Origin of the sequence: Pseudomonas sp. Lb2C2, assembly GCF_052112205.1 — a bacterium.
Taxonomy (GTDB): Bacteria; Pseudomonadota; Gammaproteobacteria; order Pseudomonadales; family Pseudomonadaceae; genus Aquipseudomonas; species Aquipseudomonas kilonensis.
In genome coordinates this window covers 689,197-745,737 of record NZ_JAUTYW010000001.1, presented here as the reverse complement: position 1 = coordinate 745,737, position 56,541 = coordinate 689,197, and the positions used below count along the sequence as shown (strand labels likewise).

Annotated in this window: 52 protein-coding genes (2 of these 52 cut by a window edge); 26 read left to right on the top strand and 26 right to left on the bottom strand. The window is 61.4% G+C overall.

Annotated elements, in window-relative coordinates:
• From nirB to Q7F16_RS03175, 3 genes are all read left to right on the top strand, one after another.
• Positions 1-2,079, top strand: partial view of a nitrite reductase large subunit NirB gene (gene nirB / locus Q7F16_RS03185; protein WP_046064336.1) — the 3' portion only. The gene continues 483 nt to the left of window position 1, outside the view; only the last 2,079 of its 2,562 coding nucleotides appear in the window; its start codon lies beyond the left edge, outside the window; the stop codon is at positions 2,077-2,079.
• On the top strand, positions 2,079-2,465 hold the full coding sequence (nirD, locus tag Q7F16_RS03180; RefSeq protein ID WP_409556951.1) for a nitrite reductase small subunit NirD: 387 nt from the start codon (positions 2,079-2,081) through the stop codon (positions 2,463-2,465). Before nirB ends, nirD begins: the two co-directional genes overlap by 1 nt.
• A 159-nt stretch (positions 2,466-2,624) precedes the next feature.
• The gene (locus Q7F16_RS03175; RefSeq protein WP_003202071.1) at positions 2,625-3,065 is read left to right on the top strand and encodes a CBS domain-containing protein; all 441 of its coding nucleotides are present in this window, start codon (positions 2,625-2,627) and stop codon (positions 3,063-3,065) included.
• 24 nt (positions 3,066-3,089) lie between these two features.
• Here Q7F16_RS03175 and Q7F16_RS03170 read toward each other — a convergent pair whose 3' ends face one another.
• Both Q7F16_RS03170 and Q7F16_RS03165 read right to left on the bottom strand, forming a co-directional pair.
• Positions 3,090-4,127 carry an AraC family transcriptional regulator ligand-binding domain-containing protein gene (locus Q7F16_RS03170; protein WP_409556950.1) on the bottom strand — a complete coding sequence of 346 codons (1,038 nt, stop codon included), beginning with the start codon at positions 4,125-4,127 and terminating at the stop codon, positions 3,090-3,092.
• Positions 4,124-5,038: a GGDEF domain-containing protein gene (locus Q7F16_RS03165; protein ID WP_003202067.1), complete on the bottom strand. Its 915-nt coding sequence runs from the start codon at positions 5,036-5,038 to the stop codon at positions 4,124-4,126. The genes Q7F16_RS03170 and Q7F16_RS03165 overlap by 4 nt, the downstream gene beginning before the upstream one ends.
• Before the next feature lie 458 nt (positions 5,039-5,496).
• Between Q7F16_RS03165 and Q7F16_RS03160 the strand changes: the two genes are divergently transcribed.
• The 5 genes from Q7F16_RS03160 to Q7F16_RS03140 all read left to right on the top strand — a co-directional run bounded on the left by Q7F16_RS03160 (position 5,497) and on the right by Q7F16_RS03140 (position 12,176).
• The gene (locus Q7F16_RS03160; protein WP_046062463.1) at positions 5,497-8,019 is read left to right on the top strand and encodes a TonB-dependent receptor; all 2,523 of its coding nucleotides are present in this window, start codon (positions 5,497-5,499) and stop codon (positions 8,017-8,019) included.
• Between the two features lie 193 nt (positions 8,020-8,212).
• Positions 8,213-10,138 (top strand): phytase, encoded by a 1,926-nt coding sequence (locus Q7F16_RS03155; protein ID WP_409556949.1) that lies wholly within the window; start codon positions 8,213-8,215, stop codon positions 10,136-10,138.
• Positions 10,139-10,202: 64 nt separating this feature from the next.
• A complete protein-coding gene (gene tolQ, locus Q7F16_RS03150; RefSeq protein ID WP_046062461.1) occupies positions 10,203-10,910 on the top strand; it encodes a protein TolQ in 708 nt (235 codons plus the stop codon).
• A 13-nt stretch (positions 10,911-10,923) separates the two neighbouring features.
• Positions 10,924-11,370 (top strand): protein TolR, encoded by a 447-nt coding sequence (gene tolR, locus Q7F16_RS03145; protein WP_024618804.1) that lies wholly within the window; start codon positions 10,924-10,926, stop codon positions 11,368-11,370.
• Positions 11,367-12,176: an energy transducer TonB gene (locus Q7F16_RS03140; RefSeq protein ID WP_413211828.1), complete on the top strand. Its 810-nt coding sequence runs from the start codon at positions 11,367-11,369 to the stop codon at positions 12,174-12,176. The genes tolR and Q7F16_RS03140 overlap by 4 nt, the downstream gene beginning before the upstream one ends.
• Before the next feature lie 142 nt (positions 12,177-12,318).
• On the opposite strand, the gene Q7F16_RS03135 is transcribed toward Q7F16_RS03140, so the two are convergent.
• The 5 genes from Q7F16_RS03135 to Q7F16_RS03115 are packed head-to-tail and all read right to left on the bottom strand — an operon-like array spanning position 12,319 to position 17,870.
• A complete protein-coding gene (locus Q7F16_RS03135) occupies positions 12,319-13,215 on the bottom strand; it encodes a helix-turn-helix domain-containing protein (protein ID WP_409557403.1) in 897 nt (298 codons plus the stop codon).
• 32 nt (positions 13,216-13,247) lie between these two features.
• Positions 13,248-13,715 carry a response regulator gene (locus tag Q7F16_RS03130; protein WP_018610463.1) on the bottom strand — a complete coding sequence of 156 codons (468 nt, stop codon included), beginning with the start codon at positions 13,713-13,715 and terminating at the stop codon, positions 13,248-13,250.
• On the bottom strand, positions 13,712-16,024 hold the full coding sequence (locus Q7F16_RS03125; RefSeq protein ID WP_046062458.1) for an ATP-binding protein: 2,313 nt from the start codon (positions 16,022-16,024) through the stop codon (positions 13,712-13,714). Before Q7F16_RS03125 ends, Q7F16_RS03130 begins: the two co-directional genes overlap by 4 nt.
• Positions 16,021-16,689 (bottom strand): response regulator, encoded by a 669-nt coding sequence (locus Q7F16_RS03120; protein WP_046062457.1) that lies wholly within the window; start codon positions 16,687-16,689, stop codon positions 16,021-16,023. Before Q7F16_RS03120 ends, Q7F16_RS03125 begins: the two co-directional genes overlap by 4 nt.
• On the bottom strand, positions 16,686-17,870 hold the full coding sequence (locus tag Q7F16_RS03115) for a sensor histidine kinase (RefSeq protein WP_409557404.1): 1,185 nt from the start codon (positions 17,868-17,870) through the stop codon (positions 16,686-16,688). The genes Q7F16_RS03120 and Q7F16_RS03115 overlap by 4 nt, the downstream gene beginning before the upstream one ends.
• 173 nt (positions 17,871-18,043) lie before the next feature.
• On the opposite strand from Q7F16_RS03115, the gene Q7F16_RS03110 reads away from it, so the two are divergent.
• The 4 genes from Q7F16_RS03110 to Q7F16_RS03095 all read left to right on the top strand — a co-directional run bounded on the left by Q7F16_RS03110 (position 18,044) and on the right by Q7F16_RS03095 (position 22,677).
• Positions 18,044-18,565: an SgcJ/EcaC family oxidoreductase gene (locus tag Q7F16_RS03110; RefSeq protein WP_014338290.1), complete on the top strand. Its 522-nt coding sequence runs from the start codon at positions 18,044-18,046 to the stop codon at positions 18,563-18,565.
• Positions 18,566-18,732: 167 nt separating this feature from the next.
• A complete protein-coding gene (locus tag Q7F16_RS03105; RefSeq protein WP_079303332.1) occupies positions 18,733-19,242 on the top strand; it encodes a sigma-70 family RNA polymerase sigma factor in 510 nt (169 codons plus the stop codon).
• Positions 19,242-20,186: a FecR domain-containing protein gene (locus Q7F16_RS03100; RefSeq protein WP_409557405.1), complete on the top strand. Its 945-nt coding sequence runs from the start codon at positions 19,242-19,244 to the stop codon at positions 20,184-20,186. Before Q7F16_RS03105 ends, Q7F16_RS03100 begins: the two co-directional genes overlap by 1 nt.
• Positions 20,187-20,253: 67 nt before the next feature.
• Positions 20,254-22,677, top strand: a complete 2,424-nt coding sequence (locus Q7F16_RS03095; RefSeq protein ID WP_409557406.1) for a TonB-dependent siderophore receptor — start codon at positions 20,254-20,256, stop codon at positions 22,675-22,677.
• Positions 22,678-22,713: 36 nt separating this feature from the next.
• On the opposite strand, the gene Q7F16_RS03090 is transcribed toward Q7F16_RS03095, so the two are convergent.
• The 3 genes from Q7F16_RS03090 to Q7F16_RS03080 all read right to left on the bottom strand — a co-directional run bounded on the left by Q7F16_RS03090 (position 22,714) and on the right by Q7F16_RS03080 (position 24,488).
• Positions 22,714-23,115: a hypothetical protein gene (locus Q7F16_RS03090; protein ID WP_003202036.1), complete on the bottom strand. Its 402-nt coding sequence runs from the start codon at positions 23,113-23,115 to the stop codon at positions 22,714-22,716.
• 293 nt (positions 23,116-23,408) lie between these two features.
• On the bottom strand, positions 23,409-23,888 hold the full coding sequence (locus Q7F16_RS03085; RefSeq protein ID WP_409555605.1) for a nuclear transport factor 2 family protein: 480 nt from the start codon (positions 23,886-23,888) through the stop codon (positions 23,409-23,411).
• Positions 23,889-23,924: 36 nt separating this feature from the next.
• Complete coding sequence (locus Q7F16_RS03080; protein ID WP_046062451.1) at positions 23,925-24,488, bottom strand: TetR/AcrR family transcriptional regulator; 564 nt, start codon at positions 24,486-24,488, stop codon at positions 23,925-23,927.
• A 121-nt stretch (positions 24,489-24,609) separates the two neighbouring features.
• Here Q7F16_RS03080 and pssA point away from each other — a divergent pair, with 121 nt between their 5' ends.
• The 11 genes from pssA (at position 24,610) to Q7F16_RS03025 (ending at position 36,629) form a co-directional block, all read left to right on the top strand.
• Complete coding sequence (pssA, locus tag Q7F16_RS03075) at positions 24,610-25,953, top strand: CDP-diacylglycerol--serine O-phosphatidyltransferase (RefSeq protein WP_046062450.1); 1,344 nt, start codon at positions 24,610-24,612, stop codon at positions 25,951-25,953.
• A gap of 11 nt (positions 25,954-25,964) precedes the next feature.
• Entirely contained in the window at positions 25,965-26,981 is a 1,017-nt protein-coding gene (locus Q7F16_RS03070) for an AraC family transcriptional regulator (RefSeq protein ID WP_046062487.1), read from the top strand.
• A 261-nt stretch (positions 26,982-27,242) separates the two neighbouring features.
• The gene (locus tag Q7F16_RS03065) at positions 27,243-28,214 is read left to right on the top strand and encodes an NAD-dependent epimerase (RefSeq protein WP_046062449.1); all 972 of its coding nucleotides are present in this window, start codon (positions 27,243-27,245) and stop codon (positions 28,212-28,214) included.
• 33 nt (positions 28,215-28,247) lie between these two features.
• The gene (locus Q7F16_RS03060) at positions 28,248-28,991 is read left to right on the top strand and encodes a glycosyltransferase family 2 protein (protein ID WP_003202022.1); all 744 of its coding nucleotides are present in this window, start codon (positions 28,248-28,250) and stop codon (positions 28,989-28,991) included.
• A gap of 1 nt (position 28,992) precedes the next feature.
• Complete coding sequence (locus tag Q7F16_RS03055; RefSeq protein WP_046062448.1) at positions 28,993-29,286, top strand: lipid-A-disaccharide synthase N-terminal domain-containing protein; 294 nt, start codon at positions 28,993-28,995, stop codon at positions 29,284-29,286.
• A gap of 67 nt (positions 29,287-29,353) precedes the next feature.
• Positions 29,354-30,811 (top strand): ArnT family glycosyltransferase, encoded by a 1,458-nt coding sequence (locus Q7F16_RS03050; RefSeq protein WP_409555616.1) that lies wholly within the window; start codon positions 29,354-29,356, stop codon positions 30,809-30,811.
• Between the two features lie 248 nt (positions 30,812-31,059).
• On the top strand, positions 31,060-32,724 hold the full coding sequence (locus Q7F16_RS03045) for an AMP-binding protein (RefSeq protein WP_046062485.1): 1,665 nt from the start codon (positions 31,060-31,062) through the stop codon (positions 32,722-32,724).
• Positions 32,725-32,740: 16 nt separating this feature from the next.
• The gene (locus tag Q7F16_RS03040; RefSeq protein WP_046062447.1) at positions 32,741-33,502 is read left to right on the top strand and encodes an SDR family NAD(P)-dependent oxidoreductase; all 762 of its coding nucleotides are present in this window, start codon (positions 32,741-32,743) and stop codon (positions 33,500-33,502) included.
• 12 nt (positions 33,503-33,514) lie between these two features.
• Entirely contained in the window at positions 33,515-34,705 is a 1,191-nt protein-coding gene (locus Q7F16_RS03035) for an acetyl-CoA C-acyltransferase (RefSeq protein WP_409555604.1), read from the top strand.
• A gap of 9 nt (positions 34,706-34,714) precedes the next feature.
• Complete coding sequence (locus tag Q7F16_RS03030; RefSeq protein ID WP_024617256.1) at positions 34,715-35,842, top strand: acyl-CoA dehydrogenase; 1,128 nt, start codon at positions 34,715-34,717, stop codon at positions 35,840-35,842.
• A 13-nt stretch (positions 35,843-35,855) separates the two neighbouring features.
• Entirely contained in the window at positions 35,856-36,629 is a 774-nt protein-coding gene (locus Q7F16_RS03025) for an enoyl-CoA hydratase (protein WP_024617255.1), read from the top strand.
• A 126-nt stretch (positions 36,630-36,755) separates the two neighbouring features.
• Here the strand turns inward: Q7F16_RS03025 and Q7F16_RS03020 are convergent, their stop codons facing one another.
• From Q7F16_RS03020 to Q7F16_RS02980, 9 genes are all read right to left on the bottom strand, one after another.
• Positions 36,756-37,907 (bottom strand): acyl-CoA dehydrogenase family protein, encoded by a 1,152-nt coding sequence (locus tag Q7F16_RS03020; RefSeq protein WP_409555603.1) that lies wholly within the window; start codon positions 37,905-37,907, stop codon positions 36,756-36,758.
• Positions 37,908-37,910: 3 nt separating this feature from the next.
• Complete coding sequence (locus Q7F16_RS03015; protein WP_014338307.1) at positions 37,911-39,017, bottom strand: enoyl-CoA hydratase/isomerase family protein; 1,107 nt, start codon at positions 39,015-39,017, stop codon at positions 37,911-37,913.
• Between the two features lie 134 nt (positions 39,018-39,151).
• Complete coding sequence (locus Q7F16_RS03010) at positions 39,152-39,859, bottom strand: HPP family protein (RefSeq protein ID WP_014338308.1); 708 nt, start codon at positions 39,857-39,859, stop codon at positions 39,152-39,154.
• 176 nt (positions 39,860-40,035) lie between these two features.
• The gene (locus Q7F16_RS03005; protein ID WP_409555602.1) at positions 40,036-41,415 is read right to left on the bottom strand and encodes a UDP-glucose dehydrogenase family protein; all 1,380 of its coding nucleotides are present in this window, start codon (positions 41,413-41,415) and stop codon (positions 40,036-40,038) included.
• Between the two features lie 93 nt (positions 41,416-41,508).
• A complete protein-coding gene (locus Q7F16_RS03000; protein ID WP_409555601.1) occupies positions 41,509-42,282 on the bottom strand; it encodes a metal-dependent hydrolase in 774 nt (257 codons plus the stop codon).
• Positions 42,283-42,286: 4 nt separating this feature from the next.
• A complete protein-coding gene (locus tag Q7F16_RS02995; protein ID WP_046062442.1) occupies positions 42,287-43,255 on the bottom strand; it encodes a fatty acid desaturase family protein in 969 nt (322 codons plus the stop codon).
• Positions 43,248-44,534, bottom strand: coding sequence for an MFS transporter (locus tag Q7F16_RS02990; protein WP_046062441.1), 1,287 nt, complete (start codon positions 44,532-44,534; stop codon positions 43,248-43,250). Before Q7F16_RS02990 ends, Q7F16_RS02995 begins: the two co-directional genes overlap by 8 nt.
• Positions 44,525-45,301 carry a hypothetical protein gene (locus Q7F16_RS02985; RefSeq protein WP_046062440.1) on the bottom strand — a complete coding sequence of 259 codons (777 nt, stop codon included), beginning with the start codon at positions 45,299-45,301 and terminating at the stop codon, positions 44,525-44,527. Before Q7F16_RS02985 ends, Q7F16_RS02990 begins: the two co-directional genes overlap by 10 nt.
• A 180-nt stretch (positions 45,302-45,481) precedes the next feature.
• Entirely contained in the window at positions 45,482-46,021 is a 540-nt protein-coding gene (locus Q7F16_RS02980; RefSeq protein WP_204126757.1) for a hypothetical protein, read from the bottom strand.
• A gap of 188 nt (positions 46,022-46,209) precedes the next feature.
• On the opposite strand from Q7F16_RS02980, the gene Q7F16_RS02975 reads away from it, so the two are divergent.
• The gene (locus Q7F16_RS02975) at positions 46,210-46,782 is read left to right on the top strand and encodes a histidine phosphatase family protein (protein WP_409555600.1); all 573 of its coding nucleotides are present in this window, start codon (positions 46,210-46,212) and stop codon (positions 46,780-46,782) included.
• On the opposite strand, the gene Q7F16_RS02970 is transcribed toward Q7F16_RS02975, so the two are convergent.
• Entirely contained in the window at positions 46,771-47,451 is a 681-nt protein-coding gene (locus Q7F16_RS02970; protein WP_409555599.1) for a class I SAM-dependent methyltransferase, read from the bottom strand. The genes Q7F16_RS02975 and Q7F16_RS02970 overlap by 12 nt on opposite strands.
• 63 nt (positions 47,452-47,514) lie before the next feature.
• Positions 47,515-48,144: a LysE family translocator gene (locus Q7F16_RS02965; RefSeq protein ID WP_018603937.1), complete on the bottom strand. Its 630-nt coding sequence runs from the start codon at positions 48,142-48,144 to the stop codon at positions 47,515-47,517.
• Between the two features lie 216 nt (positions 48,145-48,360).
• Here Q7F16_RS02965 and Q7F16_RS02960 point away from each other — a divergent pair, with 216 nt between their 5' ends.
• Positions 48,361-48,753: a RidA family protein gene (locus Q7F16_RS02960; RefSeq protein ID WP_095962748.1), complete on the top strand. Its 393-nt coding sequence runs from the start codon at positions 48,361-48,363 to the stop codon at positions 48,751-48,753.
• Between the two features lie 198 nt (positions 48,754-48,951).
• On the opposite strand, the gene Q7F16_RS02955 is transcribed toward Q7F16_RS02960, so the two are convergent.
• Complete coding sequence (locus Q7F16_RS02955) at positions 48,952-50,499, bottom strand: TerC family protein (protein ID WP_409555598.1); 1,548 nt, start codon at positions 50,497-50,499, stop codon at positions 48,952-48,954.
• Between the two features lie 753 nt (positions 50,500-51,252).
• On the opposite strand from Q7F16_RS02955, the gene Q7F16_RS02950 reads away from it, so the two are divergent.
• Entirely contained in the window at positions 51,253-51,789 is a 537-nt protein-coding gene (locus Q7F16_RS02950) for a hypothetical protein (protein ID WP_409555597.1), read from the top strand.
• Here Q7F16_RS02950 and Q7F16_RS02945 read toward each other — a convergent pair.
• From Q7F16_RS02945 to Q7F16_RS02930, 4 genes are all read right to left on the bottom strand, one after another.
• Positions 51,784-53,697: a protein Hnh gene (locus Q7F16_RS02945; protein WP_409555596.1), complete on the bottom strand. Its 1,914-nt coding sequence runs from the start codon at positions 53,695-53,697 to the stop codon at positions 51,784-51,786. The two genes, Q7F16_RS02950 and Q7F16_RS02945, sit on opposite strands and share 6 nt — an antisense overlap.
• Positions 53,694-54,374: a peptidoglycan-binding domain-containing protein gene (locus Q7F16_RS02940; RefSeq protein ID WP_046062435.1), complete on the bottom strand. Its 681-nt coding sequence runs from the start codon at positions 54,372-54,374 to the stop codon at positions 53,694-53,696. Before Q7F16_RS02940 ends, Q7F16_RS02945 begins: the two co-directional genes overlap by 4 nt.
• 512 nt (positions 54,375-54,886) lie before the next feature.
• Complete coding sequence (locus Q7F16_RS02935; protein WP_079303372.1) at positions 54,887-56,119, bottom strand: HNH endonuclease; 1,233 nt, start codon at positions 56,117-56,119, stop codon at positions 54,887-54,889.
• Positions 56,120-56,433: 314 nt separating this feature from the next.
• Positions 56,434-56,541: the 3' end of a type II toxin-antitoxin system PrlF family antitoxin gene (locus tag Q7F16_RS02930; RefSeq protein WP_079303373.1), read on the bottom strand. 150 nt of this gene lie beyond the right edge of the window; only the last 108 of its 258 coding nucleotides appear in the window; its start codon lies off the right edge, out of view; the stop codon is at positions 56,434-56,436.

Sequence of the window (56,541 nt, the reverse complement as noted above, 5' to 3'; positions counted from 1 at the left end):
CTGCTGGGCCTGGAAGCGGCCAACGCGCTCAAGACCCTGGGCCTGGAGGCCCATGTGGTGGAATTCGCCCCCCGGCTGATGCCGGTGCAATTGGACCCCCAGGGCGGCTTGGCCCTCAAGGCCCGTATCGAGAAGCTGGGCGTCGGCGTGCACCTGTCCAAGGGCACTCAGTCCATCAGCGCCGGCGAACAGTACCGTTATCGGATGAACTTCGGCGACGACGATTTCCTGGAAACCGACCTCATCGTGTTTTCCGCCGGCATCCGTGCCCAGGATGCCTTGGCTCGCCAGAGCGACCTGCAGATCGGCCCGCGCGGTGGCGTGGTGATCGACGACCATTGCCAAAGCAGTGATCCTGACATCTTTGCCATCGGCGAATGCGCGGCCTGGAACGGCAGCATTTTCGGCCTGGTCGCCCCCGGCTACCAGATGGCCCGCAACGTCGCGGCCCGCCTGTGCGGCGAAAGCGCTGAAGCCTTCACCGGCGCCGACATGTCCACCAAGCTCAAGTTGCTGGGTGTGGACGTAGGCTCCATCGGCGACGCCCATGGCAACACCCCGGGTTCGCGCAGCTTCCAGTTCATCGACGAAACCAGCGCCAGCTATCGGCGACTGGTGGTGGACGCCGACGGCAAGCGCGTGATCGGCGCGGTGCTGGTGGGCGACAACAGCTACTACGACACCTTGCTGCAATACATGCAGAACGGTATCGCCTTGCCCAAGGACGCTGCCAGCCTGATCCTGCCGTCGTCCGAGGGCGCTCCGACCCTGGGCCCGGCGGCGTTGCCCGAAACCGCCACCCTCTGCTCGTGCCACAACGTCACCAAGGGCTCGATCTGCTCGGCCATCGACGGTGGTTGCACTGATCTGGGCCAGCTCAAATGCGACACCAAGGCCGGTACGGGTTGTGGTGGTTGCGCGGCCTTGGTCAAGCAAGTCTTTGAACATGAATTGACTGCCCGCGGCGTCAGCGTCGACAAGAGCCTGTGCGAACATTTCGCCTACACCCGCCAGGAGTTGTATGCGCTGGTGCGGGTGGAGGGCATCATCAGTTTCGACGAACTGCTGGCCAAGCACGGTCGTGGTCACACCGGTTGCGACCTGTGCAAGCCGGCGGTGGGCTCGATCCTGGCGTCCTGCTGGAACCAGCCGATCATGGACCCGTCCCTGGTGGCGTTGCAGGACACCAACGACACCTTCATGGCGAACATGCAGAAAAACGGCACCTACTCGGTGGTACCGCGCATCGCCGGTGGGGAAATCACCGCTGACAAACTGATCGCCATCGGCGTGGTCGCCAAGAAATATGACCTCTACACCAAGATCACCGGCGGCCAGCGCATCGACCTGTTCGGCGCCCAGTTGCACCAGTTGCCGGACATCTGGGCCGAGCTGATCGAAGCCGGTTTCGAAACCGGGCATGCCTACGGCAAATCCACGCGCACGGTGAAATCCTGCGTGGGCAGCACCTGGTGCCGCTACGGCGTGCAGGACAGCGTGCAGATGGCCCTGACCATCGAGGATCGCTACAAAGGCCTGCGCTCGCCGCACAAGCTCAAGTTCGCGGTGTCCGGTTGCACCCGCGAGTGCGCCGAGGCCCAGAGCAAGGACGTCGGCGTGATTGCCACCGAGAAGGGCTGGAACCTCTATGTGGCTGGCAACGGCGGCATGCGCCCGCGTCACGCCGAGCTGTTCGCAACCGACCTGGATGACGCCACGCTGATTCGCTACATCGACCGCTTCCTGATGTTCTACATCCGCACGGCCGACAAACTGCAACGGACTTCGGTCTGGCGCGAAAGCCTGGAAGGCGGCCTGGACTACCTCAAGGACGTGATCATCCACGACAGCCTGGGCCTGGGCGCCGAGCTCGAAGCGCAGATGCAACTGGTGGTCGACCGCTACGAATGCGAATGGGCCAATGCCTTGAAGGACCCGGAGAAGCTCAAGCGTTTCCGCACCTTCGTCAACGACAAGCGCGGCGATCCGGACGTTCACTTCGTCCGCGAACGCGGCCAGCGCCGGCCGGTTCACGCCCATGAACTCCACCTGATTCCCGTTACCGAGGAGGTGCTCTGATGAGCCAGTCAAACGTCGTTCGTATTCCCGCCCGCGAAGTCGCCCAGGAACCCTTGCAATGGCGTGCCCTGTGCAGCCGCGAGGACCTGGTGCCCAACTCTGGCGTGGTCGCCTGGCACGACGGCAGCCAAGTGGCGTTGCTGTACCTGCCCGAGCATCAGGACAAGCCGCTGTACGCCATCGACAACCGCGACCCCAAGTCGGGTGCGAACGTCATCGGCCGCGGTCTGTTGGGCAGCATCAAGGGTGACCTGGTGATTGCCTCGCCGATGTACAAGCAGCATTTTCGCCTGGAAGACGGCCATTGCCTGGAATACCCGGAACAAAGCCTGCGGGTATGGGCGGTGCGGCTCAATGGTGATGTGGTGGAGATTGGCGAAGACTGACCAGCTTACCCATTTGTGGCGAGGGGATTTATCCCCGCTCGGTTGCGTAGCGACCGTAAGATTTTTGGGGCCGCTGCGCAGCCCAGCGGGGATAAATCCCCTCGCCACAGGAATGGTTTAGCTCGAATTATTGTTTGATTCGCAACCTGGGGATTAGTAATGAAAACCGCCGCCCAACTGGTGAGACTCAAGAGTGTGCAAAACCAGCAGGTCCACAGCATCGCACCGGAGCAGACGGTGCTCGAAGCGCTGCAGATCATGGCCGAAAAAAATGTCGGCGCGCTGCCGGTGATCGAGGACGGCCAGGTGGTGGGTGTGTTCAGCGAGCGGGACTACGCGCGCAAGATGGTGCTCAAGGGGCGCTCATCGGTGGGGACGACAGTACGCACCATCATGAGCGCGCCGGTGGTCACCGCCGACAGCCAGCAGAGCATCGACCGCTGCATGGAAGTCATGACCGACAGCCACTTGCGGCACCTGCCGGTGCTGGATAACGGGCAGTTGATCGGCCTGCTGTCCATTGGTGACCTGGTGAAAGAGGCGATTGTCGAGCAGGCTGATTTGATCCGGCAGTTGGAGCACTACATCCGCGGGCATTGAACCCACAGGGAGTTTATCTGTAGTTCAACCCAACATCAGCAATTGCCGGATCAGATTCGGCGTACTGCCGGTCCAGCGCTTGAACGAGCGACGAAAGTTCGCCGTATCGTTGAAGCGCAGGTACTGCGCCACTTCCTCGTTGCTGAAGCCCTTGACCTGATACAGATACAAGGCCACATGGGTGTGCACCCGATCCACCTGTTGCTGGAACCCGGTATGGTGCTTGTGCAACTTGCGCTTGAGGGTTGCCGGGCTCATGGCGAAGGCTTGGGCGGTCTGTTCCAGGCTGGGCGTCTGCTGCACATGAGCGTGCAGATAGTCGTAGAGGCAATCCAGGAAGCTTGAAGCAAAGCCCAGTTGATCGAGCTGCTCCCGGGCTTCGATCCGCGCCACCTGGCCGGCGGTGGCCGAGACGTTGGGCCAGGGCTGGGCGAGGCAGTGGCGGGGCAGGCGCATCAGGTCCAGGGGGCGGTCGAACTGGGTGTGCTCACCCAGGTGCACCCAATATTGCTCGACGTAGCGCGGCTCGCTGTAGCGAAAGCTGCACTGCCAGGGCAGGCGTTCGCCGCTGAGCCAGGCGCTCATCGCCACCATCGAGGTCATGCTCGCCTCCAGTACGAAGCGCCATTGTTCATCGGCGCCGCAGCTGTCGAGCCAATGGACATAGGCATAGTGCTCGTCCAACAGCAGCCTCGGGGCGGCCAACGGGCTGAGCAGCGCCTGCTGGTCGATCAGGGTTTGCAGGGCTTGATGCAGATTCTGCGCGTGGCGCAAGGCGTGGCTCGCAGGCCCGTAGTGCCCCGGCAACAGCCGCTGGCCAAACAGGAAACTGCTGTCGCTGGCATCCAGCAGGCGTCGGCTATTGTCGATCAGGCCGAGGAACTGCTGCGGGCTGATGCGGCTCTGTCCGGCGAGGATATCGTCGTGAAACAACCCGGTGCCGCGCAGCAGGCGATGGCTGTCGATGTCCCGCGACAGCGCCAGGTCGATCAGCGCGGCAGGCTGATAGTGCCCCGGAATGAAGCGGCTGTCGGTTTCGTACCAGCAAGTCTTGAGGGTCATGCGCTTTTCGCCAACGTGGTCCGGGACTGGGCCAGCGCCAGGTTCAGGCGTTTGAGCAAGGCCTCGGGGGACTCGTCGAACGCCATCACCACCGCCGTGCTGGCGACCAGTTGCAACCGTTCGCTGTGTTGCCGGGTCTTGTGGGCCAGGCTGCGCACCGCAATTTCCAGCTCCAGGGCCAGGCGTCGGGCCTGGCTCTCGCCGGTGTCGGGCAGCAGCACCACGAAGCGATCGCCGGCCAGCCGGCAGAGCAGATCCTGGCGCCGCAGGTTCAATACCAGCAACTGGCTGACGGCCTGCAACACCGCATCGCCTTCGCCGTGGCCGAAGCGCTGGTTGATAGCGGTGAAGTTGTCCAGGTCCAGGGCTAGCAGCGACAAGGGTTGCTGGCGGCGTCGACTGTCTTCCAGGCTGGCGGACAGTTCGTGCTTGAGAAAGTCGGCGCCCCCCAACGGCGTGAGTTTGTCGAACAGGCGATGCTCACGGAACAGCCGCTCGCGCTTCTCCATTTGCCCGTTGATTGCCAGTTGTTCCCGGTGCCAGTGATAGATACCGAGGGTCAGTAGAATCATGCCCACTGGCATCGGTCCGGATTCGAGCCAGTGATCCCAGGTGATGCTGTCGGGCAGGCGGATGAATTCATCGAGGCTGTCGATCCACCAGGAAAAGAAGATGCAGCCCAGGCCCAGGATCAGGTAGTTGGTGACCCGTCCGGCCGGGCGGCTTTTCAGCACCAGCCCCAGCCAGACCAGCGCCAGCAGCGCCGAACCACCTTCGCCGAGGATGTCCAGCCAGACCCATTCGGCGACGGGTTTGAGTTCGCCGCTGGCCAAGTGCAGGATCAACCCGAGGTTGGCCGCCAGCAGGAGCAGGGCGAGTTTGAGGCGGTGCGGGCGCAGCACGGAGAACATGGCCGGAATCCTTTGCCAGAAGCGGAATGCGGCCCAGCACAGCAGATGAATGTGACAGTGCGGTGACGGAGGGTGATGGGGTGGGGGAGGTCGAATCAGCTCATCCATTGTCTGAACTTTTCATTCGTGACATCGCCACCTATCTAATTGTGGCGAGGGGATTATGTGGGAGCAAAGCTTGCTTGCGATGAAGACGATGCGGTTTTTCAGGGAATCGAGGCGCCTGCATCGCGAGCAAGCTTTGCTCCCACAGAGGTGATTCCCTCGCCCTTCAGATTCCCTTAGCCTGTAAAACAGGTCATTTCAGCTCATTCCGGCTCGCCAGCCCCCCTAAATCAGCTGATTGCAGCCCCTCCAGCCAAACCCTGTCACAGAACCGTCATTCCCCACCCCTAGCGTGCCCTCCCAGTTGCCGGGCCATTGCCCGGCGGATTTCCGGATTCCTGGGGAGGACCACCATGTATCACCGCACAAGCACTGCCGGGCTCGTCGGTTTCACTGTTACCGCGTTGGCGATGGCCATTGCCAGTGAGCGACTGAGCGCCGCCGAGCAGACGGCCACTGAACACGTTGAAGTGGTCGGCCAGGCGGCCAGCATCGATCAGGCCCTCAAGGAGCAGCGCAGCGCCGACAGCATCAAGAGCGTGGTGCATGCCGACGGCGTTGCGCAGTTGCCGGATGAAAACGTCGCCGAAGCGGTGCAGCGCCTGCCGGGTGTCAGCGTCGAGCGCGACCAGGGCGAAGGCCGGTTTGTCAGCGTGCGCGGCCTGGGACCGGACCTCAACAGCGTGACCATCAATGGTACCCTGGTGCCAGCCCCGGAGAGCGAACGCCGGGCCGTTGCCCTGGATGTGCTGCCCTCGGAGCTGGTGCAATCGTTGTCGGTGATCAAGACCCTGACGCCGGACATGGACGCCAACTCCCTGGGCGGCACGGTGGACGTCAAAAGCCTCTCGGCCTTCGACCACAAGGGCCTGTTCTACACCGGCAGCAGCGAAGCCAGCTATGACAAGAACACCAGCCAGACCAGCCCGAAATTCTCCGGCGCCATCAGCGACCGTTTCAGCCTCGGCGACGGCATCGACAACTTCGGCGTGGCCGCGGCGCTGAGCTGGCAGAAGCGTGACTTCGGTTCGGACAACGTCGAAACCGGCGGTGCCTGGGATTTCGAGCAAGGCTCGCGCCTCGAAGAGTTCGAACAGCGCGACTACGACATTCGTCGCGAGCGGGCCGGTGGCGGGTTGAACTTCGACTACAAGCCCGATGACTTCAGCAGCTATTACCTGCGCACGCTTTACAGCCGCTACAAGGACAGTGAAACCCGCAACGCCGCCAGCATTGCCTTCGAAGACCCGCAAGCAGCAGGCGAGTTGGGCGATGCCGAGGGCGAGCGCAAACTCAAGCAACGTGAAGAAACCCAGGAAATCCAATCCTACGTACTCGGTGGCGAACGCCTGTTCGGGCTCTGGACCCTGAGTGGCCAGGGTGGCTATAGCCAATCCAGCGAAGACAGCCCCGGCCACATTGCCGGTGCCACCTTCAAAGGCATCGATGGTTTCAACGGGGGTTTCTACGACAACGACAAGCCGCGCCCGATCATCGGCTCGGGGTTCTACGATCCGGCCAACTTCAGCCTCGACAAGGTGGACTGGGAGGAACAGAAGACCACCGACACCGAGAAAAACCTGCGCCTGGACCTGGCCCGGGACTATGACCTGCGTGGCTACGCGTCCCAGGTCAAATTCGGCGGCAAAGTCAGCCGACGTAACAAGGACAACGACCTCAATGCCTGGGTCTACGAGGATTTTGACGACCTGGGCTTCACCGACGAGCAGTTGAACCTCGGGCAGTTCCAGAAAGGCAACGTGGACTATCGCCTCGGCCGCTTCGGCCCGGGCATAAGCGCCGACGCGATCAAGCAGTTGCTCGGCGGTCTGAATCGCGATGAGTTTTTCGACGAGCAGGAGTCGCGAGTCAACGATTTCAAGATGAGCGAGGACATCAACGCCGGATACCTGATGAACACCGTCGATATCGATGACTGGCGCTTCATCGCCGGCATGCGCTACGAAGGCACCGAGTTCGAAGCCAAGGGCACCGGCGCCACCGATGGCGTATTCACCGACACCGAGACCCGGCGCAAGTATCACCACTGGTTGCCGGGCCTGCACGCGCGCTATCAACTGGACAAGAACACCCAGGTGCGTGCGGCCTGGACCAAATCCGTGGTGCGTCCGACCTTCGGGCAATTGGCGCCGGGTTTTGTCATCGACGATGACGAGGCCACGTTCGGCAACCCGGAGCTCAAACCGCTGGAATCGAGCAACCTGGACCTGGGCATCGAACATTTCATGGGCCACGCCGGTACAGTCTCGGCCTTCGTGTTCTATAAGGACATCAAGAATTTCGTCTACAACACCGACCTGGCCGGCACCGGTGCCTGGACCGATTTTTCCGAAGCCCACAGCTACGCCAACGGCGACAGCGCCAAGCTGTATGGCCTGGAATTGGCCTACTCGCAAAAATTCGACTGGCTGCCAGCCCCTTGGAACGGCCTGCTGCTCGGCGCCAACACCACCTTCAGCCGTTCGGACGCCGAGATCGAGGGCTTCGACCAGGCCAGTGGTACCCAGCGCAAACGCAGCATCGACCTGCCGAACCAGTCGGACACGGTCGGCAACCTGATGTTGGGTTGGGAAAACGACAAGCTGAGCCTGCGGCTGTCGGCCAACTACAAGTCAGCGTACCTGTTCGAACTGGCGTCCATCAGCGACCGCGACCACGACTTGCACGTCGACGCCCAGACCTTCGTCGACTTCAGCGCGCGCTATTCGCTGACCAAGAACCTGCAAGTCAGCCTGGAGGCCCAGAACCTCACCGACGAGTCGTATTTCGTCTACACCGGCCACCGTTCCTACAACGGCCAGTACGAAGAGTACGGCCCGACCTACAAGCTGGGGCTGACCTTTACCCATTTCTGAATCGCGAGCCTGATCACTTGTGGCCAGAGGATTTGGCTGTGGGAGCAAAGCTTGCTCGCGACGAAGACGACGCGGGTCTCCCGGGAACCGAGGCGCCTGCATCGCGAGCAAGTGCTCCCACAGATGAACTCCCTGGCAATAGAAGTGAGCAACAAGCCCGTTTGAGCCTGACTGAACGACAAGGATTTTCCCGTTGAACACGATGTTTTTCTTACCCAAGCGCTACCTGCTGGCGATGGCGATCAGCCTGGCATCAGCCGCCGCCCTGGCGGCTGCCCCGGCACCCAAGCTACAGCTGCAACCCTGGTCTCAAGCCGAGCAACTGTCGATCAACGCCCTGGCATTCCTGCCCGGCCCTTCGACGACCGAGCGACTGGCCAGTGCCCGCGAAGGCTTGTTCTTGCTCGATGCCCAGGGGCGCGAACTGACGCGCCTGAAGGGCACCTTCGAAGGTGTCGATAGCCGTGCCCAGGGCGCGAACGTGTTGGTCGCCAGCCTCGACAGCACGCGCCAGCAAGCCCTGCTCGTCAGCCTCGACCCACAAAACCGTCAGTGGGGTACGCCGTTGTACCTGCCCGCGCGGGATTTCCCGGTCAACGGCCTGTGCCTTTATCGCGACGAGGCGAGCAACCTGTTTGTGTTCCTGGTCGGCGAGGAGGGCAAGGGCGAGCAATGGCTGGTGGGCAATGGCGAGCGCCTGAGCGACACCGCGCAACGGGTGCGCGGCCTGCCATTGCCGCCGGATGCCAAGACCTGCCAGGTACAGGACAGCGCCAATCAATTGTTCGTCAACGAGGAACGGGTGGGCTGGTGGGCCTATCCGGCATCCTCAGAGGCCGAGACCGTGCGGGTGCCCGTGGCGATGCGCGCACCGTTCGGCGACCTCCAGCAAGGCGCCGGGGCCATGGCCGTGCTGCCGGGAGGCCTGTTGGGGCTGGACCCGGAAGCGGCGCAACTGCATGTGTATCAGCAACAGGAAGAGGGTTGGAGCGCCAAGGCCAGTCTGCCGTTGACGGGCCTGAAGGAGCCGGAAAACCTCGCGGCGCGGCTGACGAAAAGTGGCATCGAAGTGCTGCTGCGCGACGATGACAACGGTCACCTGTACCAAGGCGAAATCAGCTGGAAACCCACGCCAGTGCCTTTGCCACCGGTACTGCCCACTGTGGCTGCCATCGTCCAGAGCGAACCGGTGGCCCGCCAGGGCGATGCAGCCGATGACCCGGCGATCTGGGTGCATCCGACGACGCCCGGGCTGAGCCGGGTGCTGGGCACCAACAAGAAGCAAGGCCTGCTGGCCTATGACCTGCAAGGCAAGCTGCTGCAGGAACTGGCGGTCGGGCGCCTGAATAACGTCGATGTGCGGGCGAACTTCAAGCTGGGCACGCAAACCGTCGATCTGGCCGTGGCCAGCAACCGCGATCGAAACAGCTTGAGCCTGTTCAGCATCGACCGCGCCAGTGGCGAGTTGCGCGAAGCCGGCGAGATAGCGACGTCATTGAAGGAAATCTACGGCATCTGTCTGTTCCAGCCTGCCGAAGGCGAACTGTATGCCTTCGCCAACGGCAAGGACGGGCGTTTCGTGCAGTATCGCCTGAGCGCGCCGGACGGCGTGGTGAAAGGCCAGTTGGTGCGCCAGTTCAGCGTCGACAGCCAGCCCGAAGGTTGCGTCGCCGATGAGCAGCGCCAGCGCTTGTTTCTCGGTGAGGAGGACGTGGGGGTCTGGGCGGTGGATGCCCGGGCCGACCAACCGGCGACCTTGAACAGTGTGATCAAGGTTGGCCCGGCGTTGCACGCTGACGTCGAGGGCATGGCCTTGTATCAGGCCGAGGGCCGCGACTACCTGGTGATCTCCAGCCAAGGCAATGACAGCTACCTGGTGCTCGATGCCGAGCCTCCCTATGCCGTGCGCGGCGCCTTCCGGGTCGGTCTGAACGCTGCCGCAGGCATTGATGGTGCGTCGCAAACCGATGGCCTGGAGGTGACCTCGGTGAACCTCGGCGGGCCTTGGAGCCAGGGCATGCTGGTGGTCCAGGACGGTCGCAAGCGCATGCCCGAGCAGACCCAGAACTTCAAATTCGTGCCCTGGGCTGACGTGGCGAAAGCGCTGCGCCTGCCTTGAGCGACGCTGTCATCACCCGGTCACGAACATTTCATCGAATAACCGCCAGACAGGAGTTTCAACCATGCAAGCCACTCTGGAACACATGACGATCTGGGGCCTGATCAGTGACGCGAGTCTGCTGGTCAAGGCGGTCATGCTCACGTTGCTGCTGGCCTCGCTATTGAGCTGGTACCTGATCATCCAGCGCAGCGCCGTGCTGCAACGCAACGAGCGCCAGCTCAACGGTTTCATGCAGCGCTTTCGCAGCAGCCAGGATCTGTTGCCCTTGTACCGGGAACACGCACAAGTCCGCGAAGACGACGGTGGCGTCACGCCGATTTTCCAGGCAGGTGTGCTGGCCTTCACTCAGCTCAACCAACCTTCAAGCACGCCGCAAGTGGTGCTTGAAGGCGTCGAGCGCGCGCTGCAAGTGGCGATCAGCGAACAGGAAATACAGTTGGAAAAAGGCCTGCAATTTCTTGCCACCGTCGGTTCCGTCAGCCCTTACATCGGTTTGTTTGGCACCGTCTGGGGGATCATGAATGCCTTTATTGGCCTGTCCCAGGTGCAGCAAGCGAGCCTTTCCACCGTGGCGCCGGGCATTGCCGAAGCGTTGATCGCCACGGCCATCGGCTTGTTCGCGGCGATCCCAGCGGTGATTGCCTATAACCGTTTTGCTGCTCGCGGCCAGACCCTTCTTACCCGTTACTACGCCTTCGGCAACGAGCTGCAGGCGCGTCTGCACCGCAAACTGCACGGTGCCCCGATGAACCTGGCCACGGCCGCTTGAGAGGAGAGGGCAGATGCTCGTCAAGCCACAACGCAAGCACGGTCCCAAGGCCGAAATGAACGTGGTGCCGTACATCGACGTGATGTTGGTGCTGCTGGTGATTTTCATGGTCACCGCACCGATGCTGACCCAGGGGGTGAAGATCGAACTGCCCAAGGTCGCCAGCGAAGCACTGGCCAGCGACAGTCGCCAGCAAATCCTCACCCTGTCGGTCAAGGCCGAGGGTGGTTACTACTGGAACCTGGGCGGTGAGCTGGACACCCGCCACCAGACCGACAGCGCCGTGGACCTGGAGCAGATGCGCGCCAAGGTGGCGCAGGTCGTGGCTGAGCGCAGCGATACCCAGGTGTACATACGTGCCGACGAGCATGCCGATTACGGTCGGGTCGTTGCGGCCATGGCCGCGTTGCAGCAGGGCGGCGTGAGCAACCTGGGACTGGTGACCGAGGCGCCGCGATGACGGCGATGATCATGCACAGTCCCTCCTTGAGCGTACCTGCGCTGGGCCGTCGCTTTTGGAAAAACAGCCTGGCGGCGGGGCTCGCCGTGGCCCTGCACGCGGGGGTGGTGGCGTTGTTGGTGCTGGGTTGGAGCGTGGAGAAGCCGGCTGCCGAGGCGCCCAGGGTGTTGCGCACGCAACTGGTGATGTTGCCAGCGGCACCGGTGCCCGAAGCACCTGCACCTGTCATCCCTGTTGCACAGCCAGCGCTCGAATCCACCCCGCCACCCCTGGAAGCGCCACGCCCGGCCCCCACCCAGCCTCTTGTCGATCCGCGTGTCCAGGCGCAGAAACTGGAACAGGCGGCCCTGGCTCGCAAACGGGTCGAGGAGCAAAAGCGTGAGCAACAGGCCCAACAGCAGCGCGAACGCCAGGAAAGCGAACGACGCAGGCAAGACACCGAGCAGCAGGCCGCCGAACAACAGCGCCAGGCCCGGCAGGCACAAGCACTCGCCGAGCAACGCCAGGCCGAGCAAGCGCGCCAGGCCGCCGCCGACAGCCGCAGCTATCAACCGCTGAGCAAACAAGCCCCAGACTATCCGCAACGCGCCCTGGACAAGGGCCTGGAAGGCGATTGCACCGTGGAATACAGCGTGACGCCGGACGGGCGGATCGATAACCCCAAGGTCATCGACGGTTGCCACCCCTTGTTCATCCGACCGTCCCTGGCCGCTGCCCAGACGTTTCGTTATCAACCGCGAATCATCGATGGCAAGGCGGTGACGGTGCCGGCGGTGCGCAATACCTTTCACTACCGGATCAAATAAACGCCGTATCTAGACATCGGCCAAGAACCCCATTGTGGCGAGGGAGCTTGCTCCCGCTGGAGCGCGCAGCGGTCCCAAAATCTTGCGGTCGCTTCGCAACCGAGCGGGAGCAAGCTCCCTCGCCACAGGGGATGTGTGGTCCTTACTTGCGGTAATGACTCGGCGCCACGCCCACTTCGCGGCGGAAGATCTGCGAGAAGTGACTGGCGCTGCCATAGCCGACCTCCAGGCCGATATCGATGACGCTGCGCTCGGTCTCCATCAGCAGTTGCCGGGCTCGGGCCATTCTCAGTTGGATGAAGTACTGCGAAGGTGAACGCCCGGTGGCGCGCTTGAACAGGCGGCTGAAGTGGTATTCGCTCATGCCGATGGCCTGGGCCAGGTCACCGAGGCTGAAGGGGGCGGCCAGGTGTTGTTCCATTAACTGGATCACCCGCTTGAGCTTGAAGGCGGGCAGGGCGTTACGTCCGGACATGTCCTCGGCGTCAGCATCCACATAATGCCGCGCCAGGTGCACCGCCACACATTGCGCCACGCCCTGGATCAGCAAGGCACTGGTTTCACCGCGCCGGGTCAATTCCGCCCGAATCTGTTCAAGCAAGGCTGAAAGCGCTTCATCCCTCCCGCCAGAGACTTCCCGCAGCTGGATCGCGCCGCTGCCGCCGGCTTCGGCAAGGGCACGTTCCAGCAACGCCAACCCCAGGTACAGATGCATGACCACAAACGGCTCGCGACTGGTCACTTGCCAGCGCATCTCATAAGGAACCGGGGATGTGGTCAGGAAAAAATCTCCGCTGCCCACGGTATTCGCTTCCCACGCCTCGTTGGCAACGCGCTCCTCGACGATGGCTTCCCCGGACAGCACCCAGACGAGCAACGGTTCGGCCACTGCCGGCACGACGATGTGTGCTTCGCTGCGCTCACGGACAAAGATCTCGACCAGGATCTCTTTGGCCGATACGCCGTCGGACGTCGCCACGCGCTCGCCGCGAATGTGTGCCTGCAAGCCGGTTGCCGATGTTCGTTCAGTGACTTCCATGCTTCGAATGCCTCGATGGAACGGCCGCCAGGTCAAGCCGGGCCGGCGGCGGGACGGTGCTGGCGCAACAGTTCGATCTGCTGGGACGGGATCAACTCGCGCAACGCCTTATAGAGCGCACGGGTTTCCAGCAGGTTCCAGATGCGCAGCATGGTTTCCAGCGCATCCAGGGGTTTGCTGATGAAATCCCGGGCACCTAGGGCCAGCGCACGCAGGCGCGTGTCTCGGGTCGCGTCGGCGGTCAGCACCAGGATCGGCAGGTAGTCGTTGGCCGGGATCCGCCGGTTGAGTTGCTCCAGCACGGCAAAGCCGTCGAACGCCGGCATGTGCAAATCGAGGATGACCAGGTCCGGCTCGAAGCTGTTGAACAGATCGAGCGTGCGCAACGGTTCGGTGCTGCTCAACACGTTGTGCAACCCTTCGCGGGCCAGCAGTTGTTCCATCAGGTCCAGGTTGGGGCGCTGATCGTCGACGATCAGAATGCGCAAGTCGCGATTCATGCGGGCTCCGGTAGATAGTGTTCGAGGTGGCCCAGGAAGGCCTGGATATGAATAGGTTTGGTCAGGATCGCCGTGGCACCGGCGTCACGCAGGGCGCGGTGGGTCAGGTCGCTGGCATCGGCGGTGATCATCAGCACGGGGGTGGCGGCGGTGGCCGGGGACTGGCGCAGGCGCCGCAAGACTTCCAGGCCTTCGAGGTCGGGCAGGCTGACGTCCAGCAGGATCAGTTGCGGGGTGTGCTGGCGAGCGAGGTCCAGGCCCATCTGGCCTTGCATGCTCGACAGCAACTGGATGCCGGGACGGCGCTGCATCAGGGTTTCGATCAGCGCCAGGCTCGACAGGTTGTCTTCGATGCACAGGACTTTGCCGTGATAGTCCACAGGCGAACGTGTCACCGCCAGGGCGGCGATGGGCGGCAAATGCGCGCCAATCACCTGGGTGCCGGGCAGTTGCAGGGTGAAACAGCAGCCGTGTCCGGGCTCACTGTGGACCTGCAGGTTGCCCTGCATCATTTCCAGTAGGCTCTTGCTCAACGACAACCCCAGGCCAGTGCCTTCGACCTGGGGATCGGCGCCCAGGCGTTCGAAGGGCTTGAACAGTTGGTCCAGCTGTTCCGGGGCAATGCCATGACCGGTGTCGTTGACGGCGATGCTCACCTGATGGGGCTGGACGCTGACTTCGATGCGCACCTCACCGCCGGGCCGGTTGTACTTGATGGCGTTGGACAGCAGGTTGAGCAGCACCTGTACCAGGCGCTGGCGGTCCGCGAGCACGCCGCTGTCGTCGGGCAGCGCTGGCAGCTCGGCCAAGTGGATCCCGGCGTCGGCGGCCATCGGTGAAACCAAGGTCAGGGCTTCGTGCAGCACCGTCGACAGGGCGATCGGTTCGATGTTCAGCGGCAGGCGCCCGGCCTCGATCCGGGCAATGTCCAGCACCTCGTTGATCAGCGCCAGCAAGTGCTGGCCGGCCCGCAGGATATGGCTGACCTGGGGGCGTTGCCCAGCAGTGGAGTCCATGTCCAGTAATTGAGCGAAACCGAGGATGGCGTTCAGTGGCGTACGCAGCTCATGGCTCATGCGCGAGAGAAACTCGCTCTTGGCCCGACTGGCGCTTTCGGCTTCTTCACGGGCGGTGCGCAGGGCGATTTCGGCGGCGCGCCGATCAGTGATGTCGCGGGTGATCTTGGAGAAACCGCGCAAGGCACCGGTGCCATCGTATTGGGCGGTGATGACCACGCTGGCCCAGAAGCGGCTGCCGTCCTTGCGGCAACGCCAGCCTTCTTCCATGTAATGACCGTCGCGGGTGGCTTCGCGCAGGGCCATCTCCGGGTGCGCCGGGCACTCTTCGGCCAGGTAGAACAGGGAAAAATGCCGGCCGAGGATTTCCTGCTCGGTGTAGCCCTTGATCCGTTCCGCGCCAGCGTTCCAGGTGGTGACGTAGCCTTGGGCATCCAGGGCGAAGATCCCGTAGTCCTTCACGCCATCGATGATCAGTCGCAAGCGCTCCTCGTTGTCGCGCAGGGCCCGTTCACGTTCGGCGAGCAACTGCCCGGCCTCCACCAGGCGCGTGCCGAGCTGGCCGATTTCGTCCTGCTCCGGCGGTTGCGGCAACAAGGGTTGGCCCAATGCCAGGCGCTGGGCGTTGCCTTGCACCTGCTGGACCCGGGCGACAATGCCCTTGGACAGGAACAACACTGCGACAATCGCCCCCAGCAGCCCGCACACCGCCGCCAGCAAGGTGGCGAACAACAGGCGCATGCGCGTGGCCGAGGCGGCGGCGCTGCGGTCGGCGAGCAGGGCGTCCTCGCGTATGCGCATGGCGCTGATCTGCTCGCGCAGTACGTCCAGCACCTGTTTGTTTTCGATCAGGATCGCGGTGATGGCCTCGGGGTCGTCGCGCTTGCCGTTGCGTAGCGCGAGCAAACCGTCGAGTTTGTCAGCGATCAGCGGGGTGATGGTCTTGAGGTGCTCGCGCATCCTGGCGTCGCGAATGTTGTGGTCCAGGCGCTGCAACGCGGCCTGGATCAGCGGCGTGGCCTGCTCGTAGCTGGGCAGGAAATCTTCACGGCGGGTCAGCAGGTAACCGCGCACGCTGGCCGCTGCCTCGGCCAGCAGGGTGTGGACTGTCTGGATATCACCCTGGACCAGCAGCACCCGGCGCACATCCTCTTCGGCCCGGGCGGTCTGGCGTTCGGTGATATAGATCAGCACCAGCGACAGCAGCAGGACCACCAGGGGCAGGGAAATCACCACCAGGGCTTTGCCGCGCAAGGGCAGGTCGGCCCAGCGGCGGGCGGCGAGAAACCTCATGGCCATTGCCCGGTAGGTTGCGCCACCAGGCCCAGGGCAACGCCGCGCACGGCGGCCTGGGTCCGGTCGGCGGCGCCCAGTTTGCCGATGACGCGTTCCACGTGGGCCTTGGCCGTGCCGGGCGCGATGCCCAGCTTTTCGCCGATCTCACGGTTGCTGAAACCGCCGGCCACCAGCCCCAGGACCTGGCGTTCCCGGGCGGTCAGGGCCTGGACTTGAGTGGCACCATTCGCACCGCGCTCGGCCATGCGGCGCAGCAGGCGCGCGCTGACCGAACTGTTCAACGCCTCTTCGCCCTGGGCGACCCGTTTGAGGGCGTCGAGCACTTCATCGCGGCTGGCGTCCTTGAGCAGATAGCCGACCGCGCCCGCACCGATGGCGGCTTCGAGGTGGTCGGGGCTGTCATCCATGGTGAAGATCACGACTTTGATTCCGGGCTGGCGCTGCTGCAGGATCCGCGCCGCGCCCAAACCGTTGAGGACGGGCATGCGGATGTCGAGAATCGCGATGTCCGGCTGTAGCCGCTCGCACAGGTCGAGGGCTTCCTGGCCATCCCGGGCCTGACCGACGACCTCGAATCCCGGGTTGCCGGCGAGCATGCTGATAAACCCGGTGCGGGTGACTTCATGGTCATCGGCCAGCAGCAGGCGTAAAGGGCGGTTCATGGTTGTACTCCGTGGGCCGGTAGCGGCACGCTGGCCAGCAGTCGGGTGCCGCCGCCGGGCTGGCTGCAACAGCTCAAGTGGCCGTCCAGCAAGTGCGCGCGTTCCTGCATGGCAGCCAGCCCCAGATGGCAGCTGCCGTTGGTCTCGATGGGTTGTTCCAGGGCAAAGCCACGGCCATCGTCTTCCACTCGCAGGCAAGCGTGGCCATCGTCCACCGCCAACCCCAAGTGCACGTGGCTGGCCTGGGCGTGCTTGAGAATGTTGTTGATGCCTTCCTGGGCAATGCGAAACAGGGCGATCTCTGTGTTGCCCGGCAGGCGCGCGGTGCTGTGTTCGGTCCAGTTCACCGTCAGGCCCGCATCGCGCAGGCGATCGGCCTCCTTGTCGACGGCTTTGTACAGGCCGAAATCATCCAGCACGTGGGGGCGCAGGCCGCCAATCAGTTGCCGACCTTCGCCAACGCAGCCTTGGGCCAGGTCGAGGATGCTTTGCAGCTCGTTCGCCAATGCGGGCGCTAGCGACGGGCAGCGACCGGCGAAGCCCTGCAAGCGCTGATGCAAACCGGCGAGGTTCTGCGCCAGGCCGTCGTGCAGGTCGTAGGCCACGCGCTTGCGTTCGTCTTCCTGGGCGCTGAACAGGCGGTGGACCAACTCGGACATGGTCCGCTCGCGGGCCTGGAGTGCTTCGAGCAGACGGCTGTTCTCCAGGTGCGCCGCCAACAGCGTCGCGAGCAATTGCAGTGATTCGATGTCTTCGTTGTCCGGCGCGCCGAGGGCCACGCTGTTACCCAGCAACAACGCCCCGAACTCTACGCCGTCGGAGGCACGCAATGGCACCCGCAAGACCTGGGGCAGGGCGCTGCCGGGCAATTCCAGCCATTGTGGGCCGGGTGTTTGTGGCTGGGCCTGGTTGGCGAGCAGCTCGAGTCGTTCCGCGCTGCCGTGACTGGCGAGGGTGCGCAACGGGTGGTCCGGCGCCCACTCCAGCAGCAGGCCATGGTCCATGGCCATGAACGCGCACGCCCGTTGCAGCGCACGCTGGCGCATGGCCGACAGGGGCAACTGCGTCAGTTCATGGCCGGTGCCCAGCAGCAGGCCCAGGCGTGCGGCACGGCTTTGCGACTGGCGATATTGGCTGCGGATGGCCAGGGCACTGCCGGGGTCATGGGGTGGGCTTTGCATGGGGAACTCCAGCGTGGAAGAGGACCGGTCCGGTTCGCGGTGGCGTCATTAGAACGTGTCACCGGCACCGGGCCTATCTGCCGAACGGCATAGGCGATTGGCACCGGTTGGCCGATGGCGAAGGCAGGGAAGGCCGGCAAAGTGGGCCCATTGAAACCCAAAGGAACACTTTGATGAAAATGAAAACCTGCGCCATTGCTGCTTTATTCCTGCTGGCCGCGCCGCTTGTCCAGGCGCTTGAGGCTACGCCTTACGTGTATCGCACGGTGGCCGAGCAGCCCAAGAATGTGAATGACCGCGAGATCGCGGCGCTGTTCGACCGCTGGAACGCCGCGCTGCAAACCGGGAGCGCCACCGCCGTGACCGGCCTCTACGCTCCGGATGCGATTTTGCAACCGACTGTTTCCAACAAGGTGCGCAACACGCCGGCGCAGATTCAGGATTACTTCGAGCATTTCCTGGCCGGCAAACCGGTCGGGCAAATCAACTACCGGGAGATCCGCCACCTGGGCCCCGATGCGGCGATGGACAGTGGTGTCTATACCTTCACGCTCACCCAGGCCGACGGTTCCAAGCGCGAGGTCCAGGCGCGCTACACCTTCCTCTATGAGCGCCTCGATGGCCAGTGGAAGATCATCAACCATCACTCATCGGCCATGCCTGAGGTGGCGAAGACCTTGCACGCCAGCCACTGATAGCACTGGCTCGCAAAAGACCTGCCTGTGGGAGCAAAGCTTGCTCCCACAGGGCCCTCTATCAATTCCATCCCCGTGTTTAGACACACATTGCATAAAGAGCTTGGATTAACGCGCGAACATTAATTAGAATCAGTCTCATTTAAGACTTTGCGCAGGCTCTGGACATGTGTGATGCCGTTACGCCGACGGAGCATTCCCTCCATGCGTTGTACCGTGACCACGGTAGCTGGCTGGAAGGCTGGCTGCGGCGGCGCATGGGCAATGCCTGGGATGCAGCGGACCTGCGCCAGGATACCTTCCTGCGGGTGCTTTCCAGTTCCCAGACCTTGGCTGACCTGCAAGAACCCCGGGCTTACCTGCTGACCGTTGGCAAACGCCTGCTGAGCAATTTCTACACCCGGCGCAATCTGGAACAGGCGTATCTCGATGCCTTGGCAAGCCTGCCTGAAGCCTGCGCACCGTCGCCAGAACAACGCTGGCTGCTGCTGGAAACCCTGCAAGCCCTGGACGAATTGCTCGATGGCCTGGCGCCCTTGGTGCGCCGGGCTTTTCTCTGGAGCCAACTTGAAGGCCTGGGTTATCGCGAGATCGCCGAGCGCCTGCAAGTCTCCGAACGCACCGTAAAACGCTATATGGCCCAGGCCTATGAGCATTGCCTGTTGGTGGACTTCTGATGCGCTCGGCTCCTTCGCCCGAAGCCCGTGAAGCGGCGCGGGCGGCGGCTCGCTGGTTGACCCAGATGGAGTTCGACGGGGATGCGTTCGACTCGACGGCCCTGCAACGCTGGCGCGACAGTAGCGCTCATCATGAGGCGGCCTGGCAGAAGGCCCAGCGATTGCGCCAGCGTTTTGCCGGGGTGCCCGCGTCCTTGGGCATGGCAACCCTGGACCGCCCAGTACTGGCCCGGCGCGAGGTGCTCAAGCGCGCGTTGGGCGTCGCCGCATTGGTCCCGACCGCTTGGTTGCTGGGGCGAGAGCTGCCGTTGGAGGCCTGGCGCGCTGATTTGCACACCGCCACAGGCGAGCAACGGCGCTGGTCGCTGGTCGATGGCAGTGCACTGCAACTGAACACCGACAGCGCCGTCGACCTGGACCTCGAGGCGCGGCGCCTGGTGCTGGTACGCGGCGAGATGGCCCTCAAGCTCGCCGGAAACACGCCGCTGTCCGTTCAATCACCCTATGGGCTTATCACCATCACTCGTGGCGAGGTCTGCCTGCACCTGGGCGAGGGCGATTGCCGGGTGTCGGTGGTCAGCGGCTCGGCGCAACTGCAACCCCTGCGCGGGCCATTGCTGAGCTTGGAAGCGGGCCAGCAGGTCAACATCCAGGACTCAGGCGCGGGGCCAGTGAAGGTGTTCGACGTGGCACAGCTGGGTTGGCGTGACGGCGTATTGGTTGCGCAGGACCAGCCGCTGGGGCATTTCCTGCGGGAACTGAGCCGCTATCGCCCCGGCGTGTTGCGCTGGGATGAAACCCTGGAACCCCTGCGAATCACCGGCAGCTTCCGCCTGGACAACACCGACCGAATCCTCGCGCTGCTTGCGGCCAGCCTGCCGCTGGACGTGCATATGCGTACTCGCTATTGGGTCACGTTGACGCTTCGCAAAAATATGGCCTGAGGCCTGTCCCCTTTTTTTGTCTCGCTTGTCATTCAAGGCAACTGAACAAAAATGAGAGCGCTTTCCAATGTCCGCAGTTGCACCTTTGCGTTTGCGCCCGGCCTTTGCCGGCTGGCGTCCGCTGTTGAACCTGAGCCTCATGTTGAGCCTGAGCGCCAGCCCCTTCTTTATTTCATCGAGCCTGGCCGAAGAAGCCACCCGGCGCAGCTATCAGGTGCCGGCGGGCAGCCTCAGCGCGGCGTTGACCCGGTTTGCCGGGCTGGCGGGCGTCAACTTGTCGGTAGATCCGGCCCTGGTGAGTGGTCGCAACAGCGCCGGGCTTTCGGGTGAGTTTGGGGTCGAGGAGGGTTTTGCCCGGCTGTTGCGCGGTTCTGGCCTGCAGTTACAGCCTGCGGGTGAGCAGGCCTACATCCTGATGCCGGCGCCAGAAGGCGGCAGCCTGCAACTGGCACCCACCTCGATTGTCGGCGCCACGGCTTCGACGGACAGCCCGGTGTATGCCGGTGGTCAGGTTGCTCGCCGTGGTTCGCAAGGCTTGCTGGGCTCGCGGGACTTCATGGAAACGCCGTTCAGCATGACCACCTACACCAGCGCCGCGGTCAAGAACCAGCAGGCACGCACCCTGGGCGACCTGATCGCCAGCGACCCGTCGGTCCGCGCCACCAACCCGGCGGGCGGACGCTTTGAGCAGTTCACCATTCGTGGTTTCAGCCTGTTCAACAGCGATGTCGCCTACAACGGACTCTACGGCATCCTGCCGACGTACACGATCGACATGGAGATGGCCGAGCGCGTCGATATCGTCAAGGGCCCGAGCCAGCTCATCAACGGTATTTCGCCGCGGGGCAGCGTGGGCGGCGGGATCAACGTGGTGCCCAAGCGTGCGACCGACAAGCCCATCACCTCGTTCACCGGCAGCTATGCCTCCAACAACCAGCTTGGCGGTGCCGTGGATGTCGGGCGGCGTTTTGGTGAAGAGGACAAGTTCGGTATTCGCTTCAATGGTGTGAAGCAGGCGGGCGACACCGAATGGGATCACCAGAGCGTGGACCGCGAGATGGCGGTACTGGGCCTGGATTTTCGCGGTGAACGCCTGCGGCTCTCGACGGACATTGGCCGCACCGAGCGTAACACCGACGCGCCCCAGGAACGCGTGCAGGTTGCCGCCGACGCGCCAGTGCCGCATGCCAGCGATGTAGGTCGCAACTACGCGCAGTCTTGGAGCAAGGCGCGTACCAAAGATACCTTCGGCGCGGTGAATGCCGAATTCGATGTCAACGACTCCGTCATGCTGTACGGCGGCGTGGGGGCGCGCAAAAGTAATCATGAGTTCCTTCGGCATGCCGTTTCGGTCCTCAATGAGGCTGGAGATTTCCGCGTTCAACCCCGGGATTTCACTCGCGACGAGAATGTCCGGACGGCCAATGCCGGGGTGCGCAACTGGTTCCATACCGGCCCGGTGAGCCATGAGGTCAACCTGGCGGCCAGTTATTTCTACATGGACTTCGAAAATGGTGGCGCCCGTTACGCCAACGGCAACAGCAACCTGTATGACCCGGTACAGACCCCGACGCCGAGCAACCCGACGCGACAGGACGACAAAGTCTACACCGAGAACCGCTTCAGTGGCCTGGCGTTGTCCGACACGCTGGGTCTGTTTGAGGATCGCTTGCTGCTGACCCTAGGTGCCCGCTGGCAACGGGTGAAGGTTGACGACTGGACGAATAACGACAAGGGCGAAACCGCCTACGATGAGGAAAAGATTTCGCCGTCGGGTGGCATCCTGTTCAAGGCGACGGACAAGCTGTCGTTGTATGCCAACTACATGGAAGGCCTGAGCCAGGGCAAGATCGCGCCGTCGACGTCGGTGAACGAGGATGAGATTTTCCCGCCGTTCATCAGCCGTCAGGTCGAGGTGGGCGCCAAGTATGATGCCGGTCCGTTCGCCGTCACCGCCGCGCTGTTCCGGATCAAACAGCCGGCCTATGCGACCGACGCGACGACGCGTGTCTTCGGCCCGAACGGCAAGCGAGAAAACACTGGTGTGGAACTGAGTGTCTTCGGCGAACCGCTGAAGGGAACCCGTTTGCTTGGCGGCGTGATGTACATCGACAGCGAACTGACCCATACCACCAACGGCACCTTCGACGGCAACCGCGCACCGGCCACGCCGAAGTACAACGTCAACCTCGGCGCCGAATGGGACGTGCCGACGGTACAGGGCTTGACCCTGACCAGCCGTGGCATCTACTCCAGCTCGCAGTACCTGGACCAGTCCAACACCAAGGAAATCGATTCCTGGGAGCGTTTCGACGTGGGCGCCCGCTACGCATTCAAGGTCGACGAAAAGCACATCACCCTGCGGGCTAACATCGAAAACGTGGCAGACAAGCGCTACTGGAGTTCGGCCGGGGCGTCGGATGACAGTGAGGCCGGATTGACGCTGTCGACCCCGCGCACCTACCTGCTTTCCGCGACGGTGGATTTCTAGGCCGAGGTGCTGCTCCAGGGAAGGAGCAGCCTGGGTTCAGATGTCGCGAAACAAATCGTGGGCATCCAACAGCCGCCAGGCAATCTCGGGGCGTTTTTCCAGGCCACGGCGGATGGCGGCGGGAATCGACTGGCGAATCTTGCGGCACAGGCCGGGTTGGTCCTGGAATTCGATGGCGATGCCGCGCATGGTCCGCACTTCGTTGTAGCCAGGCTCGACGCTCAGGCGGATCCCCAGGTTTTCGTACAGGCGCTGCTGCAGGCGCTGGAGTTCATCGAGGCTCTGGATGTTCTCCAGGCGTTCAAGCAGGCGTTTTTCTTCCTGGCGATTCAGGCACAGGATGCGCAGGTCGCTGCCAGGCGCTTGCAGCAAGGCATCACGGCCACAATCACAGACGCCGGGCGGGCAGGGGGGGCGGATCGGAATCGACGCGGTCATGGGCTCCACAAAAATCTGCTGCACAACGAAACAGCGAGCTTATCGCCGGCCCAGGCAATGTGATGCTTGGCGGCATGTGGGTCAAGCCTGTTGGAGGGGCCGCTTGTCTGGCGGTGCTGTGGGAGCTTGCTCGTGATAGCGGTGAGTCAGCCTGCACCTTTGTCGGATTCGCCGCTGTCATCGCGAGCAAGCTCGCTCCCACAGGGGATCCATGTCGGGCACAACATGTGTATTCGCTGAAATCCAATGTGGGAGCGAGCTTGCTCGCGATAGCGGCAGGTCAGTCGAAAGCGTTACAACCCCAACTCAGACAACCCCGGATGATCATCCGGCCGGCGACCCAGCGGCCAACGGAACTTGCGCTCGCTTTCCTTGATCGGCATGTCGTTGATGCAGGCATAGCGGTTATACATCAGGCCTTGCTCATCGAACTCCCAGTTTTCGTTGCCGTAGGAGCGGAGCCAGTTGCCCGAGTCGTCGTGCCATTCGTAGGCGTAGCGCACGGCGATGCGGTTATCGGTGAACGCCCAGAGCTCCTTGATCAGCCGATAATCCAGCTCCTTGGCCCATTTGCGAGTCAGGAATGCCTTGGCTTCCTCGCGGTTATGGGCGAATTCGGCGCGGTTACGCCATTGGGTATCCAGCGTGTAGGCCAGGGATACTTTTTGCGGGTCACGAGAGTTCCAGCCGTCTTCGGCCAGGCGAACTTTCTCGATCGCCGATTCACGGGTGAACGGCGGCAAAGGCGGGCGAACTTCGGAAGAAGCAGACATGGCGGATCTCCAATGAATTGCACAAGGTTCAACGGCTCAGGCGTGTAACAACATCTTCAGCATGTCTTGGGCGTCGTCAGCCGCGCTGTGGTCGCCCATGACCAGCGCCACGGTAATGGCGCCGTCGATCAGAATAAGGAGTTGGCGGGCCAGTGCGTCCGGGTTCTGGACACCTTGTTCGACACACAGCCGAGTTACGTAATCGAGCAACTTCTGTTTGTGCAGCTTCGCCACCTGGCGGACCGGATCCTGTGGATCGCCGGTTTCGCCACTGGTGTTGATGAATGCACAGCCGCGGAAACCCTCGCTGTCGAACCAGCCCTTGAGCACGGTGAACAGGTTGAGCAGCCGTGCAGTCGGGGTCGGCGCCTTGTCCACTTCGGTGCTGAACCAGTGCATCCAGCGTTCGTCCCGCCGCTTGAGGGCGGCCACGATCAGGTCGTCCTTGTTGGCGAAGTAGCGATAGACACTTTTCCTGGAGACGCCGGCGGTTTTCACCAGAAGGTCCATGCCGGTGGCGGCGATGCCACTTTTATAGATCAACTTTTCGGCGACATCGAGGATGATGTCTCGTGTTTCATTACCAGTAATTTCGTTCATGAAACAAAAGTAGAATGATCGTTCTCCTTGGTCAAGTCTTTTTTTCTTTAGGACAGGAAGACCCAAACCCATCCATGGTGTAAGCTCATCCGTTCTTCGGAATCGACCTTTTGCGAGCCCTATGCCGTCGCTTTTCAAACGCTCCCTGCTGCCCAAGCTGCGCAGCTTTGCACTGACCGCCGACGCGGTGACCATCCTCGATGGCGCTGCCCAATTCCGCCGTTGCCTGCTGGAGAAAATCGCCCAGGCCACCCAGCGCATCTACATCGTCGCGCTGTACCTGCAACAGGACGAGGCCGGCCAGGAAATCCTCGATGCCCTGCATGCCGCCAAGGCCGCGCGTCCGGAACTGGATGTGGTCGTGGTGGTGGACTGGCTGCGGGCCCAGCGCGGGCTGATCGGCGCCAAGAAGCAGCCGGGCAACTCGGCGTGGTATCAGGAACAGACTCGCACCCATGCCAGCGAGGTGCCGATCTATGGCGTGCCGGTGCAAACCCGCGAGCTGTTTGGCGTGCTGCACTTGAAAGGCTTCGTGATTGACGACTGTGTGCTCTACAGCGGCGCCAGCCTGAATAACGTCTACCTGCACAAGTTCGAAAAGTACCGCTACGACCGCTATCACCTGCTGCAGAACACGGCACTGGCCGATTCGATGCATCACCTGGTGCAGCACGGCCTGGTCACCTCCAGGGCCGTGCACCGCCTGGACCTGCCGAACCTGCCCAGCACCCGCAGTTTGCGCAAGGACATCGGCGATTTGCGCAGTCGGCTCAAGTACGCGACCTATGACACCAGCGTTGGCAGCCTCGACAAGAGTGGCCTGTCGGTAAGCCCGTTGCTGGGGGTGGGCAAGAACAATCCGCTGAGCCGGGTGATCGGTGAACTGATCGCCAGCAGCCGCCAGCAACTGACCATTTGCACACCGTATTTCAACCTGCCCCTGGCGGTAACCCGGGAGCTCAATCGCGCCTTGGCCCGTGGGGTCAAGATCGACATCATCGTCGGCGACAAGACCGCCAACGACTTCTACATTCCGCCAAGCGAGCCGTTCAAGATCATCGCGGCGCTGCCATACCTCTACGAAATCAGCTTGCGGCGTTTCGCCAAACGCCATCAGCGCGCTATCGACAGCGGCCAATTGAACCTGCACCTGTGGCGTGACGGGGACAACACCTATCACCTCAAGGGCATGTGGATCGACGAGCGCTACACCTTGCTGACCGGCAACAACCTCAACCCGCGGGCCTTTCGCCTGGACCTGGAAAACGCGCTGTTGCTGGACGACCCCAAGGGCGAGTTGCTGGCACCGCGTCAGGCCGAGCTTGAGCAGATCTACCGCCACACGCGCCGGATCGAACGTTACCTTGACCTGGAAACCCTGCCGGATTACCCCGAGGCCGTGGCCAGGTTCCTGAAACGGGTCAGCCGGGTGCGGATAGAGCGGCTGCTTTACCGGATTCTGTGAACACCCGCGCCATGTCGAAAAAAGACACCATTTCCATCCAGTTGGTGCGTGAGGCACTGCTGCAAAGCTGCGCCTGCGGAGCGGCTACCGATGAAGTGCTGAGCAAGGTCGGCATAGACCCTGCGCTGCTCGACGACGCGCAGGCGCGGGTCCCGGCCCATGCCTATGCACGGCTCTGGCGTTTGCTCGCCCGTCGCCTGGATGACGAGTTTTTTGGCATGGACCCGCGCAAGCTCAAGTCCGGCAGCCTGGCGTTTCTCTGCCAGTGCGCCATGGCCCAGCCCACGCTGGCGAGCGGCTTGACGGCGGGGCTGGGGTTTCTGTCGCTGATGCTCGAACACCTGCCGGCCCAGTGGATGCGCCAGCAAAGCCTGGCGGAGATCGTGCTGCTGGAAGACGATCAGGAACCGCGCCGGGCCTTTACCTATTTCACCTACTGGATGATCGTCCATGGCGTGGCCTGCTGGCTGGCCGGGCGGCGCATTCCCATTCTTTCCGTCGAACTGCGTTGCCCTGCGCCGGATTTCTGCGACGACTATCGGGTGATGTTTTCCCAGAATCTGCGTTTTGACCGGCCTCGTACCCGGATGATTTTCGCCGCCGAATGCCTCGACCTGCCGATCAGGCGCAACGCTGATGAGCTCAAGCGCTTCCTTGCCCAGGCCCCGGCCAACATCCTGGTCAAGTACCGCAACCCGCAAAGCCTGGCCAGCCGTATCCGGCACGACCTTCGGCAGTTGCCTGCCGAACAGTGGCCGGAAACCGAGGCCCTGGCCCAGCAACTGTGTGTGTCCGCGTCCACTCTGCGCCGACGCCTGGCGGAGGAGGGCCAGACTTACCAGGGCCTCAAGGACAGCGTGCGCAAGGATCTGGCAATCACCTGGCTGGCCGAGCCCTCCATCAGTTTTGTCGAAATCGCCTCGCGCCTGGGGTTTGCCGATGCCAGCTCCTTCTACAAGGCGTTTCGCAAATGGTCCGGGTCCAACCCGGGGCATTATCGCAGCCTGATTCTCAACGACCCTGATTGATCCATCGGCTGGTCTCTAATCTGGTGTCTCCCCAAGCCCCTTTGTGGGAGCGAGCCTGCTCGCGATGAGGGTCTTACAGTCAATGAAGAGGCGGCTGAACCGCCGCTATCGCGAGCAAGCTCGCTCCCATAGGGGGTTTCGCTGGGCACACTGGCACGCTCATAAAACCGTCATTTATTTCTGATACAAGCCTGTGCAGGCCCCGGAAAAGCCGGGTCATCCATCAGGGTAATGTATGCAAATGACGGTTTTGGGCCGCGTATGAGAGTACTGGTCACCGGCGTCGCAGGGTTCATCGGATTTCATACCGCCAAGCGGCTGTGCAACGATGGTCATCAGGTCATTGGCATCGACAACCTCAACAGCTACTACAGCGTCGAACTGAAACAGGCACGACTGGCGCAGTTGACCGAATGCCGCGATTTCCGCTTTCAGTTGCTGGATGTGGCAGACAAACAGGCACTGTTGGAGTTGTTTGCCGAACATGCCTTCGACCAAGTCGTCCACCTCGCGGCCCAAGCCGGCGTGCGTTATTCCATCGACAATCCGGACGTTTATGCGCAAAGCAACCTGGTAGGTTTCCTCAACGTGTTGGAGGCCTGTCGTGCCCATCGGCCGGCGCACCTGATTTTCGCCTCGAGCAGCTCGGTGTATGGCTTGAACGACCGCCTGCCGTACGCCACGACCGACCCTGTCGATCAGCCCGTATCGTTCTATGCGGCGACCAAGCGCGCCAATGAGCTGATGGCCCACGCTTACTCGCATCTCTATGGCATTCCCACCACCGGCCTGCGGTTTTTTACCGTGTATGGACCTTGGGGACGGCCCGACATGGCGCCGTTCAAATTCACCGATGCGATCCTCAACGGTCGCACCATCGACGTTTACAACGACGGTGCGATGTCTCGCGATTTCACCTATATCGACGACATCGTCGAGGGCCTCGTGCGGCTGATACCGCTGCCGCCGACCAATGAGACCGGCGTGCGCAACAAGGTCTACAACATCGGTTTCGGCTCACCGGTGAAGCTTTTGCAGTTTATCGAGTGCATTGAAGAAGCACTGGGCATCCGCGCGATAAAGAATTTCTTGCCGTTGCAATCGGGCGACGTGGTCGACACGTGGGCGGACACTCGTGAATTGGAGGAGCGGGTGGGGTTTCGCCCACAGGTCGCAGTGCCCGTCGGAGTGCAGTCGTTTGTCGATTGGTATCGCGACTATTACGCCGTCTAACCGCTTATTTCCCAGCATTTTTTCTGGAGCATCATGCACGAAACCCCTTATGTGTCGGTCCTGATTCCGGCCAAGAACGAGGCAGGCAATCTCATTCCACTTCTCGAAGAAGTGCGCACGGCGTTGGCCAATGAGAACTTTGAGGTCATCGTGGTGGACGATGGGAGCACCGACGCCACCGCCGCTGAGTTAAGAACCTTACAAGGCAGTGGCTACCAGCAATTGCGGGTGCTCAGCCACACCCGTTCCCTCGGGCAGAGCACCTCGATCTACCACGCCGCTGAAGTGGCACGCGGGCATTGGTTGGCAACCCTGGACGGCGACGGTCAGAACGACCCGGCCGATCTGCCGAAAATGCTCGACCTGGTGCGCGGCTCCGAAGGCACACCCGCCGGCGTGAAGCTGGTGGCGGGGCATCGCGTCAACCGCCGGGACACGGCGAGCAAGCGTTGGGCCTCGCGATTTGCCAATAAACTGCGCGCCAGTCTGCTCAAGGACCAGACGCCCGATACCGGTTGCGGCATCAAATTGATCGAGCGCGAGGCGTTTCTGCGCCTGCCGTATTTCGATCACATGCACCGTTTTATTCCGGCGCTGATCCGCCGTCACAACGGCCGGATGCTGGTTCAGCCGGTCAATCACCGTGAGCGCGGGGCCGGGGTGTCCAACTACGGCAACCTGGACCGGGCGCTGGTGGGCATTGTCGATCTGTTCGGGGTGTGGTGGCTGATCAAGCGCACCCGCCTGGACGTCAACGCACAAGAAACCGAGGTTTGAAATGGGCAGAGAATCGTTGTGGTTGGCCGTTGGCTTCAGTGGTCAATTGGCATTCACCGGGCGTTTTGCCCTGCAATGGCTGTACAGCGAATACAAGAAGCGCAGCATGATTCCCGTTGGCTTCTGGTACCTGAGCATCATCGGTAGCGCGCTGTTGCTGGCCTATGCCATCTACCGCGAAGACCCGGTGTTCATTGTCGGCCAGTCCTTCGGCTTTATCGTTTACCTGCGCAATTTGCAGTTGATCGCCAAGCATCATGAGCAGGAAAACCCCGAACTGGCCAAGAAGGGCTGAGACGGTGCGGATACGATTATCTTCCTCGCGGCTCGAGCTCCTGGTGTTTGTGGTATTGGCCTTGATCATGGTGGGCGCGGGCCTGGGCTGGCGCCAACCGATGAACGTCGATGAGGAGCGCTTCCTTGGCGTTGCCCTGGAGATGCTGCAGAACGGCTCATGGTTCATTCCCCATCGCGCCGGTGAAATCTACGCCGACAAACCGCCGCTGTTCATGTGGACGGTGGCGCTGTTCGTGCAACTGACCCACCTGCCCAAAGTTGCCCTGTACTTGCCCGCGCTGCTGGCAGGCGCCGTCACCACCGCGTGCCTGTATGACCTGGGCCGACGCTTGTGGGGAAGGCGCGTGGGGGTGATCGCGGCGTTCTTGTTTCTCGCCACCTACCAGACCTACAGCATCCTGCGCACCGGGCAGATCGATGGTTTCCTTGCGCTCTGGACCATCCTGGGGATCTATGGCTTGTGCCGGCATGTGTTGCTCGGCCCGGCCTGGCGTTGGTACTACGTGGCCTGTGCGGCGATGGGGTTCGGGATCATCAGCAAAGGCGTGGGTTTTCTGCCGGTGCTACTGCTGATTCCCTACGTCTATGCGCTGCGCAAAGGTTGGAAAGGGGTGGTGGCCATGCCTGGCCAGGCAGGACGCTGGTGGCTGGGGCTGGTCGTAGCATTGGCCGCCATCGCGTTATGGCTGGGGCCTTTGCTGATGATTGTCGCGCAGGGCAGTGCCGACAGCCTGGCGTACGCCCAGGAAATCCTGTTCAAGCAGACCGCTGGGCGTTATGCCAACGCATGGGAACACCGCGAACCATTCTGGTATTTCTTCGTCCAGGTGATTCCCAAGTACTGGCTGCCGATTGTGTTCTTGCTCCCCTGGCTGGTGCCGGCCTGGCGTAAACAATTGCTCAAGCACGACGGTCGGGTGCTGGTGCTGCTGGGGTGGGTGGTCCTGGTGCTGTTGTTTTTCAGCCTGAGCAGTGGCAAGCGCAAGCTGTATATCTTTCCCGTGTTACCCGCGTTGATTCTGGTGGTGGCGCCGCTTGTGCCGTGGATACTGCGCCGCTGGTTTGGCGCGCGGCCGAGGGGCAGGCTGGTATTCACTGCCTTTACGGTGGTGTGGCTGTGCGCCTGGTTTGTGCGCGGCTTCGTCGAGCCCCACAAGGAAGGCATCAACCCCCACCAGACCTTGATGCGCGATGTCGCCGGGCTGACTGCCGATGCCGAGTTGGTGCTCGTGGGTTGGCGTGAGGGGCATTGGCTGTTCGCCCAGCAACCCATCGTGCATTTTGGCTTTTATAACGGCAACTCCCTGGAACAATCCGCCACCTGGCTGCGCAGCCACCCCCAGGCCTTCGCCCTGGTGCCCGCGCGGGACCTGGCCCGCTGTTACGACCCGCAAAAAGCTCGCCGGGTCGGCAATACCTCAAGGGCCGAGTGGTTCCTGGTGGGGGCTGACGCGGATAATCAGCGCTGCCAGTCGCCGGCGCCGGAGAAAGTCTATTCATTTGCCTGGAAGCAGCCCTTGTAGCGGCGAACCTCCGCCATCGCGAGCAGGCTCGCTCCCACATTGGTGCTTGGGTGGTCACTACACAAATCCCCTGTGGGAGCGAGCTTGCTCGCGATGAGGGCCTAAAGAACACCACATCCCTGAACCATGGCCAAACCAGTCAAGCAACTTGAAAGCTTTGACCATTGCCGCCATAGCCCTTCGGCGCGAGTATTTGCCTGCTATTCACGGTTCCCCCAACCAATAAAAACCACAGAGGGATGCTGGTCATGCGCGATTATTCGTCCGCCACTTCGCAGTTCGATTACCTGCACACCGTCAACGCCGCACTGCACGGCTCGCTCGAGGCGCTCAATGCCTGCGTAGAGTGTTGCGACCGGCATGCGTTGCCCGGGCGCATCGCCTTGTTCTGGGAGGGTCGTGACGGCAGCGATGCGACTTGGACTTACCGTGACCTGCAGGAAAACGCCGCGCGGTTCGCCAATTTCCTGCGCGCCCAAGGCGTCGGCAAGGGCGACAAAGTGGCCGGCCTGCTGCCGCGCACCGCTGAACTGTTGATCGTGGTGCTCGCCACCTGGCGCATCGGGGCGGTGTATCAACCGCTGTTCACCGCGTTCGGGCCCAAGGCCATCGAGCACCGGCTCGGCAGCTCGGGGGCGCGCGTGGTCGTCACCGATGCGGTCAACCGTCCCAAGCTCGACGAAGTCGCCAGTTGCCCCACCATCGTCACGGTCGGCGGCGAAAAGGGCCAGGGCATCGTGCGTGGCGACTACAGTTTCTGGGCCGAAGTGGCGAACCATTCCAGCCAGTGCGAACCGCTGATGCTCACTGGCGAAGACCCGTTCCTGCTGATGTTCACCTCCGGCACCACGGGACCTGCCAAGGCGCTGTCGGTACCGCTCAAGGCCATTGTTGCGTTCCAGAGCTACACCCGTGACGCGGTAGACCTGCGCCCCGAAGACGCGTTCTGGAACGTCGCCGACCCGGGTTGGGCCTACGGCATCTATTTTGGCGTGACCGGGCCGCTGGCGATGGGGCATCCGATTACCTTCTATGATGGCCCGTTCACCTTGGAAAGCACCTGCCGGGTCATCAACAAATACGGCATCACCAATCTGACCGGATCGCCCACGGCCTATCGCCTGTTGATCGCCGGTGGCGAGCAGTTCGCCCGCTCGATCAAGGGCAAGCTGCGCATCGTCAGCAGCGCCGGTGAGCCGTTGAACCCAGAGGTGATCCGTTGGTTCGCCGATAACCTGAACGTAGTGATCCACGACCATTACGGCCAGACCGAACTGGGCATGGTGCTGTGCAACCACCATGGGCTGGAACACCCGGTGCATCTGGGCGCGGCCGGTTTTGCTTCGCCGGGCCATCGGATCGTGGTGCTGGATGAAAACCAGCGCGAGCTGGGCGTAGGCCAGCCGGGCATTCTCGCGCTGGACCGCAGCCAGTCGCCCATGTGCTGGTTCGCCGGTTACGCAGGCGGGCCGACCAAGGCCTTCGTCGGTGACTACTACTTGAGCGGCGATACCGTGGAGCTGAATCCGGACGGCAGCATCAGCTTCGTCGGCCGCAGCGACGACGTGATCACCACCTCCGGCTACCGGGTGGGTCCGTTCGACGTGGAAAGCGCCCTGATCGAACACCCGGCCGTGGTGGAGGCGGCTGTGATCGGCAAGCCCGACCCGGAGCGCACCGAGTTGGTAAAGGCTTTCGTGGTGCTCAGCACTCAATACCGTGCCTCACCGGAGCTGGCCGAAGAATTGCGCCTGCACGTGCGCCAGCGCCTGGCGGCCCATGCGTATCCCCGTGAAATCGAATTTGTCAGCGACTTGCCGAAAACCCCAAGCGGCAAATTGCAGCGCTTTATCTTGCGCAACCAAGAGATCGCCAAAGCTCAAGAGGCTGCGGCGCACAACGTTTCAGCTTGAATCCAAGGAAACCATGATGCAGATCGACAACAAGATTTTTCTCGTCAGCGGCGGTGCTTCCGGCCTTGGCGCGGCCACCGGCGAAATGCTGGTCAAGGCCGGCGCCAAGGTGATGCTGGTGGACCTCAACGCCGACGCCGTGGCCGCCCAGGCGCAAAAACTGGGCTGCCAGAGCGTGGTGGCCGACATCAGCAACGAAACGGCGGCTGAAGCGGCGGTCAAGGCCACGGTCACGGCTTTCGGCGGTCTGAATGGCCTGGTGAACTGCGCTGGTATCGTGCGCGGCGAGAAGATCCTCGGCAAGAACGGTCCCCACGCCCTGGCCAGCTTCAGTCAGGTGATCAACGTCAACCTGATCGGCAGCTTCAACCTGCTGCGCCTGGCGGCAGCGGTCATTGCCGAAACCGAGGCAGACGCCGACGGCGAGCGCGGGGTGATCATCAATACGGCGTCGGTGGCGGCCTTCGATGGACAGATCGGCCAGGCGGCTTATGCGGCGTCCAAAGGCGCCATCGCCAGCCTGACCTTGCCGGCCGCCCGCGAGCTGGCGCGTTTCGGTATCCGGGTGATGACCATTGCGCCAGGGATTTTCGAGACCCCGATGATGGCCGGCATGACCCCGGAAGTACGCGACTCCCTGGCCGCTGGCGTGCCGTTTCCGCCGCGCCTTGGGAAACCTTCCGAGTACGCGGCGCTGGTCAGGCATATCATTGAGAACAGCATGCTCAACGGCGAGGTGATCCGTCTCGACGGTGCCTTGCGTATGGCAGCCAAATAATAAGGAGGATTCATGATGTCCAACGATCCTATTGTCATCGTCAGCGCCGTCCGTACCCCCATGGGCGGCTTCCAGGGCGAACTGAAGAGCCTCAGCGCGCCGCAGCTGGGTGCCGCCGCCATCAAGGCCGCCGTGGAGCGTGCCGGCATCGCCCCCGATGCAGTTGAAGAAGTGCTGTTCGGTTGCGTGCTCGCCGCCGGCCTGGGCCAGGCACCGGCGCGTCAGGCCGCGCTGGGCGCCGGGCTCGACAAGTCGACCCGCTGCACCACGCTCAACAAAATGTGCGGCTCGGGCATGGAAGCGACGATCCTCGCCCATGACATGCTCATCGCTGGCAGCGCCGAAGTGGTGGTGGCCGGCGGCATGGAAAGCATGTCCAACGCGCCGTACCTGCTGGATCGGGCCCGCAGCGGTTACCGGATGGGCCATGGCCGGGTGCTTGACCACATGTTCCTCGACGGTCTGGAAGACGCCTACGACAGAGGTCGGCTGATGGGCACTTTCGCCGAAGATTGCGCCGAGGCCAATGGCTTGAGTCGCGAGGCCCAGGATGCGTTCGCCATTGCATCCACCACCCGCGCCCAGCAGGCGATCAAGGACGGCAGTTTCGACGCCGAGATCGTGCCGTTGCAGGTCATGGTCGGCAAGGAACAAGTGACTGTGCGCCACGATGAGCAGCCACCCAAGGCGCGGATCGACAAGATCGCCTCGCTCAAACCGGCGTTCCGCGAGGGCGGCACGGTGACGGCGGCCAACGCCAGTTCCATTTCCGATGGCGCCGCAGCGCTGGTGCTGATGCGCCAGAGCCAGGCGGCTCAGCGTGGCCTCAAGCCCCTGGCGGTGATCCACGGTCATGCGGCGTTTGCCGATACCCCGAGCCTGTTTCCCACCGCACCGATTGGCGCTGTGAAGAAACTGATGCAAAAGACCGGTTGGTCGCTGGATCAAGTCGACCTGTTCGAAGTCAACGAAGCCTTTGCTGTGGTGGGCCTGGTGACCATGGACAAACTGGAGATTGCCCATGCCAAGGTCAACGTCCACGGCGGCGCCTGTGCGCTGGGCCACCCGATTGGCGCGTCTGGCGCACGAATCCTGGTGACCCTGCTGTCAGCCCTGCGCCAGAAGGGGCTCAAGCGCGGCGTCGCGGCCATTTGCATTGGCGGCGGCGAAGCCACGGCCATGGCCGTCGAATGCCTGTATTAAGGAATCACCATGCTCCCGACTGAAGAACAGACCCAAATCCGCGACATGGCCCGGCAATTCGCCGAGGAACGCTTGAAACCGTTCGCCGCCGAATGGGATCGCGAGCACCGTTTTCCCCGGGAAGCTATCGGTGAAATGGCCGAGCTGGGCTTTTTTGGCATGCTGGTGCCGGAGCAGTGGGGCGGTTGTGAAACCGGTTACCTGGCCTACGCCATGACTTTGGAGGAAATCGCTGCCGGTGACGGCGCGTGCTCGACCATCATGAGCGTGCATAACTCGGTGGGTTGCGTGCCAATCCTCAAGTTCGGCAACGATGAACAGAAGGCGAAATTCCTCACTCCCCTGGCCAGTGGCGCGATGCTTGGCGCCTTTGCCCTGACCGAGCCCCAGGCCGGTTCGGACGCCAGCAGCCTCAAGACGCGGGCGCGGCTGGAGGGTGATCATTACGTGCTCAACGGTTGCAAGCAGTTCATCACGTCCGGGCAGAACGCCGGAGTGGTGATTGTGTTTGCGGTGACCGATCCGAGCGCCGGCAAGCGTGGCATCAGTGCGTTCATCGTGCCGACCGATTCGCCGGGCTACAGCGTGGCCCGGGTCGAAGACAAACTCGGCCAGCACGCCTCCGACACCTGCCAGATCCTCTTCGAGGATGTGAAGGTGCCGGTGGGCAATCGCTTGGGTGAGGAGGGCGAGGGCTACAAGATCGCCCTGGCGAACCTGGAAGGCGGGCGCGTGGGCATCGCGGCGCAAGCGGTGGGCATGGCCCGCGCGGCGTTCGAGGCGGCCCGGGACTATGCCCGGGAACGCTCCAGTTTCGGCAAGCCGATCATCGAGCACCAGGCCGTGGCGTTCCGCCTGGCCGACATGGCGACCCAGATCGCCGTGGCCCGGCAAATGGTGCACTACGCCGCCGCCCTGCGGGACAGCGGCCAGCCGGCGTTGGTGGAAGCGTCCATGGCCAAGCTGTTCGCCTCGGAAATGGCCGAAAAGGTCTGCTCCATGGCGTTGCAGACCCTGGGCGGTTACGGTTACCTCAACGACTTCCCGCTGGAGCGCATCTACCGCGACGTGCGGGTCTGCCAGATATACGAAGGCACCAGCGACATTCAGCGCATGGTCATTTCGCGCAATCTTTGAACAGGAGTCCTGCATGAGCTACGAAACGATTTTATTGGAGATCAAGGACCGCGTCGGCCTGATCACCCTCAACCGTCCCCAGGCATTGAACGCCTTGAATGCGCAGATCGTCAGCGAACTGAACCAGGCGTTGGACAGCCTGGAGGCTGATCCGAAGATTGGCTGCATCGTGCTGACCGGCTCGAAAAAAGCCTTTGCCGCCGGTGCTGACATCAAGGAAATGGCCGAGCTGACCTACCCACAGATCTACCTGGACGACCTGTTCAGCGACAGCGACCGCGTGGCCAACCGCCGCAAGCCGATCATCGCGGCGGTGAACGGTTTTGCCTTGGGCGGTGGCTGCGAACTGGCGTTGATGTGCGACTTCATCCTGGCCGGCGACAATGCCAAGTTCGGTCAGCCGGAGATCAATCTCGGTGTGCTGCCGGGCATGGGCGGCACCCAGCGCCTGACCCGGGCGGTGGGCAAGGCCAAGGCCATGGAAATGTGCCTGACCGGGCGCTTCATCGACGCGGTGGAAGCCGAGCGCTGCGGCATCGTCGCGCGGATCGTACCAGCTGATGAGCTGCTGGACGACGCACTGAAGACTGCAGCGTTGATCGCCTCCAAGTCGGTGCCTATCAGCATGATGGTCAAGGAAAGCGTCAACCGCGCCTTTGAGGTCAGCCTGTCCGAAGGCGTGCGCTTCGAGCGTCGGGTATTTCACGCGGCGTTTGCGACGCAGGATCAGAAGGAAGGCATGGCGGCATTCGTGGCCAAGCGTGCGGCGGAGTTTCAGGACAAGTGATGCGGCGTTTCTATTGACGCTATCGCGAGCAAGCTCGCTCCCACAGTGGATTTGAGGTGTGCGCAACAGCTGTGTGCGCCGCCAAACCCTGTGGGAGCGAGCTTGCTCGCGATGCTTTTCCAGCCATCACACCAGATAGTGTTTCAACTCCCGGGCAATCACCATCCGCTGTATCTCGCTCGATCCTTCATAGATCTGGGTAATCCGCGCATCGCGGTAGTAGCGCTCTACCGGATAATCCTCGAGATAGCCGTAGCCACCATGAATCTGTATGGCCGAGGAGCAAACTTTCTCGGCCATTTCCGAGGCGAACAGCTTGGCCTGGGAGGCTTCTGACAGGCACGGCTTGCCGGCGCTGCGCAGGCGGGCGGCGTGGAGGATGAGCAGACGGGTGGCGTTGATGCGGGTGTGCATGTCGGCCAGCAGGTTGGCGATGCTCTGGTGCTCGATGATCGGCTTTTCGAACTGGACGCGATCGCGCGCGTAAGCCAGCGCTGCTTCAAACGCCGCGCGGGCGATGCCCAAGGCTTGCGCAGCAATGCCGATGCGGCCGCCTTCCAGGTTGGACAGGGCAATCGCCAGGCCTTTACCGCGAGCCCCCAACAGGTTGGCCTCGGGGATGGTGCAATTGCTCAAGGTGACCGCGCAGGTGTCCGAGGCGCGGATGCCCATTTTGTGTTCGGTGCGATCGACGATGAAACCCGGCGTATCGGTGGGCACCAGGAACGCCGAAATGCCTTTCTTGCCCAGCTCCGGGTCCGTCACGGCAAACACGATGGCCAGTTTCGCTCGCTTGCCATTGCTGACGAACTGCTTGGCACCGTTGATAACCCACTGGCCATCACGCAGTTCGGCCCGGGTGCGCAGGTTGTGGGCTTCGGAGCCGGCCTGGGGCTCGGTCAGGCAGAAGCAGCCAATGGCCTGGCCACTGGCGAGGTCAGCCAGCCACGTCTGCTTTTGTTCGTCGGTGCCGAAATTCAGCACCGGCCCGCAACCCACCGAGTTGTGGATGCTCATCAGCGCCCCGGTGGCACCGTCGCCCGCGGAGATTTCCTCCACCGCCAGGGCATAGGCCACGTAATCGACGTAGGTGCCGCCCCATTCTTCCGGCACCACCATCCCCAACAGGCCCAGTTCGCCCATCTTCGCCACCAGGCCGTCGTCAATCCATCCGGCTTTTTCCCAGGCCTGGGCATGGGGGGCGATTTCACCACGGGCGAAGTCCCGGGCCATGTCGCGGATCATCACTTGTTCTTCGGTCAGTTCGAGGTCGTGCATGGCTCAGTTCCCGTGGTCGTCGAAGCCGTCGAAGAAACTCGCCACATGGTCGGCGTCCAGCGCCTCCAGGGTCGGCGGGTTCCAGCGTGGGCTTTTGTCTTTGTCGATCAGCAAGGCGCGCACGCCTTCGATCAGGTCACCGCGTTCGAACCATTGCCGGTCCAGATGCAGCTCCAGGGCAAAACAGTTTTCCAGGCTCAAATGTCGCCCGCGCCGTAGCATTTCCAGGGTCACGGCCATGGCCAGGGGAGAGCGGCTGTCCAGCAGGTCGGCGGTCTTTGTCGCCCATTCGTGGCTGTTGGCGACGGTGACCTGGCGCAACTGCTCCACCATGCTCGGCACGTCGGGCAGGGCAAAGAAATGGTCGATGGCCGGCCGCAGGTCGGCCAGGGGGGGCGCAGGGAGCTGTTGCTGGCCAAGTTTGGCCAGCAGGCTTTGCAGGTCCTTGAGCGGCGCGTCGTGCCATTCCAGCCTATCGAGGCGTTCGTCGAGCTGCTTGAGCTTGCGGCTATCGAGGTACCAGTCGGCGAGCCCGCAATACAAGGCGTCGGCGGCTCGGATCTGTGCGCCGCTGACCCCCAGGTAGATCCCCAGCTCACCGGGAATGCGCGGCAGGAAATAACTGCCGCCCACGTCGGGAAAGTAACCGATGGCGACTTCCGGCATGCCCAGGCGGCTGCGTTCGGTCACGACCCGCAGGTCGGCGCCTTGTACCAGGCCCATGCCGCCACCCAGCACGAAGCCGTCCATCAAGGCGAGGATCGGTTTGCGGTAGTGGTGGATCGTCAGGTCGAGGGCGTATTCCTCGACGAAGAAATCTTCATGCAGGGTGTCGCCCTGCTTGTGGCTGTCGTACAGCGAGCGGATATCTCCGCCGGCGCAAAACGCCTTGTCACCCGCGCCACGCAGTACCACGGCACGGATCTGTGGGTCGAGGGCCCAGGTATCGAGTTGTTGTTGCAAGCTGCGCACCATGCCCAGGGTGAGGGCATTGAGGCCGGCGGGGCGGTTCAGGGTCAAGTGGCCAATGTGATTGCGAACTTCGACCAGCACCTCATAGGCCGCGGTTTCGATGGTTTGCGCGGCGTGTGATGAAACCTGAGCTGTCATCGCTAACTCCCTGCTTTTATTGTTCTTTATGAATTTTGTCGCGCGTACCCGTTCTGGATCGTACCAGTGCAAATTTGCATTGCACAACCGGGATACGTGCAGGTCCTGTCTGCATATTTATAGCAGCCACAGGCTCAACCGCGACCAGAGAGAACCTCCGTGATGCTGCGGCGCTTGGCATTTCGCTCGCTGACGTGGATCAATTGCTCGAGATCTTCCGGCGTGACGTCAAAGAATGCTTCCATTTCCGCCAAAGCCAGTTTCAGGTCCTCAGCCGTGATCGCCTGTCGGTCGACGGGAGGGTGGTCGGCTGGTATGACGGCCGCCGGTTCGCTGGCACGCTTGGGATAACGCACCCGCGTCAGGTTGTTATAGGCCAGCGCAAAGGCGAGCAGACCGGAGCCAGCCAGCATGGCGGCACCGACTGCCTGCCAGTCCAGGGCAACGATGGACGGATCTGCCAGGACCAACGTCGCCGCCAGGGCGCCTGCCGGCGGGTGCAGGCAACGCAGCCAGCACATCAATACCAGCGCCATGCCCGCCGCCAGGCAGGCGCTACCCAGGGTGCGGCCCAATACATGGGCCACCAGCAGCGCGACGACCGACGCACACAGGTAACCGCCAACAATCGACCAGGGCTGGGCGAGGGCGCCCGATGACACCGCAAACAACAGCACCGCCGAGGCGCCAAGCGGGCCGATCAGGTGTTGCGCCACCTCGAGGCCAAATACCTGCCCACAAAGCCAGACACTGAACATCGTCCCCAGCGCCATGCCGATGGCGGCGCGGCTCCATTCGGTGGGACGGGTATTGATAGCGGCGGGGAACCAGCGAGAAAGCATTAAGCGAGAATCCAAAAAACGAACAAAAAAAGGGGCTTACGGGAAAAATCCAGAAAGCCCTTTAAGTGTTCCAACAGTTGGGGGAGGAACGCTGCACAGTGTGCCGTTCACACCCCTTGCTTACAAATTCATATTAATGCTGCTTGAGTGCATTAATTTTGAGGTAAGGCCGCGACTCATGCGCTTCTCGAAGCTGGGAACCACGTTTGCTGGGCAATGGGCAGATTGCGCGACTGCCCGCGACCCATCGGGAAATAGGTGAAACCCTTGTCGGCCATGCGCTCCGGATCGAACAGGTTACGACCGTCAAAAATCACCGGGGCCTTGAGCCGTTGCCGGATCAGCTCGAAATCCGGCGCCTTGAAGGGCTGCCATTCGGTGCAGATGACCAGCGCGTCGGCCCCCGGCAACACCGATTCCGGCGTGCCCATCAGCATGAGTCGGGCCTCGTCGGGGTAGAGCAATTGCGTCTGCTGCATCGCCTCCGGGTCAAACGCACGGACGTTGGCTCCCGCGGCCCAAAGCGATTCCAGCAGCGTGCGGCTCGGTGCGTCGCGCATGTCGTCGGTGTTGGGCTTGAAGGCCAGGCCCCATAGGGCGAAGGTCTTGCCGCGCAAGTCACCCTGGTAGAACGCGTTGATCCGCTCGAACAGCTTGTGTTTCTGCCGCCCGTTGATGGCTTCCACCGCTTGCAGCAGGTCGCTGGAGCAGTGGGCCTGCTCGGCGGTGTGGATCAGGGCGCGCATGTCCTTGGGAAAGCATGAGCCGCCGTAGCCGCATCCCGGGTAGATGAAGTGGTAGCCGATGCGCGAGTCGGCGCCTATGCCCAGGCGCACCGACTCGATGTCGGCCCCCAGGTGTTCGGCCAGTTCGGCGATCTGGTTGATGAAGCTGATCTTGGTCGCCAACATGCCGTTGGCAGCGTATTTGGTCAGTTCGGCGCTGCGCAGGTCCATGAACAGGACTCGGTCGTGGTTGCGGTTGAACGGGGCGTACAGGTCGCGCATGGTTTCGCGCACTTCATCGCGCTCGCAGCCGATCACGATGCGATCCGGACGACGGCAATCGGCAACTGCCGAGCCTTCCTTGAGGAATTCGGGGTTGGAGACGATATCGAACTGCAGCAAGCGACTGGCCTTGAGCAGGCATCTGTCAATGTGCGCCCGCAGAACGTCGCCGGTGCCCACCGGCACGGTGGACTTCTCCACCACAATGAGCGGCTGCTCGCGGTAACGCGCAACGGCCTCGCCGACGGCCAGAACTTGGCTCAGATCGGCACTGCCATCGTTCCGGGAAGGCGTACCCACGGCGATAAACAGTACCTGGCCGTGCTGCACGGCGAGTTGTTCGTCGCAGGTGAAATGCAAACGGCCAGCCTCCAGCCCTTCACGCACCAGCGCGGCCAGGCCAGGCTCATAAATGCTCACCTGGCCTTGGCGCAGGCTGTCGACCTTGCGCTCGTCGATGTCCATGCACACCACGTCATGGCCCACTTCGGCCAACACGGCGGCTTGCACCAAACCTACGTAGCCACTTCCGAATACACTGATTTTCATGGCGGATTCCCTGGATCGTTCCGAGCGAGCGACATGCACAACCAGCGTTCGCCGCAGTGCGCTCGACTCAGAATAAGTCGGGGATATTGCAGTTCACTTACAGCCCGACGCCGCATTGGTTTTCAGCGGAAGGAAGTAGGCGGCCCATCCCGCTGCCAACAACACCAGGTTCGCGCTGTCGCGCAGCAGCAGGCGGCCCGTTGCCTGTCGCAGCTGTCTGGCGCTGACGCGGCCGCGGGCAATGTCCAGTCGCGCAAAACCGTGCAGATGTCGCAGGACATCGAAGGTCATCAGCGCTGAAGCGGCCAGGAAATAGGAAATTCGCTGCCAATAGGGAACACCCAGCGCCTGGAGGAGGTCGGTGGTGACGTGCTGGTGGGCCACTTCTTCGGTGCAATGCCATCGCCACAGGCGCGTTTGCGAGGAGGCGCTGGTAGAAAGCAGCCCGCCACTGCGCAAGGCGATCCGCGAGGTGACGGCCGTCACATGTTCGAACGCCGCAGCCAGGGACAGCTGCGCCTTGAGTGACAGTTTGGTGCGCAGGGCATCGAGGTCTTTCTCGATTCCATGTTCGTATTTCTGGACCTTAAATCCCTGCTTTTCCAGTTGCTGGTTGTAGAGGCGGTGGGCTCGCTGGTGGGCGCGTTCCTCGGCCACGAAGCTGCGCGACTGGTCTGCCAGCGTCGAGGTTGGCGGCAACTGCAAAGCGGATGACTCCACCACCGAGATCACGAACTGTTCTCCGGCGGGAAGCAACACCGAAAAGGCATCGAACAGGTAGGTCCTGATCGGTGTGTCGTTCCAGAAGGGGGCGAAAGTGTCGTCTTCGCCATGTCGGTCGTTGACCTGTTGCTGGGGAATGTTCATTGGCTCAGTCCTTCACGCGTGAATGCGCTGTGCTGGTGGCGGCTATCTCGCGGATCAGTCCGGTGCAGTAGCCATGAGTGATCTGGGCTTTTTGGACATACGCCTTGTCTTTCGTGAGCGCGGCGTGCACCTGGTGCAGGCGAAAGCCTGGTATGGCGGGGTAAAGGTGATGTTCGGCATGAAAACCGACTCCGTGGGGCGCGATCAAGAGGCGTTCCCACCCAGGGGCAATGACGGTTCGAGACGCGCCGTGACCGGGCTGAGGCATCGCGAAATGCTCTGCCACGTCGCGCCAATACAGCAGCGCCATCAGCACCGTGAACATCGGTATAAGCCAGTACACCAACGCCGCCAGCCAAAGGTGAAACCCAGTGAGCACCACCGCAAGCAACACGGCGAAAATCCATTGCCGGTACTGAGTGGCGGGCGGGCACTGGGAGGCCATTTTTGATGTCACCAAGGCGGTTTTGAACTCGTGGATGCTGTACAGCCCGATGCAGTGTTTCAACAGCAGGACGAGCATGTCGAAGGCCGATTTGGGAAACCTGAAGCGATCCTGCCCGGTGCATGACACCCAGTTGGGGTCATGCTCAGTGGCGGTATGCCGATGATGGGCGGCGTGGTCGCGCCGAAAACCGAACAGGGTAATGGTGAAGGGCAGTGCCGTCAGGAAATCGCCCAATGTGTCGTTAAGCACAGGGCGAGTCCGACTGAACTGCCGATGTGAATATTCATGCATCAGGATCAGCAAGGCGTGCTGTCTGGTGGCGATGAACACAATGGCCAGCAGCGAGGCGAAAATCGTCTGCGACTGGATGGCCAGGGTGGCCGCCCCCAAAATGAGCGCCCACTCCAGCATCGTGCTGGCCAGCAAGCGCAAGGGCGCGGGGCGACCCCACTCCAGCAACTGGGCACGCGCGACGGTATGTTCGTGCTGCCCGTGGGATTGTCCAGGTTCAACAGGGTTAAACATCCGACAGCCTCCTCAGGCCCGAACCAAAGTAAGTCATCAATACGGCTGCCAGGAGCAGCGCGCCGGTTGCAAGGAAGACGGCCTGGATGGAGACAAATTGCAGAACCCAGCCCGCAATCGCCGCCGAGACCGGCGCAAGACCAAAAAACACCAGCATGAACAGGCTCATGCCGCGCCCAAGCAGCCTGGGCGGTAATGAGCGCTGCAACCAGGTAAACGCCATGACCTGGACGAAGCCGCCGCAAAGCCCGATGGCAAATAACAAGGCCACGCCCTGCCAAAGGGCGTAGACCCAGCCCAATGGCATCAGCAGCAAGGCGATGGCGGCGTCGACGGCGAGCAACGTGACGCCCAGATTGACCATCCGCAGTTTCGGCCGGGCGGTAAACATCAGCATGCCCACCAGCGTGCCGGCCCCCTGCGCCCCGAACAGCCATCCCAGCGCCGGAGCCTCGGGCGTGAAGCGCTCATGGGTCAGCAGCGGCAAGGCGACCTGCACCGGCCCGCTCATGAGTAATGTCATGGCGGCCATGTAGGTCAGGTAGGTGCGCAGACGTCGATCCTGAAAGAAATAACGCAGGCCTTCTACCGTTGTCGTGCCAGCGCTGGTTTCGGAACCCGTGGCGCGGCGGACAGGCAAGGCACGCAGGCCGAACGCGGACAGGGCGAAAGTGAGCGCATCGAGGACGAATGCGATGACATAGCCATCCAGCGTTGCGTTGGCCGCCGGCCGTGGGCCAAAGGGCCAGAACGCACTGGCGATGACACCGCCGGCGGCCACCGGGCCGACCGCGATGGTCACTTGCCTGAGCGCCAGGAGAATGCCGTTGGCCCGCTCCAGGTCGCGGGCGTTCACGATGCCAGGCACCAGTGCGCTGCCGGCCGGCAGTGTGAGTGCGCTGCACAACCCCAGCAGCGCCGCCGCCCCATAGATCACCGGTAAGGTGGCCTGACCGTGATAGACCGCCCAGGCGAGACCGCACAACGCCAGTGCACTGCCGTAGCAGCCGAACGACCAGATCGAGCGGGCACCGAAGCGGTCAACCAGCGAGCCGCCCGTCAACAGGAACAGGGCACGGGGCAGGGCGAGTGCGGCAAACGCCCAGCCGAGTGCCATCGGGTCTGGCGATATCACCATGATGAGCAAGGGGAAGGCGACCAGGGTGAACTGATCACCCAGCATCGAGGCCACGGCACAAGCCAGCAGGCGTCGGAAGTTTCTGTCGCGAGCCAGCGCTGGTGCCGGGTTCTCTAGCGCAAGGGAGGTGTTCACAGGCATAGGAAGAACAGTTTTTTCATGCGCTGCAACCAGGGCAGCGGGACTCTCTTCCATATGAACGACAGCCCGGACAGTGGCACTTTACCCAGGATCAACACGCCCACATCCAGCGACGGCTCATGGGGGAAATAGTTGTCTCTGATGGCGACAATCTTGCGAAAGCCTTTTTTGAAGTAGTAGCGCAGTTGCGGGTCCAGCGGCAGGCCCTGGCGCTTGCTTCGCACGTACTGGGCGACGCTGATATCAGGGTTCTTCGACAGCCAGCCGCGTAGGCCCGGAACGGGAGAGCCCAGGTAGACATCTGACCAGCCGTGTTTCAGCGCGTAGGGCCAGAAGAACTCGAAAATGGCGTTCGCAGCTTTTGGATCGACACTACTCAGGCTGATGCCAAACAGCGTACCGGTTCTGGCGGATTCATCGCCGTGCTGTTTCCTGGCGCAGTCGGCCCAGGTTGGGCACTGGCGCATCAGCTCGTGTCGGGTCGGTTTCATGAACAACGATGCCAGCGCGGTACCGGTACGCGTGCAAAACGCACCGACGCTCAGGGCAGGAAATTCGGTGATGCGGGACGCCAGCGTGGACACATCGGCACGCTGATCGTCTGTCCATTTTCTTTGCTCGAGTTCAAGCAGTGAGGGGATATCGGCAGGCGATAGAAACCGAACGTTGATTTCACCGTCGTGCACCACGTCATGGCCCTGCACGTCATGCCCCTGTTGCCAGAGGTTCGAGTCTTCGCAAGTGCGGTTTTTCAGAAGTTTTTGCATCGCGTGGGCGGCTCACCGATTGAAGTGGAATGGATCAATCGGCGCCCACGTTATGGCACAGGTGTGAAAGTCTGATGACGAAATGAATTCGCGGTTTAACTCAAATCGAGCCGGTATCCGGCCGGCAACTGTGCGACGAACTCACCCACCACTTCCCAGGTCAGGCTGGCTTCACTTTCTTCACCGCCCGGTATTAGCCAAGTAGCGGGCTACTTCTTGCAACTCGCCCAAATCCGGCGCGTTATCGATAGCCGCTTCAGGCCGGCACCATGGGTACTCCAGCCTCGATGCCCAGGCCATGATCATCGGCAGATCGGTCGCTGGCAGGGTTTTCATGTGTTCGATGGTGATGGTCAGTCGCTCGACCAGTTTCGATGCTGGATCGAACTGCCAGTCATACAAGCCACAACCGACGCGTGCCTCGCCGCTGTTCTTGTCGGACATCGCCACCAGCCATTTGCACTGGAACGCCTCGGCGTTTGCCGATGGTGGGGCGGCCAGGCAGAACGTGTAGACATTTTCGAAGGTCTGGCCAAAGCGACTGACCAGCACGTCGCCAATGGCGGTTCGGCTTTCGACGTGGTCGGGAAACGCGATGGAACCAGTGCGCACGACCATGTCCAGAATAGCGCTCGGTGTAAAGGCCTGGTCCAGCAGGTGTGGGCGGTTGCCGTCCTTGGCACGGATGTACTGTTGAATCGAGAGCTGAGCGGTGTTCATCGTGTATCCCTTCAAGTTGAAAACAGCCTCGTTCGAGGCATACAAATCACTGTTCCATCACTCCGTCACCAGCCTGCAGCCCGGGGCGGGGCTGATGCACAGCGATGGGGACTCGATCAATGGCGTCGTTGCCTGTATACAGGTGCACTTCGAAAGGGATTTACCGGGAAAACAAAGGAGCTGTTGCTGTGATTTACCTGATACGCCACGCTACGCCGCTGATCGATTACAAGCCCTGTAATGCGCGTTCGGCCAAGACCCTGCTGGATGAATACAACCAGACCTCATCCATCGATGAGGCTGAGATTACAGCATTCCTGAGCCAACCGGACGTGTCCCAAGGGCTTTTGGCGAGCGAAGCCAGCATCATTTCCTCGCCCGTCAACAGAGCCTACGCGACGGCATGCCGGTTATTCGACGTAGCGCGTATCCAAAAAGATGCTCGGTTACGCGAATACGACCTGCGGTTAAGCGGCATTCCCGTCTTGAAAATGGGCTTGAGGCAGTGGTTCGCGCTGCACAGGATTTTGTGGTTGTTAGGGGTTTCAATGGGAGCCGCCAGCAGAAAAGCCGAACACCAGCGGGCGCTCGGTGTGGCCGATGAGCTTTACAACAGCTGCGGCGAACCGGGGAAGATCACGATCGTTGTCTCCCACGGCATGTTTCTCAGGACTGTCAGGAAAACCCTGCAAAAGCGCGGCATGCAGGCGCGCAGGGTGTATCGCTCGGGGTGTTTTACCGTCGAGTCGCTAACGCCGTGACGGGGATTGCTCGGCCACCAATAGCAACGATTGCGGCACCGGGCTTTGTGGGTGCTGCGGTTCCTGCAGGCCGGCCAGTCGAAAACCGGCCATGTCCAAGGCATTGAGCCAACTGGACAACGTGCGGAAATACCACGGCATGGGTTGCCATTGGCCTTTGAACCCATCGAAGGTTTCTTCTCGCCAACCGTCCTGATAATTGCCCGCCGCCACGGTCCATGGGTGCAGCGTCTGAACCACCAGCGCGCCGCCTGGGCGGAGCAGGGCGTTCATTGCAGCGAGCAACGGAATGATGTCCTGGTGCAACAGGGCGAAGTTGGCGCAGATCAGGTCGTAGCCTGAGCCGACGTCCACCTTCGCCTCCACCAGCGCTTCATAGCTGGCCAGGTGCACCGGCGAGGAACCGGCTGCGCGGGCCGCATCGACCAGCGTCGCGTCGCCATCCACACCGACCGCCTCGATGCCCCGTTCAGCCAGTGCCCGCAATAACCAGCCTTCGCCGCAGCCCAAATCCAGCACACGCTCAGGCTGGCGGCTCTGAACCGCCAGCAGCATGGCCTGGTCCGTGACCGTCAGCCGGCTTTCGATGGCGCCGGTGCGGATGGCTTCGATCCAGGGCTGTGCGTTGTGGTGCCAGCTTTGGAGGAGGGTGGTTTCCGAGGACGACATTGATCCAGCTCCGCAATGGATTGGCTAAGCATAGGCCAATCGCTGGCGCAGGGAAGCCAGTGGTCAAAGCGGGCGGTCAAGAAACAACAGGCGCGCCGCCAGCGCTGTCATGACCCCGGCAAAACCATACGTGCCCAGGCGCCTTGAAATCCCGCCGCTTGCCAGTTTCGCCCTGAGCAGGGCGGCGCAAACCCCCAGCAGGGTATGGAAGACGAGGGCAATCAGTGCCAGCAATGCTCCGAGGAAGATCAACTGCAGAGTCACGCCGCCGGCCTTGACGTTGACGAACTGGGGCAGGAATACCATGAAGAACAGCAGCGCCTTGGGATTCAGGAGGCTGTTGAGGGCACCTCGGCAGAAGATTTTCCACAGCGAAGCCGCCTGAAGCTGGCTATCCTGAGTCGCTGCCGGCGTCCTCAGTGCTTGCCAGGCAAGCCACAGCAAATAACCGGCCCCGGCCAGACGTAGCAGATCGAAGGCCGGCGCCCAGCTCATCACCAGCGCACCAATGCCAGCGCTGACCATCATCGTCATCAGCCCGTCCGAAAAGGAAATGCCAAGGGCGGCAGCAATGCCGGCACGCCAGCCGTGGGCCAACGCATGGCTGGTGACAAAGGCCATGTTGGGCCCCGGGACGATCAGCAAAAGCACGACAGCCACCACGAACAGGTAGAGATTGGCGGTATCCGGCATGGGGGAGCGCTCCGAGGGATGAGCCACGACAGTAAGCGAATGGCGAGGAGGGGGGCAGTTACAGTCCGGGCTTATCTGATAGCAACAGTCGTTTCTTGCGATGAGTCATCATCGCTATTGTTTGAGAATCACAAACAGTGTTATCGGAGCTCTCTGGTTTATCCCAACAATTCTGGACATTAAGGTGCTTGCATCAACAACAGAAGGATAATCCACATGAGCGTACGTGACGCCGTATTCCCCGCAGGTCGACATGATCTCTACACCTCACAAACCTATTCCGCAGCGATCAGGTCCGGTGACCTGCTGTTCGTGTCCGGCCAGGTCGGCAGTCGCAGCGATGGTTCGCCCGAGCCGGACTTCGAGGCCCAGGTCCGTCTGGCATTCGCCAACCTTGAGGCGACTCTGGAGGCCGGTGGGTGTGGGCTCGACGACATCGTTGATGTGACGACTTTTCATACCGATCCCGAAAAACAATTCGGCACGATAATGGCCGTAAAAAGTGAACTCTTCGCGCAAGCGCCGTATCCGAACTGGACGGCAATCGGCGTCAACTGGCTTGCAGGGTTCGACTTTGAAATCAAGGTCATCGCTCGAATTCCCGGCTAAGTACCACCCGGTTGGAGTGGTTGCTAGGCTTGGATGGCCAGACACCAACTCCGCCAGGGCTTTATTTCCCTTATCAACTGCTGGACGCCGCCGCGTATCTGGACCGTCTGAAGGAGGAGGGCAGTGAGTTGCGCAAGCTCCTCTAAAAAAGATGGTTGCGAGAATAAACAAGGCCGCAAATGCGGCCTCGTCTTGCGCTTACTCCTTACGCAACAACACCCTGGTCACCCGACGCTCTTCGACCTCCATCACGGTCATGCTCCAGCCTTGCCAACTGAGCGTGTCGCCAATGATCGGCAAGCGATCCAGCAAGCTCATTACCAACCCGGCAAGCGTCTGGTAATTTTCCGTCGCTTTCGCCTGGAAGCCGATGTGTTCGCTAACCTGGCTGAGATTCAGGGCACCGCTGACGAGGAAACCCTCTTGCTGGGGAACAATGTTCGGGCCTTCGATTTCACTGGCATCCGGCAATTCACCGGCAATGGACTCGAGGATGTCGGTCATCGTGAGAAGGCCGACGAAGTCACCGAATTCGTTCACCACGAACGCGATGTGGGTCGACTCCTTGCGCATTTGCTCCAATGCATTAAGGATCGTGAAGCTGTCGAGCAGGTTGATGGCTTTGCGCGCCATGGCCTCCAGATTCGGCTGATTGCCCGCCAGTATTTCCTTTAGCAGTTCTTTCTTATGGACAAAGCCGAGCGGCTCATCCACGCGTCCTTCTCGGATCAACGGCAAGCGCGAGTAAGAAGAGTGCATCAGCGCCGTACGGATTTCTTGCGGAGCATCTGCCAAATCGAGGTGGTCAATTTGCGCACGAGGCGTCATCACACTGCGTATCGGCCGCTCGGCCAATTCCAGCACGCCACTGATCATGACCCGTTCGCGCCGATGGAAAACCTGCTCCGGTTCGTCGCCTTCCAGCATGTCGGCGATTTCCTCGCCGACTTCATCGGCCCCCAGCTTTTGACCGCCCAGCAGGCGCAACACCGCATGGGCGGTACGCTCGCGCATCGGCCGAAGACCTTGCAGGCTTTTCTTGCGACGCGAGCGCGCCAACTGGTTGAACAGTTCGATCAGGATCGAGAAACCAATCGCGGCGTACAAGTAGCCTTTCGGAATGTGGAAGCCCAGGCCCTCAGCAGTGAGGCTGAAGCCGATCATCATCAGGAAACCCAGGCATAGCATGATGACGGTAGGGTGGCCGTTGACGAATTTTGTCAGCGGCTTGCTCGCGATCATCATCAAGCCGATGGAGAAAATCACCGCGATCATCATGACCGACAGGTGTTCCACCATGCCCACGGCCGTGATCACCGCATCCAGGGAAAAGACCGCGTCCAGTACCACAATCTGCGCAACGATAGGCCAGAACATCGCATAGGCGGCATTGCCGGCACGTTGCGCCACGTGGCCCTCGAGTCGCTCATGCAACTCCATGGTTGCCTTGAACAACAGGAACACACCGCCAAACAACATGATCAAGTCCCGGCCCGAGAATGTCTTGCCAAAGACCTCGAACAGCGGGTTGGTCAATGTCACCATCCAGGAGATGCTGGCGAGGAGGCCAAGGCGCATCAGCAACGCCAGGGACAGGCCGATGATACGGGCACGGTCGCGCTGCTCGGGCGGAAGTTTGTCAGCCAGGATGGCGATGAATACGAGGTTGTCGATGCCGAGCACCAGCTCCAGCACGATCAAGGTCAGCAGGCCCAGCCATGCCGTGGGGTCAACGATCCATTCCATGGATTATTCGCTCCCTCGGACGATCAATGCGAGGGAAGGGGGCTGCGACGCACATGTGCAGGCCATAGGGGCGCAGGAGAGAAAACGGTTCGTCGAAAGGCGACTGGGAGGTTCCTGGAGGGTGTTCATACAGACCTGGAAATAATTGGGGAAGAAATCCTACAACGATTTCCAATACTTCATACGAGACGATTTATTACAGGATCTGACAGGGCAGCGATCGATGGGACAGTTGTGCATCGTATCTGCCATGTTTTTGGAAACAATATTATTTAAGATACGCCATGCGTTTTTTTGCTATGTAGCAGTCATTGGTATCAATAGCCTTCTGGTAATACTCCAAGCGCTTCGAGCGATTGCTATCGCCTTGTAGCCGATAGATTTCCGCTTGGTAGTCACGAACATGGAGGATCTATATGCAGTGTGCTGGCTACGCATAATTGCGGCAGCAGACACGCTATCAGGGTGTAGCTCCAACGGTTGAGGGACACAGACGGGCCTCCTGGCGTTAACTATTTGGGAGGGGAATAGATTACCGTGTTATTGCGTAGCGGGCAGGGCCACTGTTGCATTGTCCGCTAAGCCAGAATGTCCAGATCATCTACACTGCCCCTTCATCCTCCTGCCCGGGACTGGCGGCCTATGCGGATATGTTTTTTTGATGGCGCCGATCGCATCGAGTTGGGGTCTCGATCCAGCCTTGCTGACGGTCCGTCCATGCTGCAAGGGGGGAGTGGGGCGAGCAGGATCGAATTGCGTGAAGCGTGGCAGGCGGACAGCTTTATTCACCGACATTTTGCCGGGGCCGATCAGATACACCGTTTGCGCGCGCTGTTATCCGCCCAGGAGTCTCTGGTCCATCTACTGGACGATCACGAAGTTCGTCGCCAGGTAGCCAGCAAACTATGGAGCGGGGAGCTGTGGGCTTACGTTTATCCATACCAACCGCCGATGCCCGTTCGCGTACCGGCTTCGGTCGCTGTAGAAGAGGTTGTTGCGCCGGTGTCCTCCGCAGCCCGCAAACGTCTGCCGGTAAAAGCCTCATCCGAATCCGCCAGTCGACCTGAGCCGGTGGTGGTGCTGACATTCGTGGAGATCGAGTTAGTGGATATGCAGGGGCAGCCCGTTGCAGGAGAGTCCTATGTCATTGCATTGCCAAACGGGACCCAGCACAGCGGTGTGCTTGACGAACTCGGACGGGCGAGGGTGGACGGCCTTGATCCGGGCAACTGTCAGGTGACGTTTCCGGAATTGGATCGGCGTGCGGTGGAGCGCTGGAAGGGCTCATGAATTGGACTTTAGACGGATATGCTGCCACGCGGCGTCCAGATTTTGGGGCATGCCGGCACGCTTGCGCAGCCCGGTGGCCTTGGGCGTGATCCAGGGTTTCGGTGGAGTTGGCAGCGGAAATGGCAACACTGTTTCGGGAGTATTGCCCATTTTCAGCATGTCGATGGCCTCGGCAACTTCCGTCAGTGTGACACGCATGCTGCTGGTGCTGTTGCTCACATCTTCGTTTGCACAGGCCTGGCACCGACGGTCGAGCTCAGCGGCAAGCAGTTCACCATCCTGACCGATCTTGACCACTTCGCTGCACCAGGGCGCTGTCTGATTCAGGTTTCGATTCTGGGTGAACGCCTGCGTCGCATGGTTGAGCCTGGCGACGATCTGATTGCAATGGGCAGTGAGGTCTTCTGCGAGATCCGGCCCGTATTCCGTCAGGTTTTGGTTCATCGTGTCTATCGCGCTGCGCCATGTATCCTTGTCGCACTCATAGGTTTCCAGGGCATTCCAGACGTCAAGGACATCGCGTTCGTGGTTCAGAAAAGCAGTGACAAAAGCCGGGTCGTAACGGGGAAAGCCTTTTTGGTCCTTGTAAAATTTGGCGTGCAGAGCCATGACCTTTGCCAGGCGGTCGCGGCAGACGTATTCGATGTGTGTTTGCTCAAATCCGGCGTCCCATAACGGGGCATACGCATCAAGGGTGTCGCGCAACGCTTGCAGCGCCTCCATGTCCGCCTGGTAGGTAGCCAGGATGACCGCATGCAGGCCGAGCCGGGGAAGTTCGTGGACACTGCGGGTGGCCGGGGCATTCCCGCTTTGTGCTGCCTGCAACTGAGTGATGTGCTCGCGTGACTGCATCACGTGCCTGGCCAGCTCCAGGCTCCAGCAGGCAAAGGCATCCATCGCCAAGGCTGAAAATGGCGCCTGGGGTGTCGTCGAGTAGTACAAAAACTCGATGGCCGAGCGGGTTTGATCCTCCGACACCGGGTAAGCGGCGGGGTATTTCACCTGGTAGCGCAATGTTGGCACCGTCAGGGTCTTGAACCACCCGTCTCCACGCTGCCATTTCAGAAACTCGATCGTCAGGTCGAAGCTGCGGGTCATCTCCAGGAACACGCCCCGCAACATCGCCAGGTGCCGCATGCGGGCAAACACAAGCTCCTTGCGGTTCAGGCCGAGGACAAGAATGTTTTTGCCACCCCTGTCGCTCGTGGGTTGCATTTGTTGGTTAAGGTCATTGAGAGGAGCGGGAAGGGCTTGTCCCGTCTCTGAGTCGAAGCTGATGTGTTCGCGCGGATTCTCGGTGACAGGATTGATCAACACCGGCTTTTCGGCATTGCTCGGGTTGTCCCAAGCGTCGTGTTGCGGTGGGGTGAAACGACCCCATTCGCCAATGGCTTGCCAGAACTCGTCCTCGGTGTCGAAGTCTTCCAGGCTCGGGGGCGGATCCGTCAGGTTGTCCGGTATCACGTCGAAGTAGTTCTTCTTGTAGGTCTCGTTGCACTCCTTGCATGACCACAAGTGGTTGCTCCAGTCGTAAACGTATTGAAAATAGCCGAGGTTATCGAGTGCCTGGGCGCCCACTGGGACGAAATCGTCGTGGCGTTTTTTCGGCCGAAAGTGCTCTACATCTCCGCCTGCGGTGCTCATGAAGCGCGCCTCGCAAAAGGCACATTTGCCATGTTGGTCCACCTTCAGCAGCGCCTTGGCGTGAGGCGGTTTGTACTGATCGTCGTCGATGACGATCTTCATCGCGCCATTCGGGACAGTCTTTGTTTTGGCGGTGTTGGTGCCTTTGGTGCAGAGGACCACCACTGCGCCAGCCTGGACAGCCTGCTGGACCGTTTTTTTCATCTCATCATGCGAGCGCTGCAGCGCCGGAGGGACCGTTGGTGTTTTGTGAACCTGGATCATAATGGGGCCTCTCCGTGGTAGCCGTGGAGCGTCGCGCGTACGGCATCGCTCAGTAACTCTTCGTCGTCGGGCAACCCGGCCTGCATCTTGAACGCACCGATGGCCACCCGGGTCGCGTCATTCATCTGACCGTCGCATTCGCCGCTGAAGTAGCCGAGGCCACGCAAGCGTTGTTGCACGCCCTTGAGGGTGCTGATCGGGTCGAGCGCGCGAAGCCTCAATTGGTAGTCACGGGAGAAGCCGTCAAAGGTTACGCGTACGGTGATGTCATCGGCGGTTGGCTCAAGCGGCCAGACGATGTCGCCGTTAGCTTCGGCCGTACCACGCCCCAGCAGCGTGTCGCCACGCAATACTTCGAAGTGGCGCGCCAGGCCTTGTCCGGCGAGTGCATAAGGACGAAACCTGAGCATGGCCGGCGTGTTCAGCACGCGGAAAGTGTGCCTTCGCCCGGTGGCGTTCTGTTCGAAGGTCGCTGTCGTGCGTGGGGGGACGAACAATAAATCACCCGTCGCAAGCGCCGTTCCGTCCGGGTGTTGATGGCGCAGCTCGGCATTGCGTGGGTGATCCCAGAGTGTCGAGCGTGCATGTCCATAGGCGTAGGCCACGCTGTCGACACTTTCAGCGGCTCCCAGTGTCAGGACGATGCCGTCACCGCCAGGGTTCGATCTGGCATTCATACTGTTCCTTCCTTGTTTGTCGCACGGTGGCTGCGTGTAGGAAATCGCGCCGATTCAGCGGGCGATTTAAACCTTAGTACGTTATGTGGGTTTTGGGAGCGTGGAGAAACTTGGATTGGGGGAAAAGAATTCAAGGTCATGCCAATGCTTAAGCCATGCGACCGATGGCTGAAGAATATCGGCGACGTCACAGTACGGCATTCAGAGGATGGGATTGGCTTCAAATTCAGCCATCAACGGGGGCCGTGGGAATATCTGTGAGTACACATAATGTATATTATGTTAAACGGCGTGTTTGTTGAATGGTTTCATCTCGTCTATGCATGCACACCCTCGGGTGCTATTGCCGTTGGCCAGCAGGTCGACAGCTACGCTTCAGGCTTGTTCGGTTTGACTGATACCCGTCACTTCAATACGAACGTGAAGCCCGAATGCCCTGGATAAATTCAAGACGTCCGGTGAGCGATCTCTGACAAGGGGCGCGATTCAGTTACGATTCTAGGGCCCCTCTGTTAGCGTCCAGATACTTTGCGGTGAGCAGTCAAGTGGTCTGGGTGAGGCCCCTCTGATGCATCAGTGGGAACACGTAGTGGCTTTCCTTTAAGGAAGGCGTACTCGCTACCTTGCAATCGCTCCGACGTCTGAATATGCAGTTGCTCATCGATCCATATGAGGCCTTTGTCGAACAGCGTATGGATGTCTGCACGCAATAGCAGGCCGTTGTCGGTGCGGTTAGTGTGGGCGCCCAGGTAAGGTTTGATATGGGCTGCCTCAAGTATCTCGACGACGGCGCAACCGGTCATTGCGCAGCGTCGGTCATAGGCAGAGAGAAGTGCCGCTTTAAAAACGCCCTGCCCCTCACGGATCACTATCGCCCCTTGCTGGCGACGTCGCTCATCCTCCTCTGATTCTATGGGATTGAGCGCCTCGTCTGTCACCTGCTTGTGCGCCTCAGCAAGCGCCTGCTCAAAGTCAGTTGATTCGATTTGCACCACCCTGAAACGCCCACCCACCTCGCGCTCGATATCCCAGATCCCGTGCACAACAGGTCGATACAGCTGATAAGTTACGTTACGCCTGGAGCCTTCTCGAAAGAGCGCGTCCATCGCATGGCCACCATCGGTTCTGAATCTTTTACGGTATCGGTCATAGTGGCGTCGGTTGACGTCATTAACGGTCAACAACGTCGCATTCTCACGGGCATCGCCGTTGAACTCATCCGGATGATGCTGCGACAACCAGGTCTGAATTTCCCGGATGGAGCACGGTCGGCCAATAGCCTGAACCGCGGACAGTACGCGCCAATATTTTGCTGGCTTGGTTGCGGTGCTACGGCGCTTCAGTAGCTCAATGATTTTCTCAGCAACGCCAACATCGCGCTCGCGTTCCTTCGTTTGTCTTGGAGCCGATTGGCTAACTTCATCGAGTGTTACAGCGTTTGCGATGTTCTCTACGGTATAGAGCCATGAAACGCCCCGCTCATGACGATGATCCGACAGAGACCCGGGCACATCCTCGTCGTACAAGACGTAACTGCCGATGTCTGAAACGATTCCTGCGCCGACGTAACCGCGCTTGTTGCAGTAGGCGATGAGCCAATCCCCTTCTGCCATGTCATGCAGGATGACGTCACCTCGATCTCCGGGATCACCGAAGTAACCAGCGGTGATAACTCCCCGCTGCCGCAGCTCGCTCCACCACTCGTTGATGTAAGGGGAGCCGATGTTAAAGATGTGGTAATCCATTGGCTACTGCTCCATATGCCGTCAACTGATGCCATCAATGCCCAAAAAACAGCCGGGCGAAGCTATTACAATGCAGCCAATATCGCCATCAAATCCTGAACATCCCTTTCTCACCAGCGGCCAGTCGCACACAACGACAATTAGTCTTGAAAGCCGACCTGGATTTGTTGCACCCGAGCCGCCATGTGCGGGCTCAAGTACAGACGCTCATGAAAAAATTTGAATCGAAGGTACGGCGGCGGGGCATCAAGTGGTCTAGTTACAGACCTAAATCACTGCTCAATTGATCCTCCTTCATTTCATCAGTGCCCAGGTCATTGACCACGATCCACTTCTACATCACCGACTAGCGTGGTGATGCGAGCGATCAACTCCCAGTTCAACGACTGCAATTGTTCGGGTCGGTGAAGAATATCAGCTGC

Bases quoted from the DNA above. Each gene is read 5' to 3' on its own strand.
- Q7F16_RS03115 (WP_409557404.1), bottom strand. From the start codon at position 17,870: ATGCAAAGCCCACCCCATGACCCCGGCAGTGCCCTGGCCATCCGCAGC.
- Q7F16_RS03135 (WP_409557403.1), bottom strand. From the start codon at position 13,215: ATGGAAGTCACTGAACGAACATCGGCAACCGGCTTGCAGGCACACATT.
- Q7F16_RS02945 (WP_409555596.1), bottom strand. From the start codon at position 53,697: ATGATCCAGGTTCACAAAACACCAACGGTCCCTCCGGCGCTGCAGCGC.
- Q7F16_RS03110 (WP_014338290.1), top strand. From the start codon at position 18,044: ATGAAAATGAAAACCTGCGCCATTGCTGCTTTATTCCTGCTGGCCGCG.
- Q7F16_RS03020 (WP_409555603.1), bottom strand. From the start codon at position 37,907: ATGCACGACCTCGAACTGACCGAAGAACAAGTGATGATCCGCGACATG.
- Q7F16_RS03070 (WP_046062487.1), top strand. From the start codon at position 25,965: ATGTCGAAAAAAGACACCATTTCCATCCAGTTGGTGCGTGAGGCACTG.
- Q7F16_RS03035 (WP_409555604.1), top strand. From the start codon at position 33,515: ATGATGTCCAACGATCCTATTGTCATCGTCAGCGCCGTCCGTACCCCC.
- Q7F16_RS03100 (WP_409557405.1), top strand. From the start codon at position 19,242: ATGCGCTCGGCTCCTTCGCCCGAAGCCCGTGAAGCGGCGCGGGCGGCG.
- Q7F16_RS03025 (WP_024617255.1), top strand. From the start codon at position 35,856: ATGAGCTACGAAACGATTTTATTGGAGATCAAGGACCGCGTCGGCCTG.
- Q7F16_RS02970 (WP_409555599.1), bottom strand. From the start codon at position 47,451: ATGTCGTCCTCGGAAACCACCCTCCTCCAAAGCTGGCACCACAACGCA.
- Q7F16_RS03060 (WP_003202022.1), top strand. From the start codon at position 28,248: ATGCACGAAACCCCTTATGTGTCGGTCCTGATTCCGGCCAAGAACGAG.
- Q7F16_RS03130 (WP_018610463.1), bottom strand. From the start codon at position 13,715: ATGAATCGCGACTTGCGCATTCTGATCGTCGACGATCAGCGCCCCAAC.
- Q7F16_RS03045 (WP_046062485.1), top strand. From the start codon at position 31,060: ATGCGCGATTATTCGTCCGCCACTTCGCAGTTCGATTACCTGCACACC.
- pssA (WP_046062450.1), top strand. From the start codon at position 24,610: ATGCCGTCGCTTTTCAAACGCTCCCTGCTGCCCAAGCTGCGCAGCTTT.
- tolR (WP_024618804.1), top strand. From the start codon at position 10,924: ATGCTCGTCAAGCCACAACGCAAGCACGGTCCCAAGGCCGAAATGAAC.
- Q7F16_RS03085 (WP_409555605.1), bottom strand. From the start codon at position 23,888: ATGTCTGCTTCTTCCGAAGTTCGCCCGCCTTTGCCGCCGTTCACCCGT.
- Q7F16_RS03010 (WP_014338308.1), bottom strand. From the start codon at position 39,859: ATGCTTTCTCGCTGGTTCCCCGCCGCTATCAATACCCGTCCCACCGAA.
- Q7F16_RS03000 (WP_409555601.1), bottom strand. From the start codon at position 42,282: ATGAACATTCCCCAGCAACAGGTCAACGACCGACATGGCGAAGACGAC.
- Q7F16_RS03105 (WP_079303332.1), top strand. From the start codon at position 18,733: ATGTGTGATGCCGTTACGCCGACGGAGCATTCCCTCCATGCGTTGTAC.
- Q7F16_RS03040 (WP_046062447.1), top strand. From the start codon at position 32,741: ATGCAGATCGACAACAAGATTTTTCTCGTCAGCGGCGGTGCTTCCGGC.
- tolQ (WP_046062461.1), top strand. From the start codon at position 10,203: ATGCAAGCCACTCTGGAACACATGACGATCTGGGGCCTGATCAGTGAC.
- Q7F16_RS02985 (WP_046062440.1), bottom strand. From the start codon at position 45,301: ATGCAAAAACTTCTGAAAAACCGCACTTGCGAAGACTCGAACCTCTGG.
- Q7F16_RS02980 (WP_204126757.1), bottom strand. From the start codon at position 46,021: ATGAACACCGCTCAGCTCTCGATTCAACAGTACATCCGTGCCAAGGAC.
- Q7F16_RS03160 (WP_046062463.1), top strand. From the start codon at position 5,497: ATGTATCACCGCACAAGCACTGCCGGGCTCGTCGGTTTCACTGTTACC.
- Q7F16_RS02960 (WP_095962748.1), top strand. From the start codon at position 48,361: ATGAGCGTACGTGACGCCGTATTCCCCGCAGGTCGACATGATCTCTAC.
- Q7F16_RS02965 (WP_018603937.1), bottom strand. From the start codon at position 48,144: ATGCCGGATACCGCCAATCTCTACCTGTTCGTGGTGGCTGTCGTGCTT.
- Q7F16_RS03125 (WP_046062458.1), bottom strand. From the start codon at position 16,024: ATGAGGTTTCTCGCCGCCCGCCGCTGGGCCGACCTGCCCTTGCGCGGC.
- Q7F16_RS02940 (WP_046062435.1), bottom strand. From the start codon at position 54,374: ATGAATGCCAGATCGAACCCTGGCGGTGACGGCATCGTCCTGACACTG.
- Q7F16_RS03140 (WP_413211828.1), top strand. From the start codon at position 11,367: ATGACGGCGATGATCATGCACAGTCCCTCCTTGAGCGTACCTGCGCTG.
- Q7F16_RS03090 (WP_003202036.1), bottom strand. From the start codon at position 23,115: ATGACCGCGTCGATTCCGATCCGCCCCCCCTGCCCGCCCGGCGTCTGT.
- Q7F16_RS03095 (WP_409557406.1), top strand. From the start codon at position 20,254: ATGTCCGCAGTTGCACCTTTGCGTTTGCGCCCGGCCTTTGCCGGCTGG.
- Q7F16_RS02990 (WP_046062441.1), bottom strand. From the start codon at position 44,534: ATGCCTGTGAACACCTCCCTTGCGCTAGAGAACCCGGCACCAGCGCTG.
- Q7F16_RS02955 (WP_409555598.1), bottom strand. From the start codon at position 50,499: ATGGAATGGATCGTTGACCCCACGGCATGGCTGGGCCTGCTGACCTTG.
- Q7F16_RS03050 (WP_409555616.1), top strand. From the start codon at position 29,354: ATGGTGGGCGCGGGCCTGGGCTGGCGCCAACCGATGAACGTCGATGAG.
- Q7F16_RS03065 (WP_046062449.1), top strand. From the start codon at position 27,243: ATGAGAGTACTGGTCACCGGCGTCGCAGGGTTCATCGGATTTCATACC.
- Q7F16_RS03165 (WP_003202067.1), bottom strand. From the start codon at position 5,038: ATGTTCTCCGTGCTGCGCCCGCACCGCCTCAAACTCGCCCTGCTCCTG.
- Q7F16_RS02935 (WP_079303372.1), bottom strand. From the start codon at position 56,119: ATGGATTACCACATCTTTAACATCGGCTCCCCTTACATCAACGAGTGG.
- Q7F16_RS03055 (WP_046062448.1), top strand. From the start codon at position 28,993: ATGGGCAGAGAATCGTTGTGGTTGGCCGTTGGCTTCAGTGGTCAATTG.
- Q7F16_RS03005 (WP_409555602.1), bottom strand. From the start codon at position 41,415: ATGAAAATCAGTGTATTCGGAAGTGGCTACGTAGGTTTGGTGCAAGCC.
- Q7F16_RS03120 (WP_046062457.1), bottom strand. From the start codon at position 16,689: ATGAACCGCCCTTTACGCCTGCTGCTGGCCGATGACCATGAAGTCACC.
- Q7F16_RS03080 (WP_046062451.1), bottom strand. From the start codon at position 24,488: ATGAACGAAATTACTGGTAATGAAACACGAGACATCATCCTCGATGTC.
- Q7F16_RS02995 (WP_046062442.1), bottom strand. From the start codon at position 43,255: ATGTTTAACCCTGTTGAACCTGGACAATCCCACGGGCAGCACGAACAT.
- Q7F16_RS03170 (WP_409556950.1), bottom strand. From the start codon at position 4,127: ATGACCCTCAAGACTTGCTGGTACGAAACCGACAGCCGCTTCATTCCG.
- nirD (WP_409556951.1), top strand. From the start codon at position 2,079: ATGAGCCAGTCAAACGTCGTTCGTATTCCCGCCCGCGAAGTCGCCCAG.
- Q7F16_RS03030 (WP_024617256.1), top strand. From the start codon at position 34,715: ATGCTCCCGACTGAAGAACAGACCCAAATCCGCGACATGGCCCGGCAA.
- Q7F16_RS03175 (WP_003202071.1), top strand. From the start codon at position 2,625: ATGAAAACCGCCGCCCAACTGGTGAGACTCAAGAGTGTGCAAAACCAG.
- Q7F16_RS03015 (WP_014338307.1), bottom strand. From the start codon at position 39,017: ATGACAGCTCAGGTTTCATCACACGCCGCGCAAACCATCGAAACCGCG.